Source organism: Methylobacterium sp. SD274, from assembly GCF_017355285.1.
Classification (GTDB): Bacteria; Pseudomonadota; Alphaproteobacteria; order Rhizobiales; family Beijerinckiaceae; genus Methylobacterium.
This window is the reverse complement of the sequence record NZ_JADIJP010000009.1, coordinates 57,672-114,014: the sequence shown is the minus strand read 5'-3', so window position 1 is coordinate 114,014 and position 56,343 is coordinate 57,672. Positions and strand designations below refer to the sequence as shown.

Below are 56,343 nucleotides of genomic sequence, written 5' to 3'. Positions count from 1 at the left end.
CGAGGGGCGCCGCCTTCAGCGCCACCTCCTGCAGGGACCACACCTCGCTCAACGGCGCGACGAAATAGGTGACGAAGGCGGCGGCCGGCGAACGGCCCATGGCAGCGACCACGATGCCGCCGATGGCGACGGCGACGACGAAGGCCAGAATCGGCGCGAGGCCGTCCATGAGGGGGGAGCGGTTGGTGCGCGGCGACAGGTCAATGCGCATGGGCCACCGCCTCCTTCGCCGCTGACGGCGGCGTCGGTTCGATGCCTCCGCCGCCCATCAGCAGCCCCACCGCCTCGCGGCTCGTCTCGCTCGCGGGCACCGCCCGCGACAGCGTTCCGTCATGCAGGACCGCGATGCGGCCCGCGATCTCGAACAGTTCGTCGAGATCCTGGCTGATGACCAGCAGGGCGGCCCCGCGCCCGGCGAGATCGAGCAGGGCCTGCCGGATATGCGCGGCGGCGAGCGCATCGACGCCCCAGGTCGGCTGGTTGACGACGAGGATGCCCGGCTCGGCCATGATCTCCCGCCCCATCAGGAATTTCTGCAGGTTGCCGCCGGAGAGCGTGCCGGCGGCGGGGTCCGGCCCGGCCTTGCGCACGTCGAAGGCCGCGATCACGCGTTGCGCCAAGGCCTTGGCCGCGGCGTTGCGGAGGAAACCGAAGCGGCTGAGGCCGGCGGTGGCGTGGCGCGAGAGGAGGGCGTTGTCGGACAGGCTCAGGGTCGGGGCGGCCGCGTGGCCGTTGCGCTCCTCCGGCACGAAGCAGGCCCCGTGGCGGCGTCGCTCGGTGATGCCGAGGCGCCCGGCCGGAACGCCGTCGAACGTCACCATGCCGGCCTCGGGTGCCGAAGCCTCGCCGGACAGCGCATCGAACAACTCGGCCTGTCCGTTGCCGGCGATGCCCGCGATGCCGACGATCTCCCCGCCCGAGACCGTGAGCGAGATGTCGCTCAGCGCCGTGCCGTGCAGGCCCGACGTCGCCAGCGAGAGATTGGAGAGGACGAGCCGGGGCGCCCCGAGGGGCATGCCTGAGGGCGGCTTCACCTCGCCGACCTGGACGCCCACCATCATCGCCGCCAGCGACCGGGCGCTCTCCTGGCGCGGGTCGCAGGCGCCCACGACCTTGCCGCCACGCAGGATGGTGGCGCGGGAGCAGAGTCGGCGCACCTCGTCGAGGCGGTGCGAGATATAGAGCAGCGCCCGGCCCTCGTCGCGCAGTCGCTCCAGCACCGTGAACAGGCCTTCCGCCTCCCCCGGCGTCAGCACCGATGTCGGTTCGTCGAGGATGACGAGGCGCGGGTCCTGCAGCAGGCAGCGGATGATCTCGATACGCTGGCGCTCTCCGGCAGAGAGCGACCAGACCGGGCGATGCGGATCGAGATGCAGGCCGTAGGTGGCGCCCACCGTGGACATCTTTTCCCTGAGCGCTTTCGGGCTCATGGCGGGCGGCATCACCAGGGCGATGTTCTCCGCCACGGTGAGGTTCTCGCAGAGTGAGAAGTGCTGGAACACCATGCCGATGCCGAGCGCCCGCGCGGCTTTGGGGTTGGCGAGCTTCACGATGTCGCCGCGATGGGTCACGACCCCTTCGGTGGGTTCCAGAAGCCCGTAGAGGATCTTCATGAGCGTCGACTTGCCGGCCCCGTTCTCGCCGAGCAGGGCGTGGATCTCCCCGGCACGGATTTCGAGGTCGACGCCGTCATTGGCCGTGAAGTCGCCGAAGCGCTTGACGATGCCGTAGGCACCGAACAGCGGCGTCGCGCCAATCTGGCCGGCAAGAGCCGGGGTAGCGGGAGCCGGGGTAGCAGGAGCGGGGGTGGCGGGAGCCGGGCTCGGGGTCGCATCCGTCATGAAGGCTGGGTTCCCCGATTCCATGGCGAGGCCATCGGACCACGCCGCCATTGCGGGGCGCGGCGCAGGATCGGGCGAGCACGCAACCCGCCCGCCTTCCTGCCCGCGGCCGCCGTCACGATCCGCTCCGCAGCGCATGGGCGAGGCGGGTATGGGCCTCGCGCAGCTGCCCGGTCTCGATGCCCAGCGGCTGCCCGTCCACCACCCGCCAGCTCCCCGCCACCATCACCCGGTCGGCCCTGTGGGCGCCGCACAGGACCAATGCCGCCAGCGGGTCGTGGGCGCCGGAAAAGCGGAGTTCGTCGAGGGTGAACAGGGCGAGATCGGCCTCGCGGCCCTCCTCGATCCGGCCGATATCCGTGCGACCGAGGCAGGCGGCCGAGCCCTCCGTCGCCCAGCGCAGGGCGTCGAGATGGGTGACGCGCTCAGCGCCGTAGGTCAGGCGGTTGAGCATCAGGGCGTGGCGGACGCCTTCCATCAGATTGGAATTGTCGTTCGAGGCCGACCCGTCGACGCCGAGCCCCACCGGTGAGCCGGCGGCCTCCAGCTCGCAGGTCCGGCACTGGCCGGAGGCGAGCGTCATATTCGAGGTCGGACAATGGCATATGCCGACGCCGGCCCTGCCGAGCCGGACCACCTCCTCGTCGTTGAAATGGATGCCGTGGGCGAGCCAGGTCCGGCTCTGCATCCAGCCAATCTCCTCGATGTAATCCACCGGGCGCTGGCCGAAGACGTCGAGACAGTATGTGTTCTCGTCCAGGGTCTCGCCGAGATGGGTGTGCAGGCGGCAATCATAGCGCTCGGCGAGCGCCGCGCTCTCGCGCATCACGCGCTTCGTCACGCTGAAGGGCGAGCAGGGCGCCAGACCGATCTGCACCATGGCCCCCGGCTTCGGATCGTGGAACAGGCGCAGCACGCGCTCGCTATCGGCCAGGATCGTATCGTCGTCCTGCGTCAGGCATTCGGGCGGCAGACCGCCGTCGCGCACCGACAGGCTCATGGAGCCACGGGTGACGAAGGCGCGGATGCCGATCGGACCCGCTTCCTCGACCTGGATGTCGACGGCGGATTCGAGGCCCTTGGGAAAGAGATAGTGGTGGTCGCCCGCCGTGGTGCAGCCCGAGAGCAGGAGCTCGGTATAGGCGAGCCGGGTCGCGAGGCGGAACGCGTCGGGGGTGATCTTGTCCCACACCGTGTAGAGGGCCTGCAGCCACGGGAACAACGGCTTGTTCAGCGCGACGGGATGGGCGCGCGTCAGCGTCTGGAAGAAATGGTGATGCGTGTTCACGAGCCCGGGAATGACGACGTGGCGGCTCGCGTCGAAGGTCTCGTCCACGGCTCGCGAAGGCTGCGCTCCCGCCGCGATCCGCTCGACGATCCGCGTTCCCTCGACGACGATGCCCCCGCCCGCATCCTCCGCGAGGATCGCCAGCGGATTGCGGATCCAGACCCGCCTCGGTGTGCCCGCTTCTGCCATCGTGCCCGTCAGTCCCTTCGCCGGAGGAAGGACGGAGCGTTGCCCCGGCCTCGTCACGCCTTGGTGTAAGGTGGACGGACGCGTCCTTCCAGAAGCGCTCCCCGCCGGACGCGAACCTTTCCGACCGGCGCGTTCCTAGGAAAACCTTGCTTCAGAAGACGTGGAACGAGACGCCGGCGAGGAAGCTCTTCTCCTCCGTGCCCTTGAACGTCGCCGTTTCCTGAGCGCCGAACTTGTTCAGCCAGTACTGAAAGCCGATGAAGACATCGACCTTGTTGGGTGTGTCGTAGACGAGCTTGCCGAGGTCGAGGACGAGATTGGTGCGGGAGAGGAATTCGAGACCGGTCTTCGCGTTGAAGGCGAACGCGGTCACGTCGGTGACGCCGCGCCCCTTGGGCAGCACGATGTTGTTGAAGCCCGCGATGCTGAGCGGCAGGCCGGTGAAGCTCAGGGGCAGGCTGTAGACGATTTCGATTTCGGGGACCGTGTCGAAGCTGACATCGCGGTTGGGGTAGGTATTGAAGCCGTTCCGGTTCCACTCCTTGTAGGCATGGACGGACGCGTTGATGAACCCGGCCGGCACGTCGAAGGCGAAGTTCAGCCCGCCGACCACGTCGCGCTTGCGCGGGCCGAAGGCCGTGTTCTTGGCATTGGCGTCGAAACCATAGGACAGGGAGATGTCCTTGATGATGCCCGGCACCGCGAAGGCCTTCGTGCCGGTGAGCGCATTGAGGCTGAGCGTACCGCGATAGAGGCCGTAGGCTTCCGTGGCGCCATAATCGTATTGCGCAAAGCCTCCCGGCGCGTTGGTGGTGCCGCCGGGGTCCTGCGAGGCGGATTTCAGGATGTCCAGCGTGAAGAAGTTGGTGCCGTAGGCCCAGGCATTGGCATGGGAGATATTGTAGATGTGCTTCGGGATACCGCGCGTGCTGAACGAACCGTCGGAATTCTGAACCTGCACGCCGGGCTCGGACGACGGAAACTGATAACGGTAGCTGAACTGCGTATCCGAGAAGAGGAAGAACGATCCGGGCGCATCGGGGAGCGGTGCGGGAGCGGGAGCCTTCACGAGGTCGGCGGCGAAAACGGGCCCCGTCACCAGCAACGAGACCACGGCCGCCATCAGCGCTTTCGGGATGCCCGACATGTTCAATCCCTCTTCCGAGCATCGCGCTCATGGGGATCGAAGGCTGCAACCCATATGCCAGGACACGCGAGCCGGAGAGGATGTGCGAATTGGCGACCCGATATGTGCAAATATGCAACAGAAGCGCCGAGGGTACGAGCCGACAACAAATACAGGGGCTCACCGTCCGACCGGCAGTCAATGCACATATATCGATTCGAACTTGATAGTTTAACAATTCCTCTTCGCCGGCAAGTCATTGACGATCATGAGGCCCGACCCAACTGGCATCGTTAAAAACGATATGAAAAATTCCGGTACTTTCAAGCGCGACCCGGAAGGCATGGTCTCCCGAATCGACGGCTATAGTGGTCGTGCTCGGGAATGTTGCAGCACCACGCCGGTCTCGATAAGTCTGCTTCTCGCGACACCCTGCATTCACGGCACGAGAAACTGCGCTAGGGTACGACCGCGTCCCTTCGGGTCGTCTTCGCCCCCCACTTCATCGAGAGACCGGTGCCTGCACCACAGACCCGCGCCGAACATCTGGCGGACCAGATCGCGAACGACATCCTGGCCGGCGTTTTCCCACCGGGCCTTCATCTCGACGAGCAGGTCCTCGCCAAGCGCTTCGGCGTGTCGCGAACGCCCGTCCGCGACGCCCTGCGCCTCTTGAGCGGGACGGGACTGATCGACCTGCGTCCGCGCGCGGGCGCCATGGTGCGCAGGATGGCGCTCGACGAACTCGACATGTTGTTCATCGCCATGGGGGAGATCGAAGCCACCTGCGCGAGGCTCGCGACACTGAGCATGACGCCCAAGGAGCGGAGCCAGCTCCGGTCCCTGCATGACGGCATGGCCCGGCTGGCGGATGCGGATGACAGGGCGGGCTACATGGCCGCCAACCAGGAGTTTCACGGCCTCCTCTATGCCGGCGCCCATAACAGCGTCGTCGAGGAGATCGCGGTCTCGCTTCGCAGAAGGCTGACACCTTACCGCAAGGCGCAGTTCAAGGCCCCCGGCCGGCTCCATCGATCGCATGCGGAGCATGACGCCGTCGTTCGCGCGGTGCTGGGGCGCGACGCGGCGGCGGCCAATGCCGCGATGCTGATCCATATGAGCATCGTCGAGGACGTGTTCGAGAGCGTGGATGCCGAGCCGGCGCGGGAGCGCGAAGCCGCTCACGAACGCGATGACGACCGCCGCTCCGCCGTCGAACCGGAAGCGGGGATCGGCAGGCCGGAGCGCTCGAACCGCTGAGCTAGCGCAAGGATTCCACAACTTGGCGCGCAACGACGCAGGATCGCGCATCATTTGGGCGTGTGCCGGAGCTACCGTGCATACATGATCGGAACGACATCGCGACCGAATCGGCACCGAAGCCGGGATTCGGAAACGCGGCATCGGACGATCGGGTGTGCAGGTCATGAGTGTCACGCTCAGCGCGGAACCCGCCGATCTCGGCTTCGATCCCGCCACCACCGCGCTCGTCATCATCGACATGCAGCGGGACTTCCTGGAGCCCGGTGGGTTCGGCGAAACCCTGGGCAACGACGTCTCGCTCCTGCTGGCCGCCGTCGCGCCCTGCCGGTCCGTCCTCGCCGCGGCACGCCGCACCAGGATGCTGGTCGTGCATACACGGGAAGGTCACCTGCCCGACCTGTCGGACGCACCGCCGGCCAAGCTCGAACGGGGTGAGCCGACGGCGCGGATCGGCGCCCCCGGCCCGATGGGCCGCATCCTGATCCGCGGCGAGCCCGGACACGACATCGTGCCGGATCTCGCGCCGTCGGCGGGCGAGATCGTGATCGACAAGCCCGGCAAGGGGGCATTCTACGCGACCGAACTGGGGGCGGTTCTGGCCGAGCGTGGCATTGCCACCTTGCTCGTCTGCGGCGTCACCACGGAAGTCTGTGTGCATACGACGATCCGTGAAGGCAACGACCGGGGCTATCGCTGCGTCGCGCTCGCGGATTGCTGCGCCTCCTACTTCCCGGAATTCCACCGCATCGGCCTGGAGATGATCAAGGAGCAGGGCGGCATCTTCGGCTGGGTCTCGTCGTCGGAGGCCGTCCTGACGGCCCTCGCCATGCCCGGATGACGATCGGCGGGACGGGCTGATGGCGGCGGGACGGGGAGGGTGGACCATGGCAGCGGGATCGGCTTCGGGCGGAACGACAAACGGGGTCGGCGGCGCCTTCCGACCCAGCCTCTGGGTGCCGGGGGATTGGAACGCCTTCTTCGGCTTCGGCACCAACATCCTGGTGAACCTCCTGGTCCTCACCGGCCTGCTGCGCTTCGTCCTCGGCATGCCCGATGCCATCACCTTCGGACGCATCCTGCCGGCCATCGGGCTGATGCTGTGCCTCTCCACCGCCTATTACGGCTGGCTGGCCTATCGCCTGGCGAAGGCGACGGGCCGGAGCGACGTCTGCGCCCTGCCATCCGGCATCAGCGTCCCGCACATGTTCATCGTCGTCTTCGTCATCATGCTGCCGATCAAGCTCGCCACCGGAGATCCGGTGAAAGGCTGGGAGGCCGGCCTCGCCTGGGTCTTCATCCAGAGCTTCATCCTGATGATCGGCGGTTTCGTCGCCCCCGTGATCCGGCGGATCACGCCGCGCGCCGCGCTCCTCGGCACCCTGGCCGGCGTCTCCGTCACCTTCATCGCCATGCGTCCGGCCCTGGAGATGATCACGACACCCGTCATCGGTGTCGTCGCCTTCGCCATCATCCTCCTCGCCTGGTTCGGCGGCCTGCGCTATCCCGGCCGGATTCCCGCCGGCCTCGTCGCCATCCTGTTCGGGATGGCGGTGGCCTGGGGCGCCAAGCCGTTCGGCCTCGACATGGGCGGGGTCAGCGGCCCCGGTTTCCTCGCCGCCATCCAGGGAATCGGTTTCTCGATTCCCCTGCCGGCCTTCGGCCACGTCTTCGGCGGGTTCGAGTTCCTCGGCGTGATCCTGGTGACCGCGATCCCGTTCGGCATCTACGATCTCGTGGAGGCCATGGACAATGTCGAGAGTGCCGAGGTCGCCGGGGATGCCTATCCGACCACCCGCGTCCTCACGGCCGACGGCGCCGTCAGCCTGATCGGCTGCATGATGGGCAACCCCTTCATCAACGCGGTCTATATCGGCCATCCCGGCTGGAAGGCGATGGGCGGGCGGATCGGCTATTCGGTGGCTACGGGTCTGGTGATCCTGGCCCTGTGCTGGCTCAATCTCGTGTCGCTGCTCTCCAGCCTCGTGCCCGTGGTCGCGATCGCGCCGATCCTGCTCTACATCGGCATGCTCATCGGGGCGCAGGCTTTCCAGGAGACGCCGCATTCCCATGCGCCCGCGATCGTGCTCGCCTTCGCGCCGCATCTCGCCGCCTGGGCCAAGACCCTCGTGGACGGCGCGCTGGGCGCGGCGGGCACCAGCGCGGCGGCGGTAGGGCTCGACAAGCTCGGACAGGTGGGCGTGCTCTATGGCGGGCTCGAAGTGCTCGGCGAGGGCGCGATCCTGGGTGGGCTGATCCTCGGCGCCATCGCGGTCCTCATCATCGAGCGCGATTTCGCCAAGGCGGCGGCTTTCTCGGGCGCCGGGGCGGTGATGACCTTTTTCGGCTTCATGCATGGCCCCGCGGTCGGAATCGCGGTGAAGCCCGGCCTGGCCCTTGCCTATCTCATGGTGGCGGGGCTCCTCTACGCAGCGTCCCGCGCCACCGCCGGGGAGCGGCTCATGCCGGTCTCGTCGGCACTGCCAGCGGAATAGAAGAGACAGGGAGACGATCATGGTCGAGATGCCGAAGACCGAACCCGCACCGGGGGGGCTCGACACCTATATCGACGCCGCCTCCTCGCTCCTGGGCATTCCCCTCGACCCCGCCTGGGTCGCGGCAATCGGAGCGAATCTCACCGTGCTTCAGGCCACTGCCGGCCTCGTCGCGGCCTTTCCTCTGCCCGACGAGGCGGAGCCGGCTCCGGTCTTCGTAGCGTGAGCAGCAGAACGCAATGACGAACGACACGATGAACGATCCGAGCACGATGCACGCGGCGAAGATCGCCGAGTCCGTGAGGGACGGGGTGATCGGCGCCCGTGAAACGGTCGAGGCCGTGCTCGCGCGCATCGCCCGGGTGGACACATCGGTGAATGCCTTCACCGACGTGCTGCCCGAGCACGCGCTGGCCAGGGCCGATGCCATCGATACGGCGCGGAACCGTGGTGAGGCGCTGGGGCCGCTGGCGGGCGTCCCCTTCGCGGTGAAGAACCTCATCGACATCGCGGGCCTGCCGACGCGGGCCGGCTCGAAGATCAACCGCGATCTCGCCCCCGCCGAACGGGACGGCGCCCTGGTGCGACGGCTCGAAGCGGCCGGGGCCATCCTCGTGGGCGGCCTCAACATGGGCGAGTATGCCTATGATTTCACCGGGGAGAACGTCCATGACGGCGCCACCCGCAACCCGCACGATCTCGGCCACATGTCCGGCGGCTCGTCCGGGGGTTCGGGCGGCGCCATCGGCGCGGGCCTCGTCCCGCTGGCCCTCGGCTCGGACACCAACGGCTCGATCCGCGTCCCCGCCGCCTTCTGCGGCTGCTTCGGGCTGAAGCCCACCTATGGCCGGCTGACGCGGGCGGGAAGCTTCCCCTTCGTCGGCAGCCTCGATCATCTCGGCCCCATGGCGCGCAGCGTCACCGACCTCGCTTTGTCCTACGATGCCATGCAGGGGGCCGATCCGGACGATCCGGTGGCGACCACCCATGCCCCCGATCCCGCCATGCTGGGCCTCGATGACGGCATCGGCGATCTGCGCATCGCCGTGGCGGGCGGATACTTTGCGCGTGGCGGTGATCACGAGGCCTTCGTGGCGGTGGAAACCCTCGCCGCATCCCTGGGCGCCAAGCGCCGGGTGGAGATCCCCGAAGCCGCACGGGCGCGGGCCGCCGCCTACCTCATCACCGCCGCCGAGGGTGCGGCCCTCCATCTCGACCGGCTGCGGACCCGCGCCGCCGATTTCGACCCGGCCGTGCGTGACCGGCTCATCGCGGGAGCGATGATTCCGGCCCCCTTCGTCGAGCGCGCGCAGCGCTTCCGCCGCTGGTACCGGGCGGCAATGCTCGACCTGTTCCGCGAGGTCGACATCATCCTGGCACCCTCGACCCCGTGCCGGGCTCCGAAATCGGGCCAGGTCACCTTCGAGCTCGACGGGGTGACGCTGCCGGTGCGGGCGAATATCGGCGTCTTCACGCAGCCGATCTCGTTCATCGGCCTGCCCGTGGTGGCGGTGCCGGTACGGGTCGATGACGGCCTGCCCCTCGGTATCCAGATCATCGCCGCCCCGTGGCGCGAGGATCTGGCGCTCCGGGTCGCGCGCCACCTGGAGAGGAACGGCGTCGTCTCCGCGCCGCATGCGAACCTGTGAGCGAGCCGATGGACATCGACGCAGCCGACGTGATCGCGGAAGTCGAGGCCGCCTTCGCGGCTTATGAAAAGGCGCTGACCGGCAACGACGTGGCGACGCTGGAAGCCCTGTTCCACGACGGTCCCCGGACCATCCGCTATGGCGGGGGCGAGAACCTCTACGGCATGGACGCGATCCGTGCCTTCCGTCGCGCGCGCTCACCGGCCGGGTTGGAACGGACCCTGTCCGATACGGTGATCACGGCCTATGGGCGGGATACGGCCGTGGCGATGACCCTGTTCCGCCGCGACGGATCGCCCGGCAAGGTGGGTCGGCAAAGCCAGACCTGGATTCGTTTTCCCGATGGCTGGAAGGTCGTCGCCGCGCATGTGAGCGTCATCGACGGATAGGCACGGAGAGCCCTGGCCTGCGTCTCTCGCGGAGACCACGTGGGTGAGAGAGCGTCAGCGACGTGCGGGGCGGTAGCGCCTGCTCACGTCTCCTGAGGCGCCTTCTCGGTCACCACGCGGCGCAGGCGTCCCTTGCGCTTCTCGTACTGGAACATCGAGGTCAGGGTCGGGTCGGCCGGATCCGATGCCGGGCTCATCGGCGCCAACTCGGGCGCCGGCGCAGGCTCGGGGGCCGGTGCAGGCTCGACCGCCGGGGTGGGAGCCCTCCGTTCGAGTGCGAGGCGCACCACCTCACGGTCGCGCATAAGGATCGTCGCGATGGCGTTGTCGGCGGCCATCGTCGCGCTGGCGCCGTCGGTGAAGGTGATCGGCAGGGTCGCGGTGGTCGTGGCCGAGGATTCGAGCACATCGAGCCCGAGCCCCACGAAGGAGGCCGCAAAACCGAAGGGCGACGGCAGGGCTTTGGTCGTCGTGGCCAGCGCCCCCTGGAGACCGCGCACGATGTCGCCGCTCCAATGGGCCCCCGGCACCGGTTCGGTCGGCAGGCCGAGATCGGAGAGATCCTCCACGCCACGGATATCGCCGTTGGGAAAGCGGAACACGCCGTTGTCGTAGGTGGCCACTCCCTCGCCGAAGGAGCCCGCCGTGATCCGAATATCCGTCATCGTGCCGTCCTGGCGGACATCGACCGCCGCCATCGCCCGAACCTACGCAGCCATGTGTCCGAAACAGGGCGTCGCTTCAGACGGCCGGTGCAGGCGCGGTACCATAGGCCTCCGCCATCTCGGCGATGGCATCGAGCTTGGCATGGAGCGCCGACCAATCGTCCCGCTCGGCGATGGGGTCCCACAGGGCCTCGACCTCTTCGATCAGCATCGTGCAGGGCTCGCGCCGCGCAAAATACGGGTGATCGAGCCGGATTCCCTCCACCGGGGACAGGGAAGCGAGGCTGGTTCTGACGGGGGCGAAATCCTCGCGCTCGTAGAAGGCGGAGGAGGGGCTCGCCGCCGCACGGTCGGTGCTGGCGAGGCCGCCATACCAGTCGAAGAACGTCTGCTCGAACGGCGCCCGGCTCTTCGCCAGGAAGCCCCAGAAGGCGGCGACGAACCGGTGCAAATCCGCCTCGTCCGCCGGCTTTGCCAGGCCCAGCCGGGCGAGGAGGGCCTCGGCGAAGGCATCCTGAAGGCTCGTCCCGAAGACCTTCAGCGCGCCTTCGAGGGCTTCGCGGTCGGCGAGCGGCATCAGGCATTCGGCGAGCCGGCTGAGGTTCCAGAACAGCGCCTCGGGCTGCCGGCCGAAACTGTAGAGCCCCTGAACGTCGAAATAGGCGGCGGTGAAGCTCGGATCGCTGGTGGGCGTGAAGCGCCACGGGCCGTAATCGAAGCTTTCGCCGGTGATGTTGATGTTGTCGGTGTTGAGCACCCCATGGACGAAGCCCGCCGCCATCCACTGGGCGCCCGTGCGGGCGACCCTGCGGCAGACCTCCTCCAGGAAGGCGATGGCGCGGGGCCCGGTCTCCTCCCGCCACGCGTCGGGCAGGTAGGTCCCCACCGTGTAATCGAGGAGTTTCTGGATGTTGTGCGGCTCGTCCAGCGCCAGCAGGCGCTGGAAGCTGCCGATGCGGATATGGGAATGGCTCAGCCGCACCAGGACGCTGGACCGGGCGGGGGAGGGCTCGTCGCCGCGCTCCAAGTCTTCGCCGGTCTCGATCAGGCTGAAGCTCTTCGAGGTGTTGACGCCCAGAGCCTCGAGCATGGAGGTGGCGAGAATCTCGCGCATGCCCCCCTTCAGGGTCAGGCGTCCATCGGCGGTGCGCGACCATGGCGTGGTGCCGCTGCCCTTCGTCGCGAGATCGAGGAGACGCCCATCCACGAGGTCGTGGAGCTGCGCGAACAGGAAGCCGCGCCCGTCGCCGAGATCGGGGTTGTACGAGCGGAACTGGTGGCCGTGATAGCGCAGCGCCAGCGGCTGGGGCAGGCTGGCGGGTAGCGGCTGGAAACGGCCGAAATGCGCGATCCACGACTCGTCGGACAGACCGTCGAGCCCCACCCGCGCCGACCAGGGCCGGTTGCGATAGCGCAGGATCGTCTTCGGGAAATCGGCGGCGGCCACGACGTCGTAGAAGTCGGTGCCGAGTTCCATGTGCTTCGCGGCGGTGCGGGGTGATGGCATGGGCGAGCGCGGGTTCCTGCGATGGAGGCCGGACTCTAGCGAGAGCGGCGCTGCGATGACAGCCACCCCAGATGACGCGAGCGCCTCTCGGGGGAGAGTCATGACCCCTCGAACCGGCGCTGCTCCGCGCGGCTCGCCAGAATGACGACCTTGCCGGGAAACCGTTCGATCAGAGCGAGGTTCCTCGCCCGCCTCTTGCGGTTCCAGGTCCAGACGTAGCGCAGGAACTCCATATCGAGCCGCTCCGGGCAACCGAGCGCCGCATCCGGCCGGACCCGGCCGTAGCTCGCCGCCAGCCGGCGGATCACCTGCGCCATCGTGAGCCAGGCCGGAAGATCGAGATAGACCAGGGTGTCCGCCGCCTCGAAGCGCGGCCCGATCGTGTCGGTGTAGTTCCCGTCGATGACCCAGCGGGGGAGCGCCGCGAGACGCTCCACCTCGGCGCGGAACGCCTCGGACGGCACGGGCTCCCAGCCCGGACGGAAATAGGCCTGATCGAGATGGAAGACGGGCAGGCGGCGGGCGGAGCCCAGGCGTCTCGCCAGGGTCGATTTCCCGCTGCCCGGCGGCCCCATGACGATCACGCGCTGCATGCGGACCTGCTTAGTCGACGAGCGGTCGCCGCCGCCAGAGTGTGCGCCGCGCTACCGCTCCCGCCCGATCGTCGCCTCGATCTGTCCGTGCGGTTCGTCGGTGGGCAGGAACACAGCGTTCGGGTTGTCGAGGCCGAAAGGCGCGAGGTTGATCGGGATGTAGTGCTTGTTGGGCATGGCGAAGGCGATCTCGGCGATCTCCGGGATCGCGGCCAGGACCGCCTCTCCCATCCGGTACATACTGTCCTGGACACCGTAGCTGTACGTCGTGCCGAACACCGCGATGAGGGTCGCCAGCACCTGGGCGTTGGCGGCAGCATAATCGGCCGGGATGCCGGCCCAGGTCCAGGTCGCACCCATGCTCGTCGCGGCGATGCGGTCGCTGGTATCCGGCAGGGTACGGTATTGGTCATCGACGAAATCGGCCCAGCCGGACTGGGTCGTCTTCATGAAGGTGTAGCCGCGCAAGCCGGATTTCAGCACCGACCCGGCGCGGTTCGCCGTGAGCTTGACGAAGCCGACGCCGTTGCCGTCGAGGGTGAAGGTATGGCCATGCGGCACGCCCGCGATGGCGTGGCGCAGCCAGCGCGTCTCTCGCGCCTCGATCACGACCTCTTCGACCTGCGGGTAGGTGTCGAGGAAGACCGATGCCACGGCGCCGGCGAACGCTTCCTTCTCCGCCGCGAGATGGTTCGCCGCCGTGACGTTGACGATGTTCTTGACGCTGTCGGTGGCGACGCAGGCCCGGTTGTCGCCCGCCGTCCAGGCACGGTCGAAACCGCCCTTCATCAGCACCTTCACGTCGAGTTCGCGCGGGGTATGGTGGTCGCCGTCGCGGGCGAGCCGCATCACCCGCACCCGTCCCTTGCCGTAGGTCGACGCCGTCAGGGCCATGATCGGTTCCTTCTCGTTTGCCTCAGGCCTCGGCCGCATGGGCGATAGTCTGCGAGAACGACCTGTCGGGGAAGACCAGACCGATCATCACTGGCCAGCGGATGCCGTTCGGTCCGCCGCTCCGACAGAGCGCGGGGGGCCCGGTTCTCCGGAAGATCGTCTGCAAGCGGGAAAATCGTCCGCAAGCGGTATGCCAGCGGAATCGGCCGAGCCTACGGCCCGGAGCGGATAGGGTCCCGATGCCGCTTGCCCGATCTGGTCCGTTGCCTGCTACGAAAGCGCATGAAACCGGCTCGGTTCGGCACCTCCGCCGGAGCCGTCGAGGCGGCATGAACCAGCAGCGAGGGATGCCATGACCCTTCCAGCGGCCACCGGGGCTGGCGGCACGGAGCCTGCCGCCTCCGGCTTCGCCAAACTCGACCTCGCCAGCCTCAACACGGCACCGGCCGCGCATTTCGTGACGGCCCTCGAGACGGTGTTCGATGATGCGCCGTGGGTGGCCGAAGCCGCCGTGCGAGGCCGTCCCTATGCGACGCTGGCCGAACTCTTAGCCGCCATGCGGGCCGCGGTGGAGGCGGCTCCGGAACCGGATCGGCTCGCCCTCCTGACAAACCACGCGGAGCTTGGCCAATACGCCGTCCGCGCCGGCACGTTTGCTGCGGATACAGACACCGAACGAGCCCCGGCCGGGCTCGACCGGCTTTCGGAGGACGAGTCTGCGCGGTGCGAGAGCCTGACCGCGCGCTATCGCGCAACGTTCGGCTTTCCCTTCATCCTGTGCGTCGAGCGGCATGGGCGCGCCTCGCTGCTCCGCACGTTCGAGCAACGTCTAGCCTCGACGCCAGCGATGGAGCGGGCGACAGCAGAGGAGGAGGTGTTCCGGATCGCCGCGATCCGCCTCGATGCTCTGGTGAAGGGGGAGGGGAGGCTGCGCACGACCGGCCGCGTCTCCACTCACGTCCTCGACACCGCTTCCGGCAGGCCGGCGGCGGGGGTCGCGGTGTCCCTGTACGAATGGGTCTCCGACGACAGGGCCGCCATCGTGGCCCGCACGGTCACCAACGCCGATGGACGCACCGACGCGCCCCTCATCGGCGGGAGGCCGGTGCCGATCGCGGCCTACGAATTGCGGTTCGGCATCGGCGACCATTTCCGGCGGACGAATCCCGGACTGCCGGAACCGCCCTTCCTCGATATCGTCACCTTGCGCTTCGGGGTAAGCGACCCGGAGGGTCACTACCACGTCCCGCTGGTGGCGAGCCCCTGGAGCTACCAGACCTATCGCGGGAGCTGAGCTCGTCCCTGGAGACGGTGAGTCGCAGATCCCGCGAGGGAGTGCCCCGGTCAGGCAGCGCGGATCGTCGCGAGGAAGCGGCCGAGTTCGACGTTGAGATGCTCGGACTGGCGTGACAGCTCCGATGCCGCGCCGAGCACCTGGCTGGCCGCCTCTCCCGTCTCCTCGGCGGCGTCCGCTACGCCCACGATGTTCACCGTCACCTCGCTCGTGCCGGTAGCGGCCTGGGCCACGTTGCGAACGATCTCCTGTGTCGCGGCGCCCTGCTGCTCCACGGCGGCCGCGATCGACGTCGAGACGCCGCTGATTTCCTGGATTCGCGTGGTGATGCCGCCGATCGCCGAGACCGCCTGATCCGTCGACCTTTGCACCGAGGCGATGTGGCCGCCGATCTCTTCGGTCGCCCTGGCCGTCTGGTTGGCGAGCTCCTTGACCTCCGCCGCGACCACGGCGAAGCCGCGGCCGGCCTCGCCGGCGCGCGCCGCCTCGATCGTGGCGTTCAGAGCGAGGAGATTGGTCTGGGCCGCGATCGAGGTGATCATCGTCACCACATCGCCGATCTTCAGCACCGCCGAGTTGAGGTCCTTCACGAAGGTCGTCGTCCGGGCAGCCTCCTGAACGGCGGCATGGGACATGTCGGCCGAGGCGCTGACCTGACGGCCGATCTCGTGCACCGACGAGCCGAGTTCCTCGGCAGCGGCCGCCACGGTGGTGACGTTGGAAGCGGCCTGATGGGCAGCCGCGGCGACGCTGGTGGATTGCGCAGCGGTCTCCGTGGCGGTGCCGGCCATGCTCTGGGCTGTCGCCTGCAGTTGCGTCGCCGAACTCGTGACGCTCTGGATGATCCCGCCGACCGCGGCTTCGAAACCGTCGGCCATGGTTCGCATGGCCGACTTGCGCTGTGCTTCCGCGCCGGCCCGTGCCAGGGCGGTCTCCTCCTCCAGAGCCTTCATGCGCAACAGGCCGTCCTTGAACACCTGCACGGCATCGGCGATGCGCCCGATCTCGGTCCGGGCCTTCTGGTGCGGGATGGTCACGGAGAGGTCGCCCGCAGCGAGGGTCTGCATCGGCCGCACTACGGAATCGATCCCTCCGGTGACGCCCCGGATGATGACGAGGGCGGAGAGCACGGACAGCACGACGGCGACGACGATGGCGGAGATGCCTAGGGTCCGGGTCTGCTCGAACACTTCCTTGCTGCGCGCCTGTGCCATATCCGCACCGACATTATTGAGGTTCACGAGTTTTTCGAGGGCCTCCGACACGCCCCGGCGGATGGCGAGCCCCTTGGTCTCGTACAGGGCGAAGGCCTGAGCTTTCTCTCCGCTGCGGGAGAGATCCATGATGGCGTCGCGCACCACGGCGAATTTCGCGGCCTCACGGGTATACGCGTCGTAGAGGTCGCGCTCCCCGGGGGACGCGATCATCGTCTCGTAGGATTTCTTCTTCTCATCGAGCTTCTTTCCGAAACGGACGAGGTCGCCCTCGATCGTGGCCTGCTTCTGCGCATCGGTCTCCTGGGCATGGCGCAGGATGACGGCGCTGTTTCTCGCCGTGAGTGTATCGATCTCGCCAAGTACACGGATACTGGGAAGCCAGTTGGTCTCGATGTGGAGCGCCTGTTCACGCATGCGCAGGGTGCCCAGAATCCCGAGCAGCCCCAATCCCATGATGAAGACGGTGAGTATCGAGAAAGCCACGATGAGCTTCGTGCGAATGGGGAGAGCCTGGAGCGTCACAACGAACCTCATCAAGACCACCATCCGGTCATTCGGTGGGGCGATCGAAGGTCGACACTCCCTCGGAATCCTTAAGGTTCACTTTTGATTGCCTCGTCTCTTCCTCATCCCTTCGCGACACATGTATTCTTCTGTCATCGTCAGAGATCTGCAGGGCGATGCCCAATCCGGCCGTGCCCCGCCCCATTTCCCCATTCGTCCGAAACAGGACGATTGCGCATTGGGATCTGTTCCGGCATGCGGATTGCACTGCATTGACTTCGGTTTGACGTGCCGACAACCAATCACCGTGAGACATTCAACCGTGGCAGCACGACCGATGACACGCTTCTTCACCGTTACTCTCGCGGCCGGTCTTGTGATCGCATCCGCGAGCCTCGCTGCCGCGCAGAGCTACGGCGCCCCCTCGGGCCGCGACGCCGCCACCGCACCGGGCGGAACGGAAGGCGTGGCCGGGCCTCGCAACGAAGCCGAAGCCATCCGGAGCGGCGATGCCGTTCCGGTGCCGCAAGGTGCCGGGGGCATTCGGGCCGATGAGCCGAAGGTGCCGCCCCACGCCCCTCACACGCATCCGTCCCCGCGCCCCTGATTGCGCCGTTGGCGCAACGGGCTTGGAGCGTCGAAGACGCCAAGCCCCCATCCGACCACATTCCCCTTGCATAGGCGGCTTGGAACGGTGCCGGGCGCACCGGCAACGATACGGGGATCTCGGATGGGCGTTGCTGCAGCGGAGAAGCGGGTTTCCGAGCCCGATGCCGGGCACCTCCCCGCCGTCGCCTCCGCCCTTCGGACCATCGAGACCGAGCGCGAGGGCCTGCGCTGCCTGATGGAGGCCATCGGCAACGGGCTCGGCACGGCCTTCTCCGAGGCCGTCGCCCGAATCTCCGGCGCCAAGGGCCGGGCCATCCTCACCGGCATGGGCAAATCGGGCCATGTCGGCCGCAAGATCGCCGCGACGATGGCCTCCACCGGCACGCCGGCACTCTTTGTTCATCCAGCCGAGGCCAGCCATGGCGATCTCGGCATGATCCAGCCGGAGGACGTCGTCGTCGCCCTGTCCTGGTCGGGCGAAACCACGGAACTCGCCAACATCATCGGCTATGCGCGGCGCTACCGGGTCGGCCTCATCGCCATCACGGCGAATGCCGGCTCGACCCTCGGGCGGGAGGCCGATATCTGCCTGACCCTGCCCAAGGCCCGCGAGGCCTGTCCCAACGGGCTCGCGCCGACGACCTCTACGGCGATGCAGCTCGCCCTGGGCGACGCCCTCGCCGTCGCCTTGCTCGAGGCCCGCGGCTTCTCAGCCCGCGAATTCGGCATCTACCATCCCGGCGGACGCCTGGGAGCCTCGCTCCGTCAGGTCCGCGAGGTGATGCATGCGGGCGACCAGCTGCCGGTGGTCCGGCGCGGCACGGGCATGCGCGCCGCCATCGCCGAGATCGACGCCAAGGGATTCGGATCGGTGGTGGTGGTGGAAGAGGACGGCCGCCTCGCCGGTATCCTCACCGACGGCGACCTGCGCCGCAACGTGTTCAGGGCCGATCTCGACGGCCTCGTCGTCGAGGCGCTGATGAGCGTCCGGCCGCGCACCGTGAGCCCGGAGACCCTTCTCGCCAAGGCCCTGGAAATCCAGGAATCGATGAAGATCACCTCGCTCATCGTCGTGGAGAACGAGCGCCCCGTGGGCCTCGTCCATTATCACGACCTGCTGCGGGCCGGGGTCGCCTGACCACGGGCCTTTCCTCCGCGAAGCCCGGAGCGTATCCGCCCCCCGCTCTTGGGGCACGGCACTCACACATCTCGCGGGCAGCAAGGGTCCCCTCTCTTGGAAGGCAGGGTGATCGCATATGCCGATTTACTCGTCGAGAAATTGAAACGCAGCCCCCCGTCATCCCGGGGCCGCGCAGCGGAGCCCGGGATCCAGAAACACAGGCGGTGCAGGACTTTGCACCGTCGGCGGATCTGGATTCCGGGCTCGCCTCTGGCGACCCGGAATGACGGCGCGGTACCATATGCGATGGCCCCGCCCGGAAGGAGAGGGACAGGGTGAGGTATGTGACCTCTCCGGAGATGGACCACACCTCACCCCAGCCCTCTCCTTCCAGAAGAGGGAGCCCGTCGCGCCTCATGTCGAACCCGCCTGGATCAAGGGAACGGATGTCGAGCAGATGTGTGACCCATTAGAGTCTTGGGGTGAGAGCGGGAACCGAGCTGGGTCGTCCCGGCATCACACCGTCAGGCAGTCGAGGATAGGCTCCAGCATCGCATCGACTGCGCTGCGTGCCGCCTCGGCCGGCCCCAGCGCTCCGTCGAGGGCGAGCCGAGCAAGACCATGGACCAGGGACCAGCAGGCGACGGCCTTCGGGTCCGGGTCGGTATGATTGGAGACCGCCGGTCGTCCGCCATCCTCAAAAGGGGTTCCGGCCACCGCCGCTTTCAGGAGCCCGAAGGCGCGCCCGGCCGCAGAAGCGTAAGCGGCATTGCCGGTGTCGATCCGCGCACAGCGCCACATCGTGTCGAACTCGGCCGGATGGTCGAGGGCGAAGCCGATATAGGCGCGGCCCTGGCCACGGATGCGCCCGTCGCGATCGGTCGCGGTGGAATCGGCAGCGGCCAGCGCGTCGCCCAGCATCCGGAACCCCTCCGTCGCCACGGCGGTGAGTAATCCGCGCGCGTCGCCGAAATGATGCTGCGGGGCCGCCGGCGAAACGCCCGCGCGTCGTGCCGCCTCCCTCAGGGAAAATCCATCGATCCCGCGCTCTCGCAGGATGGCCGTCGTCGCCTGGATCAGGGCAGCCCGCAGATCGCCGTGATGGTAGACAGCCGCCTCGGTCGTCCCGACGTCCTTCGACGACTTGACAGTGTCAAGATGCGCGCTCATGCTCGATCTATACGATGTCAAGATAAGGATGGGCAAGACGTGATCCCCGCAGCCAGCCTGTTCTCCCTCTGCAGCACGATCGCCCTGTTGGGCTGGATCGCCCTCGCCATCGCGTTGTTCGCTCCCCGTCTCCGAAGGGCTGCCTGGATCGGCACCGGCCTCGTCCTGCCGGCATTCCTGGCGGTGGCCTATCTCGGCGCCCTGGCGGCAGGGTTGGCCGGGGGAGCGAAAGGCGGCTTCGACTCCATCGAGGCGGTCCGCGCCCTGTTCGCGGACGATCATGCACTCACCGCCGGCTGGATCCATTATCTCGCCTTCGACCTCTTCGTCGGGACTTGGATCGCTCGCGCCGGGATCGGGGCGGGGATCTCGCCGCTGCTGCTCCTGCCCTGCCTCGTCCTCACCTTCCTAGTCGGCCCGGCGGGATTGCTCCTCGCCCTCGTCATCGGATTCAGCACCGGCAGGCTCGGCCTGGAGACCCGGACATGACCACCTTCACCCTCGGCGGAGACGCTCCCCACCCCACGGCACTCGCCCGGCTTCGGGCGGACGATCCCGTCCTCACCGCCTTCGGCCTCGCCTGTCTGCTGACCGGCGCCGTCACCCTGGCACTCCCCCTTGTCGATGGGAGGCTCATCGATGGCGGCTTTGTCTGGGCGAAGCCCGCGAAGTTCTTCGTTTCGGTCGGTCTATACGCCCTGACCTTCGCCTGGTTCACCGGTTACGTCCGGCCGGATCGGCGCCGTTCCGGCTCATTGCGCTCCGGCCGGTTCCTGCTCATCGTCGCGGGCGGGTTCGAGCTCGCCTACATCACCCTGCAGGCGGCGCGGGCCGAGGCCTCGCATTTCAACGACGGCGATCCGCTTCACGCGTCCCTCTACGCCCTGATGGGGATCATGGCGCTGACCCTGCTCGCTGCCAAGATTCCCCTGGCCATCGCGGTGGCGGTCCGGCCACGTCCCGGCCTCGAGCCGAGCCTGCGCCTGGCCGTCATTCTCGGCCTTGCGACGACGGTGATCCTCGGGGCTGCCACCGGCATCGCCCTCAGCGTCAACCACGGCCATGCGGTCGGCCCGACCGGTGCGAGCCTGCCCCTGCTCGGCTGGAACCAGGCGGGCGGCGATCTGAGGGTCGCCCATTTCCTTGGCATGCATGGGGAACAGATCGTGCCGCTCGCAGCCGCCGGCTTCATCGCCCTCGGCTTGCCGAGGCGACGGATGCTCGTGACGCTGGCGGCCTGCCTCCTCTGCATTGTCATCGCAATCGCCTGGGTCCAGGCCGGTCAGGGCCTCGCCTTTCCCTTCTTTTGACCGCGTCCTTCCCACCGCGATGACGCGGGCAGCGCTTTGAGGCGGCGGCGCGCTCGCCTATGGTCGGGGGAATGCCACCCGTACTCCGCCCCGTCCGCCGCCTCGACCCGATCCTCGTGGACCGCATCGCCGCGGGCGAGGTGGTGGAGCGCCCGGCCTCCGCCGTGAAGGAACTGGTGGAGAACGCCATCGATGCGGGCGCGACCAGCATCGAGGTGACGATCGAGGCGGGGGGCCGCCGGCTGATCCGTGTGGTGGATGACGGCGCCGGCATGAGTGCCGACGATCTCGCCCTCGCGGTGGAGCGCCACGCCACCTCGAAACTCCCCGGCGGCGACCTGACCCGCATCGATTCCCTCGGCTTTCGCGGCGAGGCGCTGCCCTCCATCGGGGCTGTGGCCCGCCTCTCCCTCACCAGCCGCACCGCCGAAGCCGAGAGCGGATCGACCCTGGTGGTCGATGCCGGGATCAAGGGCGAGGTCCGCCCCGCACCGAGCCCGCGCGGCACGCGGATCGAGGTGACGGACCTATTCTCGGCGACGCCGGCACGGCTGAAATTCCTGAAATCCGACCGCGCCGAGGCGCTGGCCATCGCCGATGGGTTGCGGCGTCTCGCCGTGGCGCAACCGCGGATCCGCTTCGCCCTCCGCTCCGAGAGCGGCAGCCCCCTGATCTTCGCCGCCGAGACCGGCGACGACGCCGACCTGCGCCGGCTCACGGCGGTGCTGGGGCCGGATTTCGGCGCGAGTTCCGCCCCCCTCCACATGGCGCGGGAAGGCTTCGCCCTGTCCGGCCATATCGGCCTGCCGAGCTACCATCGCGGCGCGGGCAACCAGATCCACTTCACGGTCAACGGCCGCCCGGTGCGCGACCGCCTGCTGCTGGGCGCCGTGCGCGGGGCCTATGCCGACACGATGAGTTCGGACCGTCATCCGGTGCTCGGCCTTGCCATCACCTGCGATCCCGCCCTCGTCGACGTGAACGTCCATCCCGCCAAGACGGAGGTGCGCTTCCGCGAGCCGGGCCTCGTGCGCGCCCTCATCGTCAGCGCCATTCACGAGGCCCTGCGGCAGGTCGGAGCGCGCAACGCCAGCACGGGGGCCGCCCGCACCCTGGACGCCCTGCGTCCGGGCCATCCCTCATCGACGATGCGGCCTGCAATGAGCGCACATTCTGGACGTGGCGTCTGGTCGGGCAGGGCGCCGCTTCCGCCGGGGCTGCCCTCGTTCGGCGCGCCCGCCGGCCTCGCGCCGGCAGCGTCCTTCGGTGCGCGCGGAGGTCTGTTCGAGGCTCCGCAGGCGGCGTTCGATCGGTCCGGGGCAGGGTTCGAGGACGCAGGGTTCGAGGAAGCCGGGCAGGCGCTGTTCTCCGGCGATCTCGCGCCGCCCGGCGCCGATATGCGCGAGCCGGAGGTGGAGCCCCTGCCGGACGATCACCCGCTGGGTGCCGCCCGCGCCCAGCTCCACGAGACCTACATCGTCGCCCAGACTCGCGACGGGATCGTCCTCGTCGATCAGCACGCGGCCCATGAGCGCCTCGTCTACGAGCGGCTGAAGCGCGAGCGCGCCGCCGGCGGCATCGCCCGCCAGGGCCTCCTGATCCCGGACGTGGTGGAGATGGCGCCGCAGGACGCGGAGCGCCTCGTCGCCGCCGCACCCGACCTCGACCGGCTCGGCCTCACCCTGGAGGCGTTCGGCACCGGTGCGGTCCTGGTGCGTGAAATGCCGACGGCGCTGGCCGGTGCATCCACCCGCCGCCTGCTGGAGGACGTCCTCGACGCCCTCGACGCAAGCGGGCTGGAGGAGGGCAGCGCCGACGCTACCGAGGGTGGCCCGCTCGGGCGGCGCCTCGACGCGATCCTCTCGCGCATCAGCTGTCACGGCTCGGTCCGCGCCGGCCGGCGCCTGCGCCCCGAGGAGATGAACGCGCTCCTGCGCGAGATGGAGGCCACCCCGTTCGCCGGCACCTGCAACCACGGCCGCCCGACCTTCGTGGAACTGAAGCTCCAGGATATCGAGCGGCTGTTCGGCCGGCGCTAGAGCGCTCTCCGCCGAAGTGGATGCCGGTTCGGCGAAAAAGAGCGCGGCAAAACAAAGGCCTGGAGATGTGCCCCGGCCCAACGTGCCCCGGCCCAACGTGGTCGGGCGCAGCTCTAGGGAGCGGCGCCGGTTCGTCGGTCCTCAGGCGGTCGGCAGGGCGGAAGCCGCGTCGAGCGCCCCGCCGAGGGCCTTCTCGCGGGCTTCGGGACCGAGGGCGATCCCCTCGGCGATGATGAATTCCGGGTTGGTCACGCCGATGAAGCCGAGGACGACCCGCAGATAGGTCTCGGCATGCTCCGCCGAAGCCGTCGGCGACCCAGCACTGTAAAGGCCGCCGCGCGACACGGCGACGATGATGCGTTTCTCGGGCACGAGGCCGACGGCGCCGCTCTCGGTGTATTTGAAGGTCTGGCCGGCCACGAGGATGCGGTCGATCCAGGCCTTGAGCTGGGTCGAGATCGTGAAATTGTAGAGCGGCGCGCCGATCACCACGATATCGGCAGCCAGGAACTCCGCCAGCACCGCGCGCCCGAGTGCGACGTCGTTCTGGATGTCGGGCGTGTTGGTCGCGTTCGGTTGATGGCCCGCGAGGTAAGCGCCCGAGAGGTGGGGGATCGGCGTGGCGGCCAGATCGCGATAGGTCGTCTCGAGGTCCGCTGCCCCCGCGCGGAGGCGGGCGACGATGGCGGCCGAGACCGCGCGGCTGACGGAATGCTCGCCCAGGATGCTGCTGTCGATGTGCAGAAGGTTCATGTTCGATCCTCGGTATCAGAAATATACCGAGGCGCTATAGAGTACCGGAGTGGCGCTCGCGCAAGGAGGCACATTCGTGGAACCCGGACACATGGAGGTAACCGAGGCACAGGCCTCCCACCGCCCCGGCGATTGCCGGGTGGTCGGTACGGTGCTGGCGCGGGTCGGAGACAAATGGAGCATCCTCGTGGTGATGACGCTCACGGACGGGCCCCGGCGCTTCAACGAGTTGAAGCGGATCATCGGCGGCATCTCGCAACGGATGCTCACCTTCACCCTGCGCGGCCTGGAGCGGGACGGCCTCGTTTCGCGCACGGTCACGCCGACGATCCCGCCCCGGGTGGATTACGAACTCACCGAGCTCGGCCGCTCGCTTCAGGTACCTGTCCAGGCACTCGGCTCCTGGGCCTTCGCGAACCTGCCCACGATCCAGGCCGCGCGGACCCGTTTCGATGCCGGCGGCGAGACGGACCCGGCTTGAGACCGGGGCGTTCGACGGGCGTGACAGCGGGAAGACCGGCCGATCAGGTCCAGTAGAGGACCCGCGCGAAGGGCAGTTCGCGCGCGACGGCGGCGGTGATCGTCTCCCGCATGGTCCGCATCAGATCGCGGGGATAGACGTATTTCACCGAGCCGAACTTGGTGAGCTTGCGACTGCGCTCGTCCTCCCGCATCGGTAGGTCGGAGCCGGGATACCAGCCCTGGAGCACGTCCTTCGACCCTGGCGTGAACCGGTGCGTGATGAGCTCCACGGTGAGGTCGGGGTTCGACACGCCGGACAGCGCCTCCGCCACCTCCCGCAGGAGCCCCTCATAGGCGTCCGGCCAATCGGGAACGGCGATGATCGGCGCGATGGTGAGACCCACCGGGTAGCCGGCGCGGGCCATGGCGCCGAGCGCCTGCAGGCGGGCGTCGAGACTGGCGGTGCCGCCCTCGTAGCGCGCGGCGGGACGCGCGTTGAGGGAGAACCGCACGCGGGTCCGGCCCCGATGGGGCAGGGCCAGAAGCGGCTCGACGGCGGCGAATTTCGTCGTGAAGCGCAATTGCACCGCCGCGTCCCAGGCGCCGAAATGCGTGATCGCCGCCGAGAGCGAGCCGGTCAGGTGCTCGATCCCGAGGGGGTCGGTGTAGCAGGAGGCCTCGAAGGTAGTGCCCTCCTCGACCCGGCCGGCCTGGGCCAAGGTGACGCTGCCCTCACCGAGATAGGCCGGCAGATTCCCGAGGATCGCGTCGAGATTGGCATAGGCCCGCGTCACCGGAGGGCCGGACAGGGAGCCGGCGAGGTAGCAATACTGGCAATGGGCCGGGCAGCCCTCCGCGAGATCGAAGCGCCAGTCGGCACTGGGCGGGATCGGCTGCAGCTTCAGCTTGGTCGGGGGCGCCACCACGATGGCGAGGGTCGCCTTCGCCTCGCGATAGGCCCGGCGCGGATCCTCGTCGCGCAGTCCCGTGAGACGGTTGCTTTTCAGACGCTCCACCGGGAGACCGAGCGTCTCGGCCCGCGCCAGCATCGCGCGGCCATGGGCATGGTCCAGGGCCGCCGGCGTCACCAGGACACGGCGCGGCCTCCACAGGCGCGCGTCACGCGAAGTCCCTACCGGCCCGGCCTTCGCCGGCTCGGCCGTCAGGGGATCGCGTGTGACGTCTTCGAGGACCATGGCGGAGCAACGCGGCGGCGATGCCCCGGGGTTCCCGGCGCGCGCCGGGGTCGCAGGGTCGACGCGTCAGGCCTGGAAGCGCGCGAAGGCCAGGGCGGTGTCTCCGTAGATCCGTCGTTCGAGCTCTGTGAAGCCCGGCGGCAGCGCGACGTTGGCGCCGGCGGCCTCCTCCACCACCACGAGGGCGCCGGGGGCGAGCCACCCGCCATGGGACGCGCTGGCGAGAGCGGCCGGCGCGAGGTCCCTGTTGTAGGGGGGATCGCAGAAGACGAGGGTGAAGGTCCCGCTGGTGCCGGCCGGACCGAGCTTGGTGGCATCGCGGCGGAACAGCCGCGTCTTGCCGGCGCAGCCCAACGCATCGATGTTCTCGCGGATCAGACCGCGCGCTTCGGCGCCCTCGTCCACCAGGAGGGCGTAGCTCGCCTCGCGGGACAGGGCCTCGAAGCTCAGCGCCCCGGTTCCGGCGAAGAGATCGAGAACCCGCGCGCCGGCCACCGCGTCGTCATAGGCATGGGCGAGGACGTTGAAGAGCGCCTCGCGCAGGCGATCCGAGGTGGGCCGGATCGCGTCCGATTTCGGGGTGGCGAGGCGGCGTCCACGCAGGTCGCCGCCGACGATCCTCACCGCGAGCCGCCACGGGGCGGACGTCCGCCCCCGCCACCGGGCTTGCCGCCCGCGCCGCCGCCGCGATTGCCGAAGCCGCCGGGCTTGGCCGAACCGCCGGGACGGGAGGAACCGCCCGCCTTGAACCCGCCCGGCCTTCCGGCCCCGGCGGGTTTGCCCGATGCGCCGGGCTTGCCGAACCCGCCCGGCTTCCCGAACCCACCGGGCTTGCCGCCCGGTCGGAAGCCGCCACGATCGGCGCCCGAGCGTTCGGCGCCGATGTCACGGTCGCCGCCCTGGCGGTCGTCGGAGCGGCCCTTGAAGCCCGCTCCCTTGAAGCCGCCCGGCCGGCCGGCACCGGGACGATCGTCTCCGCCACGATTGAAGGCCGGCTTCTCGCTGCGGAATCCCGCCGGCCTGTCCCCGCGCGGCTCGCCGCGATTGAAGGCCGGGCGTTCCGCGCGGTCGTTGAAGCCGCCGCCATCGCGGGGCTTGAAGCTGCGGGGGCGCTCGTCGCCGCCACGCGGCGGACCGCGCCGCTCGGCACCGTCCTGCCGTCCGAACCCGCCGCTGCGCGGAGCATCGTCTCGGCGCGGGGGTCTGGAATCGCTGCGCGGCGGTCTTGCATCGCTTCGCGGAGGCCTTGCGTCGCTTCGCGGAGGTCTTGCATCGCCGTCGAACCGGCGCTGCGGCGGCCGGGCATCGGCCTCCTCGCGGCGGGCCGCCTTGGCATCGGATTGGCGCAGCGTCCGGACCGGACGCTCGGCGGCGCCCGTCTCGTCACGCCGTGCACCGCGATCACGGCGATGCGGCTCGGGAGCCGGCTCCTGCGGGCTCGCCTTCAGACGCTCCACCAGGACACGACGCTCGCCGGTGTTGATCGCGCCCACGCGCTCGCGGCCGCGAGCGGCGGATGCCTCACGCTCCGCCTTGGGATCGGCGCCACGGCGGGGGATCTTGACCCGGCGCGGGCCGTCCTCCTGCGGTGCGGCCTCGTCCGCGCGCCAGACCGAGCGCCGGGGGCCGGCACTGTTGCCGCCGGTGGGGACCCGTGCGGGTTCGGCGGGCTTGCGCAGGGGGCGGTCGCCGCCGCGATCACGGTCACCGCCGCGCTCATAACCGCGCGGGGCGTCGTCATAGCTGCGCCCTGCGCTTCGCGCCGCGGCCGCCGAGGCGCTGCGGGCGGGCTGTTTCGCCTGCTGCTGCGCGGGTTTCGGCGAGCCGAACGGGGCGATGGGCTCACGGTTGGGGCTGGTGAAATCGACGCCGGCCTGATCCGCGAGGGTCGGGCCCAGCTGCTCCTTGAGCACCTTGGTGCGGATCTCTTCCACCAGACCGACTTCGAGGTCACCGAGTTGGAACGGGCCGAAGGAGAGGCGGATGAGCCGGTTCACCGCCAGACCCAGATGTTCGAGGATGCGCTTGACCTCGCGGTTCTTGCCCTCGCGCAGGCCCAGCGTCAGCCAGAGGTTGTCGCCCGAGGACCGGTCGAGGACCGCGTCCACCGGGCCGTAATCCATGCCGTCGATGGTGACGCCCTTGCGCAGCTTGTCGAGCTCGGCCTGATTCGTGTCGCCATGCGCGCGGACGCGGTAGCGCCGCAGCCATCCGGTATCGGGATGGGCGATCACCTTGGCGAGGCCGCCATCGTTGGTGAGAAGCAGCAAGCCTTCGGTGTTGATGTCGAGGCGGCCGATGGCGACGACGCGCGGCAGATCCTCGGGCAGGGCCTCGAAGACGGTCTGGCGCCCTTCCGGATCGCGCGCCGTGGTCACGAGGCCCCGCGGCTTGTGATAGATCCACAGCCGGGTCCGCTCGCGGGCGGGCAGGGGCTCGCCGTCGACGGTGATCTCGTCCGCATCCGTCACGTTGATCGCGGGCGAGGTCAGCACCTTGCCGTTGAGGGTGACGCGGCCCTCGGCGATCATCACCTCGACGTCGCGGCGGGAGGCGATGCCGGCACGCGCGATCGCCTTGGCGATACGGTCGCCCTCGGGCGTCGCCGAATCGGAATCACCGGCGGCGGCATCGTCCCCGGCCTTGGCCGCAGGCCTCGGCAGGGCGGCCTTGCGGCGCAGGGGAGCGTCTCCTCCCCTGGCGGGCGCGGCGGCCCGGCGGGGCTTCGGCTGCTCCTCGGCCGAGGGGCCGGGCACGCCCGCATCGGTCGCCGGGGTCCAGGCTTCGCCGGAAACGCTGTTGGTCTCGGGCGCGTCCTCGGACCCGCCCGTCTGTTCGTCTGTCTTGTCGCTCATCCGAGCCCCATAACAGAGCGGAGGCAAGGTTGCGAGCGATTGCGCGTGGGGCGGCCTGCCCATCGCGCAAGGGGGCATTGCGGCCGGTCATGAAAAAGGCAGCCTTTCGGCTGCCTTCGTTCCTCATCCAGTCGGGCTCGATGCCGAGGTTCAGAGCTTGCTCTTCACCGTGTCGGCAGCGTTCTTGACGCCGTCCTTGGCGTCGCCGACGGTCTTCTGGGCATCGCCCTTCAATTCCTGGGCCTTGCCTTCGGCCTTGAGCTTGTCGTTATCCGTGGCATTGCCGATGCCCTGCTTCACGTTACCGACCGCCTCGTTGGCGAGCCCCTTGATCTTGTCAGTGGTGCTGCTCATCGTCTGCTCCTGATAAGATCCTGCGGCCTAGCCGCGTTGGAGATGAAACGGCTCAGCCTCAGCGATGTTCCTGCCGGGCCGGATCACGGGATCTCGACCGTTTCCTTCTTTCAACGAATACAAAGGCTTGGGCTCGACGATCGTGACTGCGCCCATTTCCTCGAAGGCCGCGACCGACCCGTTGAGCCTCGCTTTCGACGCCGCCCGCCGCGCGGCCGGGGAGGGCGAAGTGCCGGTCGGCGCCGTAATCGTGCGGGACGGCCTCGTCCTCAGCGTCGCCCACAATCGCCCACGGGCGCTTCGCGATCCCACCGCCCATGCGGAAATCCTGGCGATCCGCGCCGCCTGCGCCGCCATCGACGACGAGCGCCTCATCGGCTGCGACCTCTACGTCACCCTGGAGCCCTGCCCGATGTGTGCGGGCGCCATCTCGTTCGCGCGGATTCGCCGGGTCTATTTCGCGGCCCTCGACCCGAAGGGCGGCGGGGTCGAGCACGGGCCCCGGGTCTTCAACCAGCCCACCTGCCACCACGTGCCGGACGTCTATGGCGGCTTGCGCGAGGCGGAAGCCGCCACGCTCCTGCGCGACTTCTTTCGCGACAGGCGGGAGGGCTGACGCGAGACGCCTTGCCCATCGTACAAACGGCGGGCATCCGAATCCTGCGTCCCGGAGATACCCCATGATCGCGACCTATCGGCGTGCCCTCATCGTCGGGGCCGGAGAGGGCCTGAGCGCCTCGCTGGCCCGGCGTTTCGCCGGTGAAGGCCTGCGGGTCGGCCTCGCCTCGCGCAGCGTCGGGAAACTCGAAGGGCTGGCGGCCGAGACGGGGGCAGCCATCCATGCCTGCGATGCCGCCGATCCGGCCGAGGTGGAGGCTTTGTTCGCCCTGATGGAGCCGGCGCTCGAGGGCCCGCCCGACGTGGTGGTCTACAATGCTAGCGGAAGGCTGCGTGGGCCCATCGCCGATCTCGACCCGGACGCGGTGCGTCAGTCCGTGATGGTCTCGGCCTTCGGCGGTTTCCTCGTCGCCCAGGCCGCCGCGCGACGCATGCTGCCGGGGCGCCACGGGGCTATCCTGCTCACCGGAGCCTCGGCCAGCGTGAAGGGCTACGCCGAGTCCTCCGCCTTCGCCATGGGCAAGTTCGCCCTGCGCGGCCTGTCGCAGAGCCTGGCGCGGGAGCTCCAGCCGAAGGGCATCCATGTCGCCCATTTCGTCATCGACGGCGGAATCCGCAGCGCGTCCCGCCCGGAGCCGGCGGACGCGCCCGACAGCCTGCTCGATCCCGATGCCATCGCCTCGGCCTATTGGGACGTCCTGCGCCAGGACCGCAGCGCCTGGACCTCCGAGATCGCGCTGCGTCCCTGGGTCGAGCGGTTCTGAGTCACTTGGGAGCGCCTCGGAACCGGCCGGCTATCAGGCCGCCGCCAGCGGTTTCGAGACATCCTCCAGGGACTTGCCCTCTGCGGCCGTGCCCCAGACTCCGCCGACGATGGCGGCGATCAGCATGAGAGCCGCACCGATGCCATAGCCGATCAGCACGTTGTCGCGGGACCCCGTCTCGACCAGGGCGCCGAACAGGAGCGGGCCGGAGACGCCGCCGATGCCGGTGCCGAGCGCATAGAACACCGCGATGGCGAGCGCCCGGATCTCCAGCGGGAAAGTCTCGGCGACGGTGAGATAGGCGGCGCTCGCGGCGGCGGAGGCGAAGAAGAACACCACCATCCAGGCCGCCGTCTGGCCGACGGGACCGAACACCTCGATCTTGAACAGGTAGCCGGTGATGGCGAGCAGCACCGCCGAGATGCCGTAGGTGAAGGCGATCATCTGGCGGCGGCCGATCGTGTCGAACAGCCGGCCGAGGAGCAGCGGCCCGAGGAACGATCCGAGCGCGAAGGGCAGCAGGTACCAGCCGACATGGTCGCCCGGCACTCCGTAGAAGCGCTGGAGCACGAGGGCGTAGGTGAAGAACAGCGCGTTGTAGAAGAAGGCCTGCGCGATCATCAGGGCGAGGCCCACCAGGGTCTGCTTGCGGTAGCCGACCAGCATGGTGCCGAAGACTTCCTTCAACGGCGTGTGGCTGCGCGTCCTCAGCTTCATCCGCTTGGATTCGTCCACCGGCGGAAGGGTGATGCCCTCGTCGATGAAGCGCTTCTCGATGCTGGTGACGACCCGGTCCGCCTCGGCGACGTAGCCGTGGGTGGCGAGCCAGCGCGGGCTCTCGGGGATCCATGTCCGCAGCAGCAGGATCACGAGGCCGATACCGCCGCCGACGAAGAAGGCGATGCGCCAGCCCCAGGCCGGGTCGATCATGCCGGGGCGCAAGACCGCGATGGAGAGGAAGGAGCCCAAGGCCGCCCCGATCCAGAACGAACCGTTGATGACGAGGTCGGTCCAGCCGCGCACGCGGGCCGGGACGAGTTCCTGGATGGTGGAGTTGATGGCGGTGTATTCGCCGCCGATGCCCGCGCCGGTGAGGAACCGGAAGATACAGAAGCTGTAGATGTCCCAGGACAGGCCGGTGGCCGCGGTGGCGGCGAGGTACAGGGCCAGCGTGATGAAGAACAGCTTCTTGCGGCCGATCCGGTCGGTGAGCCAGCCGAAGCCCAGGGCCCCGACGACGGCACCGACGAGATAGGAACTCGCCGCCAGACCGATATCGAACTCGGTGAAGCTCATGGGCTCGGCCCGCAGGGCGCCTACGAGCGAGCCAGCCAGCGTGACTTCGAGGCCGTCGAGCACCCAGGTGATGCCGAGCGCCACGATGACGAGAACGTGGAAGCGTCCCCAGGGCAAACGGTCGAGACGAGCGGAAATATCGGTGTCGATCACCGTGCCCATCGGAACCCGCTCGGGCGCGGGAGAGCCCGACTTTGCTTCGACCATACTCGTCATCGACGCCTCGTTAACCACCGGATACGATTGCTGTTGGCAATGAACGGCCAAGCGTCGCGGTTCCGTCGGCGTCTTTACCTGTTCACGCTTCACTCACGGTACTCGTCTCCGGGTGCCGCCTCCGATGTATTCCCGCCTTCTCTCCGTCATTCTCGCCACCACGGCCCTTACGGCCGTCGCGATCGTGCCGACGTCCCTACGCGCCACGGAGATCTCGCGCAGCCAGCCGAGCGGCGCCGAGCGCTGGCGCCTTCGCCCCGCCGACGTGACGATGACGGGAAGCACCGGCACAGTGGCGAAGGATCGCCCGGCGGCCGACATCCCGGCGGAACGGCGTGCCGTGCGGGTGGTCTATCCCGGGCTCCTGCCTGCCCAATGACGACCCGGCCGGCAGCCCATCGTGACAAGACCGATCATGGTTGTCGCGATGATTCACACAACAAGAATCATCGTTGTCATTTGCCGATCGGCACTATCGGCTCCCGACCGCAAAGATATCATTCAAAGACCTCGCTCCGTTATCTCGCTTAAGATCTCGACACCTACGAACGGGTTGAGGACCGATACGAGGGGCGAGCGCGGATTGTCGTTCGACCACGCGACGCGGCACTGTCCGGTCACTGACGGAAGTTGCATTTTACAGGAAAAATTGACTCTACCGGTTGACGGTCTCGCAAGCCCGTGGGCTGCAAGGTCCGGTCTGATTAAAGGATCGGTAACGATGCTGGAACGGCTCGCCAACAAGATCTCGCTGCGGCATCAGATCAGCCTCGTCACCGGGGCGGTCGGCCTCACGATCGTGGCCGCGGTCACGCTGGGATCCGCCTTGCTGGCGCGCGCGCAGGCCACCGACATGGCCGAGAACGCGCTGCTGCAGGTCGCACGCTCCGTTGCCGATCGTCTGGACCAGGACATGGCGGAACGCCTGCGCGAGATCCGCAACGTGGCCGCGCTCGATCCGCTGCAGCCTCACTGGATGGAGAATACCGGGAGTCTCCGCAACGTCCTGCAATCGATGCAGAAGACCTTCCCGGATTATGCCTGGATCGGCTTTGCGGACGAGACCGGAAAGGTTCGGGCTGCGACCGGCGGTATCCTGGAAGGTGCGAATGTCGGCCAGCGTCCTTGGTTCATCGATGGAATCAAGGGCGCGGCGGCCGAGGATGTCCATCTCGCGGCCCTGCTGCAGACTTTGCTCAAACCCAATGCCGACGGAACGCCCTTCCGGTTCGTCGATCTCGCATCGCCCGTCATCGACGCGTCGGGCCGGACCATCGGCGTCCTGGGTAGTCATCTCAGCTGGAGCTGGGCCGACGGGGTGCGCCGGGAGGTCCTGTCCTCCCGCCGCCCCGAACTGAAGGAGGAGGTCATCGTCCTCGACCGGACCGGCCGCGTCCTCATGGGACCGGCGCTCGGCACCCATCCGTATTCGCCTGCCGATCTCGCCGCCGGCCATTTCATCGCGCGCGGCCCCGGCGGAGACCAGTTCGCGGCCGTCTCGGCGACGAGGGGGCGGGGCGATTATGCGGGCCTCGGATGGATCGTCGTGGCCCTCCAGCCGGTGCAGACGGCCCTCGCGGGTGCCCACAGGCTGACCGTTCTCATCACCCTGGTCGGCCTCGGCGCGGGTGCACTCGGCACGCTCGGCATTTTCCTCGTGGTGACGCGCCTCAGCCGCCCGCTGGCGCGTCTCACGGATGCGGTCGACCGGATCGGCCGCGAGCGAAATGCGACGATGACGGAGCGCGTCCAGGGCTCCCACGAAGTGTTGCGCCTGTCCGCCGCGGTCAGGTCCCTGTTGCGACGGATCGGCACCGCCGAAGCCGATGCACGCGACGTGGAACTCGAAGCGTCGCGGGCCGTCCGAGCCGCCCAGGACAGGATCGAGCGCATCGGCGCCGATCTTCAGGCCATGAAGCTGATCGCGAACAGGGACGCCCTCACGGGCCTGCTGAACCGGCGCGCGTTCCTGCCCCTCGCGAAGGACGCCCTCGGCGATTTCAGACGCTATCAGCGCCCCCTCTCGGTGCTGATGATCGACATCGATCATTTCAAGCGGGTGAACGACCGTTACGGCCACCCGGCGGGGGATGTGGTGATCCGCAAGGTCGGCACCATCATCAACGATACGATCAGGACCACGGACAAGGTGGCGCGGTTCGGGGGCGAGGAGTTCGTGGTTCTCCTCAACGACAACAATGCCGCCGGTGCCGCGATCATCGCGGAGCGTATCCGACAGACCGTGGCCAGCACGGTGTTCGAGGCCGACAACGATCGCCTCCTGGCGACGATCAGCATCGGCATCGCCGAGGCGGAGAAATTCGACACGGACATCGACCGCATCATCGAGCGCGCGGACCGCGCCCTCTACGAGGCGAAATCCCGCGGCCGCAACTGCGTGCATACGTTCGAGATCGACATCGACGATCTGCGTTCGGTCGCGTAGCCCCGTTCGTCGACGGGTCGGCCACCCTACTGCCAGCGTGCCTCCTGCCGGCGCGCGTCGCGGGGCTTCCGCCTGCGGCGGCCGAGGGACGCTCGCGCGCTCTCGACCGGACCGTCAGGTCTCCGAAAGGCGCGGGTCGAGGGCATCGGCGAGACCGTCGCCGATCGTGTTGAGGGCGATGAGGGTCAGGACGAGAAAGGCGGCGGGGCCGGCGAGCATCCACGGGGCGGATTCGAGGGTGCGCGCGCCGTCCGCGATCAGCGCCCCCCAACTGGTGGCCGGCTCCTGCACCCCGAGGCCGAGGAACGACAGGAAGCTCTCCAGCAGGATCACCTTGGGCACCAGTAGGGTCGCCGCCACGGTGACGGGACCGAGGGTGTTCGGGACGATATGGCGCCAGAGGATGGCCGGCGTCGAAAGCCCGAGCGCCTCGGCCGCACGCACGAAGTCCCGGGCGCGTAGCGACAGGGTCTGGGCACGCACGAGGCGGGCCATGTCGAGCCATTCCACCGCGCCGATCGCCACCAGGATCAGCCCCAATCCGGAGCGGAAGAACACCAGCAGCATGATGACGAAGAAGACGAAGGGCAGGGCGTAGAGGATGTCGACGATGCGCATCATCACCGCGTCGGCCACGCCGCCGAGGTAGCCGGCCGCCGCGCCGTAGGCGATCCCGATGAGCAGCGCCACGGCGGTGGCGACGCCACCGATGAGGAGCGAGACCCGCCCGGCGACGAGGCTGCGGGTGAGGAGGTCCCGCCCCAGCATGTCGGTTCCCATGAGGAAGCGCAGGCGGCCGAGCGGCGCCTCGACGACGAGGCGGCGACCCTCGTCGAGGCGCTCGACGATGCGGGGGGCGCCGAACAGATCGGACCGGGGGAGATAGGCGAGGACGCGCTCGTCGACGGGCCTGGCCGGGTCAGACACCACCATGCGGACGCGGCCGCCCGAGACGGTGACGTCCGAGACCGAGACCCGCATGCGGAAAGCGAGGCGGGTCAGTGCCGGAGCGACCTCCCCGGGCTCGGGATGAGCGGCGAGGCCGGGCGCGATGCGGACGAGATCGGGATAGATCCGCCCGGGTTCGTGGCCGGTGAGGAACGGTCCGACGAGGCAGGCGAGCATCATCGCGACGAGGATCAGGGAGGCGGCGAGGGCGCCGCGGTTGCGGGCGAACCGGGTCCAGGCGCGGCTCATCGCCCGTGCCTCAGGCGCGGATCGAGGAGCGCACAGGCGATGTCGGCGACGATGTTGAGCAGGGTGACGAACAACCCCACGAGGATCACGGTACCCATCACCAGGGTGTAGTCGCGGTTGAGCGCCCCATCGACGAAGGCCCGCCCGATCCCGGGCAAGCCGAAGATCGTCTCCACCACCACCGACCCCGTCAGCAGCCCGGCCGCCACGGGCCCGAGGATCGCGACCACGGGCAGCAGCGCCCCGCGCAGGGCATGGCGGGCGACGCGTCGGGGCGGCAGGCCCATGGCGCGCATGGTGCGGACCGGCTGGGCGTTCAGGGTCTCGATGAGGGACGTCCGCGTCAGCCGGGCGATGGCGCCGATCTGCGGCAGCGCGAGGGTGAGCACGGGAAGCACCAGATGCGAGGGCGCGCCGCCCTCCCAGCTGCCCACCGGCAACCAGCGCAGGCTCAGGCCGAACACGATCTGGAGCAGGGGCGCCACGACGAAAGTCGGGATCGCCAGGGTCAGCCCGGCGAGAAGGCCGATGACCCGGTCGATCCATCCGCCGCGCCGGAACGCCGCCCAGGCTCCTAGGCCGATTCCCACGCTCAGGGACAGAAGGAGGGCGAGGCCGCCGAGAGTCATGGAGACGGGCAGGCCACGTGCGAACAGGTCGGCCACGGTCAGGTCGCGGAACGAGAAGGAGGGGCCGAGATCGCCCTGGATCAGCGCGGCGAGGTAGCGGCCGTATTGGACGATGAGGGGCTGGTCGAGGCCGTAGACACGGGCGAGATTCTGCATCGCCGCCGGCGGCAGCGGACGCTCCAAGTCGAAGGGTCCACCGGGGGCGAGGCGGATCAGGAAGAAGCTGCCGGTGACGACGAGGAACAGGGTCGGGATCGCCTGGGCGAGGCGGCGCAGGACGAAGCCGATCATGCCGGGATCCCGCCCGTCACGCGTCGAGCTTCAGGAAACGCGTCGGCGACGCGTTGCGCGGGTTCGGGTGATAGCCGGTGAGACGGGCCGAGATCAGTGCCTTCGACCGGGTGTGAAGCACCGGGATCCACGGCAACTCTTCCAGGATGATCGCCTCGGCCCGGAACAGGAGGTCGGCCCGCCTGGCGAGATCCCGCTCGGCGGCCGCCTCGCGCATCAGCCCGTCATAGGCCGGATTGCTGTAACGACCGGGGTTGAGCCCGTCATTGCCGGTCTCCAGCAGGAACAGGAAATTCTGCGGATCGGAGTAATCGGCGACCCAGGACATGCGGGCGACATCGAAATCGCCGCCGTCGCGCAGATGGGCGAAATGGGTCTTGGCATCGGTATAGACGAGGCGCGTCTCGACGCCGATGCCCCGCCACATGTCGGTGAGAGCGACCGCCGTGTTGCGGTTGTTGTCGGTGCTGTTGAAGCGATACTCGACCCGGAGGGGCTTGCCGCCGGGCCCGAAGCCGGCCGCGGCGAGGAGTGACCGTGCCTCCTCCTCACGGTCGATGGGCATGGCGTTCCGCCCGGCGAGTTCCGGCGGCGTGCGGTAATTGTCGAGGCCCGGCGGGCAGAGGGAATAGGCCGGCGCCATGGTCTCGCCCCACAGTCTCTCGGCCAGGAATTCACGATCGATCACAAGGGACAAAGCCTGTCGCACCCGGACGTCGTCGAACGGGGGCTTCCGGATATTGGCGGCCAGGGCATAGAGCCCGAGCGACGGACCGAGGACGACCTGACCACCGAACCGCGCCTTCAGCGAGGCCATCTGATCGCCCGGCAGGTCGGCGAGGGACTCGATCTCGCCGGCGGCGTAGCGGCGGACCGCGCTGGAGAGATCCGGGGTCGGCAGGAAGGCCACCGTCTCGATCGAGACGCCAGCCGCCGCATGGAAAAAACGGTTTCGTGTCAGCGTGATACGGTCGTTCGGCACCCAATCGACGAGGGCGTAGGCACCGTTGCTGACGAGGTTGCCCGGCCGGGTGAAGGCATCGCCGAAGCGCGAGATCGAGGGCGGATGCACCGGCAGCGAGGTCTGGTGGGTGAGGAGTTCGAGGAGGTAGGGCGTCGGCCGGTCGAGGGTGATGACGAGGGTCCGCGCATCCGGCGCCGTCACGCCGAGGCTCTCCGGCGCAGCCTCGCCCTGGTTCACGGCGCGGGCGTTCCTCAGCGGATACAGCACTTCGGCATATTTCGCCGCCGTCGCGGGGTGCAGGATCCGGCGCAGGCCGAAGACGAAATCCGCCGCCACGACCGGATCGCCGTTCGACCAGCGCCCGTCCTCGCGCAGATGAAACGTGTAGGTCAGGGCGTCGTCGGAGACGGTCCAATGCGTCGCCGCACCCGGGATGATGGCGCCGTGATTGTCGTAGGTCAGCAGCCCCTCGTAGAGGTCGCGCAGGATATGCGCCTCCGCGACGGTGGAGGATTTGTGCGGATCGAGGGTTTCCGGATCGGCATCGTTACCGCGCCGGTAGACCGGCCCGCCGGTCGCGCGCGCCGAGCTTGTTCCAGCCACGAGCAGAGCACCGCCACCGAGGAGGCAGGCCCGGCGGTCGGGGCGCATAGCGGCGCTCAGGCGCCGGTCTGCGCGGTGAATCCAGCGGCTTCGATCCCGGCGAGCGCGCAGAGTTCGTCGTTGTCGGAGGTATCGCCCGAAATGCCGACGGCACCGATGACCGCTTCGCCATCGCGGATCAGGACACCGCCCGGCACCGGCACCAGCGCGGCGGGTCCGACGAGATGGCTCACGGCCGCCACGAAATAGGCCTGCTCCTCTGCCCGTTTGTGGATCGCGCGCCCGCCGAGGCCGAGCGCCAGGCAGCCATTGGCCTTGCCCATGGCGACCTCCGCGCGGCGCAGCGACGTCCCGTCCTCGGCGCCCAGCGCCTTCAGGGCTCCACGCGCATCGTAGACCACCACCGCGAGAGGCTTCAGGCTGTGCGAGCGGGCCGTCTTAAGGGCGGTGGCGACGATGGTCTGGGCGGCGGCGAGGGTCAGGTCGGGCATCGGCTTACCGGGGCGATCTGTTACGGGTCGGTCCCGACGTAACCCGCCCCGCGGCGCCGGACCAGCCCCGGCCTCATGCGACGCGATCGGCCAGGAACGCATCGTAGCGTCGTGCCACCGCCGACATATCCTCGAAATGCGGGAAGGCCCCGGTGGGCAGGACGTCGACGGTCCAGTTCGGGCGGCCGGCGACACGGTCGGCATGGCGGTAATCGACGAAATCCCCGCGCACCCCGTGGATCATCCAGACCGGGAGGGTGAGCGCCTCGTAGAACCGCCCCGGCGCATCGGGAAACAAGGCCCCGGACAGGAACGAGAACGGCGCATGCCGGGCGCCGGGACGATGGGCGGAGGCGTAGTCGTAGGCGAGCAGACCCTCGTCGATGTCCTTCGAGCCCCAGGTCTTTTCCAGGAAGAAGCGCATGCTCGGCCGGCTCACCAGGAGATCGAACAGCGGCTCCCCCCAGAGCGGGGCGTTCAGCATGGTGCGGGCGACGGCCCCACCGTGTCGCGTCCGGTCGCGGTGCCGGCCGACGAAACGGGCATCGAAGCCGGTCGGACTGACGAGGCCGATACTGTGATAGGCGCCCGGTTCCTCGAGAGCGGCGGCGGCGAGATACTCGCAAGATAGGGAGAGGGCGACGGCATCGATCTCCCCGCCACCATGCCGATGTCGGATCTCGGCGGTGACGGCCCGGATCGCATCGGACATCAGGCGTGGGGTGTAGACCCGGTCGCTGCGCTCGGAAAAACCGAACCCCGGCAGGTCGAGCGCGTAGACCGGACGGCTCCCCGCGTAGTGTCGGTAGAGCGGGCGAACCTCGTAGGCATTGGCCGCCGCGTTCACCGAGTGGATCAGCAGCAGCGGGACGCCGGGCGCGGACGCGCTCCCATAGAGGCCGATCCCACCGGCCGGCGTCTCGAGGCATTCATGCCGGCCGGGCAGGGCCGGGTGGAGCGTCTGGTGGTGGTCGATCCCGAAACGGCTATAGGCGATCCACGCGCCGGCAGCACCGAGAGGTAGCAACGCGAGCTTGGCGGCGAGGGGCAGGGATCGATCGCGCCGGATCAGGTCGGGCATAGGGTCGTCCGCGTGATGGATCGGGTGCGGGAAACGCGAGGCGGCGCCGGTTGATCCCGGCCGCCGGACGCATCACGCCGTCGCGCCCTCGATCTCGCCGCTGAGCTCCAGCCATTCCTCCTCGGCCGCCTCCAGCGCGGCGGCGGCGTCGGAGCGCATCTTTGCGAGTTCTCCGGCCTTGGCGGCATTGGTCTGGAAGGCAGTGCCGTCGGCGAGCGCCGCGTCGATCTTGGTCATGGCGTCGGCGAGCTTCTTCATCCGCGCCTCGACGCCCTCCAGCTTCTTGCGCAGGGGAGCCAAAGCCACGCGGCGGTCGGCATTGGAGCGGCGCTCCAGTGCCTTCACTCCGCCGGCGGCCTCGGACACGCCTTTCTCCGCCTCGCGTTCGGGACCCGCGAGAACGAAGCGGCGGTAATCGTCCATGTCGCCGTCGAAGGCCTTCACGCTGCCGTTCGCCACGAGCCAGAGCCGGTCGGCGCAGGCCTCCACCAGGAAGCGGTCGTGGCTCACCAGGATGACCGCCCCCTCGTAGTCGTTGATCGCTTCCACCAGGGCCTGCCGGCTCTCGATATCGAGGTGGTTGGTGGGCTCGTCGAGGATCAGGAGATGCGGCCCCTTGAAGGCCGCGAGGCCCATCAGCAGGCGCGCCTTCTCACCGCCCGAGAGCTGCGAGACCGGCGTCTCCGACTTGGTCCCCGAGAAACCGAGGCGGGCGGCGGCAGCGCGCGCCTTCGATTCCGGCACGTCCGGCATCAGGTCGCGGACATGGGCGTAGGCGCTCTCGGCGGGCCGCAATTCGTCGAGCTGGTGCTGGGCGAAATAGGCCACCTCCATCTTGCCCGAGCGCCGCATCTCGCCGCTCAAAGGGGGCAAGCGCCCGCCGATGAGCTTGCAGAAGGTGGACTTACCGTTGCCGTTGGCGCCCAGCAACGCGACCCGGTCGTCGGGCGCGAGGCTGAGGTTGAGCCCCGAGAGCACGATCCGGTCCGGGTAGCCCGCCTGCACCCGCTCCATGGCGACGATGGGCGGCGAGAGCGGCCGCTCCGGGCTCGGCAGGCGGAAGGCCGGCACGTCGTCCTCGATCACCGAGGCGATGATCTCCATCTTGGCGAGACGCTTGACGCGGGACTGGGCCTGGCGCGCTTTCGTGGCCTTGGCCTTGAACCGGTCGACGAAGCTCTGGAGATGCGCCCGCTCCGCATCCTGCTTGGCCTTCGCCTTGGACTGGAGCACGCGCTTCTCGGCGACCTGACGGGCGAAGGAGGTGTAGCCGCCCCGGTAGATGCTGAGCTTGCCGCGGTCGAGATGGAGGATGTGATCGACGCATTCGTCGAGCAGGTCGCGGTCGTGGGAGATGATCACGGCGGTGCGCGGATAACGCTCCAGGTAGTCGTAGAGCCAGATCGTGCCCTCGATATCGAGGTAGTTGGTGGGCTCGTCGAGGAGGAGCAGGTCGGGTTCGGAGAACAGCACGGCGGCCAGCGCCACGCGCATGCGCCATCCACCCGAGAAGTCGGAACAGGGCCGCCCCTGCGCCTCCGCATCGAAACCGAGGCCGTGCAGGATGGCGGCGGCGCGGGCGGGCGCAGAATGCGCCTCGATATCCACGAGCCGGGTCTCGATCTCGGCCCGGCGCAGGCCGTCGGCGTGCTCAGCTTCGGCCATCAGGCGCGCCCGCTCGGTATCGGCGGCGAGCACGACGGAATGCAGCGTTTCAGGGCCGGCCGGAGCTTCCTGCGCCACGGCGCCGATGCGCATGCCCTTGGGCATCGAAACGGTGCCGCCCTCGGTGGGTAATTCACCGAGGATCGCCTTGAACAGCGTCGTCTTGCCCGCGCCGTTGCGGCCCACGAGCCCGACGCGGGCCCGGTCCGGAATGACGAAAGTGGCGCCGTCGAGGATCAGACGTTCGCCGATGCGGTAGGTGAGGTCGTTGACGCGGAGCATGGAAGGCTTCTGGCGGCGCAAGGCGAGGGTTGCAAGGGGAGCGTCGCCAAGGGACGGGCAGGGGGGTGCCGTATCCGGCGGAGGCAGAGCGTTGTAATCGGGCGGCCATGACGCTGACGCTTCTCGCTGCCCTCTTTCCGATTGCTCTCCTGATTGGGTTCGGCGCGGCCCTGCGCCGCCTCGGCTTCCTCGCCGAAAGCTTCTGGCCGCAGGCCGAACGCCTTGCCTATTACGTCCTGCTGCCGAGCCTTCTTCTGGACAGCCTCGCCACCGCGCAACTCGCCGATGTCCCCGTCGGTGCGCTCGCCCTGGTCTTGGTTCTCTCGACCCTGGCGGTGGCGGGTCTGACGCTGGCGGCCGGACCACGCCTCGGCTTCGGCGGACCGGCCTTCACCTCGGTGTTCCAGGGTGGGATCCGCTTCAACAACTACGTGGGAGTTTCGGCGGCGGCCGGTCTCTACGGCGCCCAGGGCATCGCACTGGCGGCGGTGGCGAACGCCGCGATCGTCCCGACGGTCAATGTCCTCTGCGTGCTGGTCTTCGCCCGTTTCGGCACGGCAGGGAGGCCTTCGGCCCTCGGCCTCGCACGGCAGATCGTCCTCAATCCTCTTGTCATCGGCAGCCTCGGCGGCATCGCACTCCAGGCCTCGGGGCTCGGCCTGCCACCGGGACTCGAGCCGATGCTGCGGGCCCTGGGGCAGGCCTCGCTGCCACTGGGCCTGCTCTGCGTCGGCGCCGCCCTCGATTTCGGGTCGGCGCGAAGCTGGATCAGGCCGCTCGCGGTGGCGTCCCTGATCAAGTTCGGGCTGATGCCGGCCGCCACGATCCTCGCCTGCCTCGCCATGGGGCTCAAGGGTCCGGCCGCGGTGACGGCCTTGCTGTTCCAGACCCTGCCGACCGCGTCATCGTCCTACATCATGTCGCGCCAGCTCGGAGGAGACGCACCTTTGATGGCGGGGATCACGGCGACCCAGACCGTGATCGCCGGGGCGGCGCTCCCCCTCGTCCTGGCCCTCGTTCTGGCTTTGACCGGGATCGGCTGAGCCCACCCGCGGGATTCGCGTCAGACCAGTTCCCAGGCGGCGGGATCCTTCATCAGGGCCGCGACCAGGGCGTGGTTCAGTTCATGCCCGGTATGCGCCGCCTCGATACGGCCGAGGATCGGCCGTCCCGCCAACGCGAGATCGCCGACGAGGTCGAGCATGCGGTGACGCACCGGTTCGTCGGGCACGGTCATCCCGCCGATGATCCGCCCGCCGACGATACAGGCAGTCGAGGAGAGGTTCGCCCCCCGTAGCAGCGGCTTGCGCAGGAGCGTGCCGTAGATCTTGGCCGGAATCGCCCATTTGGCCCGTCCGAAGCTGCGCGACGGGGCCAATTGCTGAGTAAACACCTCCGGCGTGATCGTGCCCGACCATTGCATGGCATCGAAATGGGAGAGTTCGAGACGGCCAGAGAGATGAAGCGCGTCGGCCGGCTCGATCCTCAACGTCCTGTGATCCTGGCGGACCTCGACGGGCCGCAGCACGCGGATGCTGCGCAAAGGCGTGTCGCTCTCGGTCCGACCGCTCGCACGCAACGCCTGGCACCAGGGCAGGGCGCCCCCGTCGAAGATCGGCAGCTCCTCCGCGTCGAGGCAAACGAGTGCGTTGTCGATGCGATACGCGGCGAGCGCGGCCAGGAGATGCTCCACGGTGCGGACCAGCGGTCCTTCGGTCGATCGCAAGGCGGTGCAGAGTGGCTGCGTCTCGCGAAAAGTCCATAAGGCTGGCACATCGACGGTGCGCGCCCGCCTGAAGCTTCGCCGGAAGACGATGCCGTGGTCGTCACGGGCGGGCGCGACGGTGACCGTGACGCGACGCCCGGTATGCAGGCCGTAACCTGTCAGAGAGAAGCTCGCGGACAGCGTCGCCTGCCGGGGGCGAGCGGACGGTAGCGCCACCTCGCGCACGGCCTGGATCGATTGGGCAGCGAACATCGCTATGGCGTCGTGCGGCGTCGCGGTGAATCCCGGCCCAATCCCGTATGGCCCCGGCAGATGGTTTGAATCTTCAACGTCCGTCGATGACGCGGAGCTCACCAGCATGTCTCGGGTCCCAGCGCGATCAACCGGGATTGTCATCCGACAGGCGGTTCATTCTGTGCGTGCGCTTAGCTTAACCCAGATCAGTTGCAAAGGCAGGTAAACTGCGCGCGATGAGGGTTTTCATTCTCCTGTCCGATGGCCAAGCCGCAGCCAATGCCGGCGCTCGATAGGTCGGACTCATCGAGACCTGGTATGAATCGAATATCCAACGACACGACTTTTGGTAGGGATGGTCCGACGGAATGGGTTGACCCACAGGACCGGCAGCTTAACGATCACTCGCTTTAGGAGATGATACCCGTGACTGCAGGACGGCTGGCGACAATCCCCTTCTTCAAGGAGCCGGGAATCGAGCTGTCGACCTATGAGACCCGCTGCCATTGGCGCCGGTTCGACGAGAACGAAGTCCTGGTCGATTACGACGACATCTCCACCGACGTGTATTTCCTTGCCTCCGGCGAGGTCCGCATCCTGAATCGCTCACAATCGGGCAAGGAAGTCATCCTCGGCGAGATGCGGGGCGGCGCGTTCTTCGGTGAGCTCGCGGCTCTGGACGGGATCGGCCGCTCGGCCAACGTCACCGCCCTGACCCGCGGCGAGGTCTGTGTCGTTCCGGCCCCGATCTTCCGGCAGATGATCTTCGCCTCCGAGGCCATTGCCGACCGGCTGTTCCGTCTTCTCGCCAAGCGCGTGCGCGAGCTCAACACGCGGCTGATGGAACACGCGCTGCTCGACCTGCGCCACCGGCTCTATGCCGAGTTGTTGCGCCTGTCCGTGCCGCGCGCCGGCGGCGACGGGGAACGGGTGGTGACGCCGCCGCCCTATCACCACGTGCTGGCCGCCCGTATCGGCTGCCGGCGCGAGCAGGTGACCCGTGAGTTCACCGTGATGGCGGCAGACGGCCTAATCGACCGGACGAGAGGCGCCCTGGTCATCCGCCGTCCGGACCTGCTCGAGGCACGGGTCGCCGAAGCCTTGCGCGAGGACAATTGACGGCGCGGAACGCCGTGGCTCCGTTCCTCACCCTCGAACGGCTGACCAAGACGTTCGGCGCGCAAGTTGCGGTCGCAGATCTTTCGCTCGCTGTGCCAGCCGGGGAAATTCTCTGCCTGCTAGGCCCCTCCGGCTGCGGCAAGAGCACGTTGCTGCGCCTGATCGCCGGATTCGAGACGCCAACAGGTGGCGCAATCCGCCTCGACGGCGTCGATCTCACCGGCCTCGCTCCGCACAGGCGACCGGTGAACATGATGTTCCAGTCCTATGCGCTGTTCCCGCATCTCAGCGTCAGCCGCAACATCGCCTACGGGCTGAACGGCCTCCGCCGCTCGGCCGCTGCCGCCCGCGTGGAGGAGTTGCTGCGCCTGGTACAGTTGGAGGATTTCGGGCATCGGCGTCCCGAGACCTTGTCCGGAGGCCAGCGCCAGCGCGTCGCCCTCGCGCGGGCGCTGGCGCGCGAACCGAAGGTGCTCCTCCTCGACGAGCCGCTCGGCGCGCTCGACCGGGGGCTGCGCGAGCAGACCCAGGGCGAGTTGCGCGCGATCCAGCGCCGCCTCGGCACCGCCTTCGTCATCGTCACCCACGATCCTTCGGAGGCCATGGCGCTCGCCGACAGGATCGGCGTGATGGACAAGGGCCGCCTCGTCCAGGTCGGCCGGTCCGAGACGCTCTACGAACGGCCCGTCAACCGCTTCGTCGCCGGCTTGCTCGGCGACGTGAACCTGATCCCGGGGACGGTCCGGGACGCCGACGGCGCGCTGGTGCGGGTCGAGACCGCCCTTGGGCCCATCTTCGCATCCGGGGAGGGCGCCCCCTCCACCGGTGCTCCCGCGGTGATCGCCCTGCGCCCCGAGCGTCTGGCGGCGTCCACCATCGACGGGGTGGCCGCCGGGGATCGCAATACTCTCGACGGTCAGGTTGAGGCCTCGACCTATCTCGGCGACCACATCCGCTTCGACATCCGCATGCGGGATGGCAGCACGATCCGCGCGAACATGCCCGCCGGAACCGGGATCGCCAGCGAGACTCATGTGCGCCTGTCCTTCGCGCCGGATGCCGCGACCGTCATGGCGGCGTGATGAAGCGACTTCTCCCGGTCGCTCCGTATCTGTGGCTGGCCGCCTTCGTGCTGCTGCCCTGCCTCATCACCCTCAAGATCAGCCTGTCCTCACCGGCGACGGCGCAGCCGCCCTACCTGCCGGTGCTCGACTGGAGCGCGGGTATCGACGGATGGGGCGCGTTCCTGGAAGCCCTGGATTTCGCCAATTTCGAGACCCTTGCCGGCGACAGCCTGTATCGCGACGCGGCCCTCTCGTCCCTGCTCTACGCCGGCATGGCGACGGCCATCCTGGTGATCGTCGGCACGCCCATCGCCCATGCGCTCGCCCGCTCGCCGGCCCGGCTCCAGCCGCTTCTGGTAGCGCTGGTGATCGTACCGTTCTGGACGAGCTTTCTCATCCGCATCTATGCCTGGATCGCGATCCTGAAGCCCGAGGGCCTGCTGAATGCAGGACTGATCTGGACCGGCCTCATCGCCAGCCCCTTGGATATCCTGAACACACCCGCCGCAGTGATGATCGGCCTGACCTACGCCTACCTGCCGTTCATGGTGCTGCCGCTCTATGCGGTGCTTTCCCGCCTGGATTCGACCTTGACGGAAGCCGCCGCCGATCTCGGGGCCTCGCCGACGCGTGCCTTCTGGACCGTGACGCTGCCGCTGGCCCGGCCCGGTATCGCGGCGGGTGCGCTCCTGTGCTTCATCCCGATGGTCGGTGAGTTCATCATCCCCGACCTGCTGGGCGGTTCCGATACGCTGATGCTCGGCCGCGTCCTGTGGAGCGAGTTCTTTTCCAATCGCGACTGGCCACTCGCCTCCGCGGTGGCGGTGCTGCTGCTCGTGCTCGTCGTCGGACCGATCGTGCTGTTCCGTGATGCGGAGCGCGAGCGGGAGGACGTCGGCCGGTGAGTGTGCTCAACCGACTCAGCCTCGGGCTCGGCCTCGTCTTCCTCTACGCACCGATCGCCGTCCTCGTCGTCTTCTCGTTCAACGCCTCGTCCCTCGTGACGGTCTGGGGCGGGTTCTCGACGCGCTGGTACGGGGTGCTCGTCAATGACGGCCCACTGATCGCCGCCGCCCTGGTCTCGCTGAAAGTGGCCTCACTCGCCGGCCTCGTGGCGACACTCCTCGGCACGCTGGCGGCGCTGGCTCTCAACCGCAGCGGACGCTTTACCGGACGTAGCGGCTTCACCGGCCTCGTCTACGCGCCCATGGTGATGCCGGAGGTGATCACCGGCCTGTCGCTCCTGCTCCTCTTCGTCGGGCTCGGGCTCGACCGCGGCCTCGTGACCCTGGTCATCGCCCACGCCACCCTCGGCCTCGGCTTCGTCGCAGTGGTGGTCGGAGCGCGTCTGAAGGGACTCGACCGTTCCCTGGAAGAGGCAGCGGCAGATCTCGGGGCGGGCCCCTTTCGGGTTTTCGCGACCGTCACCCTGCCGCTGATCGCGCCATCCCTGGTAGCGGCCTTCCTCCTCGCCTTCACCCTCTCGCTGGACGACCTCGTCATCGCGAGCTTCGTTTCGGGCCCGGGGGCGACGACATTGCCCATGCGGCTCTACAGCCAGGTTCGCCTCGGCGTGAACCCTGAGATCAACGCCGCATCGACACTCCTCGTCGGCGGCGTCACCGTCGTAATCCTCGCGGCCTCGTTTCTCACCGGACGCCGCGGCGTTGGAAATCAGGGCACGTAGGCGCGCACCCTGGTCGGTAGATCGAGCGCACCCGTCCTCGGTCCCTGCATGTCATCGAGATTCAGGATCGAGCCGCCGCGGGAGTCGAGATCGGAACCACCTTCACGCGGGATGGTGCGAACAGCGACCGCGTCCCATGGGCCTTCGATGTCCAAGAGGGTGCCCTGAGGCAGGCTCGAAGAGCGGTTCGGCGGCGACATCGGCCGCAGGGCGGGATCTGCTGGGCTTCGCGGCAACAGTTCCGCCCGTGCGGCGAGGGTCCGCTCCGGCAGAGACAAGGTTCCCCGTAACGAGGCGGTGAGCGACGACGTCTTCAAGAGGCCATCGGCAATGTCGCCGACGCCATCGACGAAGCGCAGGGAGATTCCCGCGCGGTCGAACGGGGTGCGGGCGTTCCGGCGGGCCAAGGCTCCGTCGGCGGCGACGCCATTGCGGTGCACCACGTCGGCGAGATCGAGCCCGGCGAGGGTCCCGTTCTCCATGGCGAGGGACGAGCGTCCGTTGAGGTGGTCGATCAGGCTGGCCGCGGTGCGGCCCGATCCCTCGAGCGTGAACTGTCCCTGGGCGTTTCCGAGAAGCCAGCCCTCCTGCCCGAAATCGACCAGCAGGGCGCCGAGATCGAGCCGGTCGAATGCACCCTGGGCGCGCAACTCCGTCTCACCGCGGTCGGTGGCCGAGGTCGTGAGGCCGAACCGTCCCTTGACGATGCCCCCTCTGACCACGGCGCGAGCCAGAGAGCCTTCGACGCTGCCCTCGCGGACCAGAAGGCTGGAAGCGAGATCCTCCATCACCAGCGGCCCGAGCCGGGCAGTGCCGGCCGAGAGACGCAGATCGAGGTCCCCTCCGGTGAAGGGGCGCAGCGCGAGACTTTGCCGGCTCCAGCCGCTGGCGTTCAAGGATTCGTCCGGGCCGAAGACCCGGATCAGGGTGGCGAGAGCGGGTGCGAGATTCAGGCTTTCGGCCGCCAAGGTCGCCTGAAGGGCCGGACGGCTCTCGGCGAAGCTGATCGATCCCGCACCTTCGAGGCTGTTGTCGCCAAGCTGCATTCGCATGGATGGCAGAAGGAGGGTCCGGCCCGAACTTTCGAACGTTCCGTCGATGGCGAGGCTATCGAGGAACGGCGACAGGGCGATATCCGTCCCCGCCCAGGTCAGGGTCTCGCGCAGGGAGCGCGATTGCAGGCTGCCCTGTCCGCGAAGCGACAATCCATCCGCGAAGCTGCCGCTTCCCTCAGCCGCCAGATTGCCGGCGGGCCAGGTCGCGCTGGCGGAAAAGGACGATTCCCGGCCGGAGAACAACTCGTCCAGCCTGACACCGGAGAGCGAAAATTGGGTTGGCGTGTCGTTCCAGATAAAGCTTCCCGCCGCGTTCATCTGGGACGACCAGAATGGCCAGGCCAGAACCAGATCGACATCGCGAGCGGTCTGGGCGCTGCCGTCGCGCGGGTCTCGGCCGGACAGCGTCGCGTCGGTGAGGCTGATACGACGCGGACGCGACGCGCCCCCCTGGGTCAGGCGCGCTCTCAGGCGCCGGAGCGGCTCGACCCAGCGCGAATCCCCGTCATCCTGGGGGAGGGTGATCGTGGTGCGTTCGAGGGAGAGGGTGTCAATCTCGATGCGGCCGGCGAGAAGGGCACGGATCCCGAGCTTGAGGGTGAGCGATCCGCCATCGGCGAGGAGCGGCCCGTCCAATGTCCCGGCGCTGAGTCGGACGCCCTCGAAATCGAGCCGGGGAATGGGCAGAAGCGCGACGCCCGCCGATCCTTCGGCCTTCATCGCAATTCCGTAATTGGTCGCCAGTGCCTTGCCGACGCCCCGCGTCAGGCGCGCGGACGCGACCGACCAGGGCAGACAGGCGGCGATCAGGGCAAGGACGAGGCTGCCGATACAGAGGGCCGGCAGGAGGCGACGGAGCGACATGTCTCTCCCTATCGGAGCAAAACCGCGACACGCGGTTGCGCGCGCGGCCTCGCCGAGCCGCCGCGATCGATCTTCGAAAACCTACCCCCCGCTCTCTCCATAACGAGCGGGAAAGCATTTGTCTGCCATGCATCATTTCTCTGCCGTGGAGCATTCAGAAGCAGGCCCCGGAAAGCCGTCCCGCGTTTTCCGAACACCCCATTCTGCTACAGCTTTCGCGACCCCTCACCTTTCAGGCCCGTTGTTCCCTCGCAGGATCTTGCCGAAACGCCTTATCCTGGCGCAGAGACAGGGCAGACGGACACGGCCAGCCCCTGGTATACCTGAGCCTGACCTAAGCCGGGCCGGCGGGTTGGGATTGGCTCGCGTTTCGCAGGGCAGCCCGAAACGGCGCCAAGGACCGGATTCCGGGAGGAAGGCTTGAGATGAAGAAGGTATATTCCGACGCCACGCAGGCGGTCGCCGGCTTGCTCAAGGATGGCATGACGATCATGGCCGGCGGCTTCGGCCTGTGCGGCATCCCCGACGAGCTGATCGATGCGATCCAGGCGTCAGGGGTCAAGGACCTCACCGTCATCTCCAACAATGCCGGCATCGACAATGTCGGCCTCGGCAAGCTGCTCCAGACCCGCCAGATCGCCAAGATGATCTCGTCCTATGTCGGCGAGAACAAGGAATTCGCCCGCCAGTATCTCGGCGGCGAACTCGCCATCGAGTTCAACCCGCAAGGGACGCTGGCCGAGCGCATCCGCGCTGGCGGGGCGGGTATTCCGGCCTTCTTCACCAAGACAGGCGTCGGCACCCTCATCGCCGAGGGCAAGGAGGTGCGTGAGTTCGACGGCGAGAATTACGTGATGGAGCGCGGCCTCTTCGCCGATCTCGCCATCGTCCATGCCTGGAAGGGCGATACCGAAGGCAATCTCGTCTACCGGAAAACCGCCCGCAACTTCAATCCGATGATGGCCACGGCCGCCAAGGTGACGGTCGCCCAGGTGGAGCATCTGGTCCAGCCGGGCGAGATCGACGGCGACGCGATCCATACGCCGGGCATCTTCGTCAAGCGCATCATCCACGTGGCGATCCGCGAGAAGAGGATCGAGCAGCGCACCACGCGCAAGCGTGGCGAGACCGCCGATTCCTCCGCAGCTGCCATCTGACATCCAAGGGAGACACCACCATGGCCTGGACCCGCGAACAGATGGCTGCGCGCGCCGCCAAGGAGCTGCGCGACGGCTACTACGTGAACCTCGGCATCGGCATCCCGACCCTGGTCTCGAACTACATCCCCGAGGGCATGTCGGTGCAGCTGCAATCCGAGAACGGCATGCTCGGCATGGGGCCTTTCCCTTATGAAGGGGAGGAAGACCCCGACCTCATCAATGCCGGCAAGCAGACGATCACCGAATTGCCGACCACGAGCTATTTCTCGTCCTCCGATTCCTTCGGCATGGTCCGGGGAGGGCACATCAACCTGTCGATCCTCGGCGCCATGCAGGTCGCCGAGAATGGCGACCTCGCCAATTGGATGATCCCCGGCAAGATGGTGAAGGGCATGGGCGGCGCCATGGACCTCGTCGCCGGTGTGAAGAAGGTGGTGGTGGTGATGGAGCACACCGCCAAAGGCAAGGATGGGTCGGAAAGCCCGAAGCTCCTGACTGCCTGTGACCTGCCCCTGACCGGCACCGCCGTGGTCGACATGGTGATCACCGATCTCGGCGTCTTCACCATCGACAAGAAGGGCGATGGCGGCATGGTCCTGGTCGAACTCGCCGACGGTGTCACCGAGGATGAGATCCGGTCGAAGACCCAAGGGGCCTTCACCGTCGCGTTGACCTGAATCCGGCCCGGCACAATCCGACCGGTCGTTGGAAGAGGCTCCGGATGCGATCGCATCGGGAGCCTTTTTCGTCGACGCCGCAGAGGTTTCGCAGGCGTTTCAACCTCGTGCGGCCGGCGGCTCCTCGATCCGGACGGGGAACGGGAAGGCGGCGCGCAACGGCTTCGTGTCGAGGGGGGAAGGCGGGAGCACGCATCTGCGGCGCTCCAGCCATGACAGGTCGCTGAACTGACGCGGGAGTTCGAGGGCTTCGTCGGCGAGCCCCACCGATTGCTTGTAATCCCGCATCTTGAAGGAATCCTTCGCCTCGGCGTTCGGCTCGGACAGGCGCGCCGATTGTGCGGGCACACCATAGGCATGGGCCACGATGAGGCCGTGCAACGATGTGGTGACGATCTCGTCGCAGGACAGGATCTCGCGGACCACCCGCTCGATATCCCCGAACGTCACGCCCAGGAGCGAGATGACCTTGACATGGTCGGCGCCGACCGCCTCGAGAGCCTCACGGATACGGTTCTCCTGCAGCACGTGCGGGATGATGCCGACCTTGTGGGTCTTCGCCACCACCGGCGCATAAAGCTCGGGCAGGAGGATGGCGGCATCGCCGTAGATTTCAGGGCATTGCCCCCCTGCCGCCAGAACGGCGGCGCGGGACAAAGGTCCGCGCACAGCCGAGTAGATCGCGGTCGGGCAGAGAGTATCGGTGCTGCGGGGCATGCCGGTACCCCAGAGATGCATGCCGGGACGAGCGAACTTGGCGGTGCTTCCGATACAGAGACCATCCGCCTCCTTCGCATGGTGCCACCGGGGCATTACGCCGAAAGCATGCCACAGCACGTAAGGCGTGAGGATATCGCCGAAATTTCCGGGGAACGGACTACGCATCCACCAGATCTTCGGACGGAACCGCTCGTCGAGCCTCGCCTCCGCTGCGATATCATCGAGCGTCAGCAGAGCGCGGTAGGCCGATACGAGAGCCCCCCATTTTTCCACCGACTGGCCCAACAGCTCGGCCTCGAGCGCGAGGAACGCATCCCGCTCTCCACTCCTGAGAAAAGCCAGGAAGGTTTTCTCCGCGAGCGACTCTTCTTCTTTCGCCAAGGTTGGTCTCCCCCTTACGGAACCGGCTATCGAGCCGAAGCCGCGTTTCGGAAAATTACAATGCGATGACAATGGCTTAACGTGCCTTGTCATGGGGCATGCGCGGAAGGGTTATCTCAAGGCGCACCGTCTCTGTCGAGGCGATTTCGCAGGCCGCTCTTTGCTCGACGGATCATACGGGTGATGGCACGCAGCATCGTGCGGGCAGGGCAATCGCATCATCCATGCTCTGATCCGACCTCCAGTGCCCCGGACGATGCTCGCCCGAGCGAGCCCAATCGTGAGGTGGAGCCCCTTCGGAACCCCGCTCCGGACCGCCCCCTTCGAATGAGGCGACCAAAAGTTGCGCAAGGGACCAGCCTGCCATTTGAGACGACGGCGCAACCCCCTTAGAAGCGGGGTTTACCGCAACGCTCGGCGCGCGGTCACGCCCTTTGCAAGTGGAAAGCTCATGAGCAGTCTGAAATTCGGAACCAGCGGCCTGCGCGGATTGGTGACGGACCTCGTAGGATGGCCGAGCTACGCCTATGCCAGCGCGTTCTTCCGCTCGGTCGCCGCGACGGCTGGCGAGGGCGCGTCCGAACGGACCGTCGTCATCGGGCGGGATCTCCGTGACAGCAGCGCGGGGATCGCAGCCACGGTGGCAGATGCCGCCGCGGCGGCCGGGTTCAGCGTGTACGATTGCGGCGCACTACCGACCCCGGCTCTCGCCCTGGAAGCGATCCGGCGCGGGGCCTGCGCCGTCATGGTCACAGGCAGTCACATCCCGTCGGATCGCAATGGCCTGAAATTCTACCGGCCCGATGGAGAGATCACCAAGACCGACGAGGTCGCCATCCTCGCCGCCCTGGGCGACATCACCAAGGCCGGGGACATGCCGCAGGCCGATTCAGCCATTCAGGAGCCCGGCGCCATCGACCGCTACCGGCAGCGCTATACCGATGCCTTCGCACCGACCATCCTGGCTGGTCAAAGGATCGCGGTTTATCAGCAGAGTTCGGTCGCGCGGGACCTCCTCGCCGACGTGCTGGCCGCGCTCGGGGCTGACATCGTACTGATCGGCCGCTCCGACAGCTTCATTCCGATCGACACGGAAGCACACCGTCCCGAGGATATCGCGTTCATCCGCGATGCCATGGCGTCGGGCGGCTTCGACGCGCTCGTGACGACCGACGGCGATGCGGACCGCCCGCTGCTCGCGGATGCCGCCGGCAGAATCGTGCGGGGAGACGTTCTCGGGCTGATCACCGCGCGCTACCTCGGCGTCGACACGGTGGTGGTGCCGGTCACGGCGGGCTCAGCGATCGAGCATGCGGGCGGGTTCCGGAGCGTGTTGCGCACCAAGGTCGGCTCTCCCTTCGTCATTGCCGGGATGGACCGGGCGAAGAGCGAAGGCGCGAGCACCGTCGTCGGTTTCGAGGCGAATGGTGGGTTCCTCCTTGGCTCGGACGTCGTCATCGATGGCAAGACACTGCCGGCCCTGCCGACGCGTGATGCGATCCTTCCGATCGTGGCGACATTGGCGGCCGCGCAGGAAGCCCGCCTGACCCTCGCTGAACTCGTCACGTCGCTGAATGTCGGCGAGACGGCGAGCGATCGTCTTCCCAATACGCCCGCAGAGCGAAGCGGCGCGTTGCTGCGCCAACTCGGTCAGGACTCGTTCCGCGGGGAATTCTTCCGCCCGATCGGTACGCCCCAGGGCGTGGATGAACAGGACGGCGTCAGGGTCGAACTCGACGGCGGCCGGACGATCCATTTCCGTCCGTCCGGCAATGCGCCCGAACTGCGCTGCTACGCGGAGGCGGGATCGGCCGCGGACGCTGAAGAATTGGTACGCTGGGGATTGGCCGCAGCGGCCGCGGCCATGACAAACTGAGCCGAGCGAGTTCAGAGGCGGGCCAGGCGGGCCCGCTCCTGGCCGGTCCCTGCACCTGGACTCGATCCATTCCCGACCGGGAATCGCCCCGGTTCCGGTCCCGCCCGGATCGGGCCAAAAACGCTTCGGCAATGGCTCGTTAGACGGCGATCGCGAGGCGGCCGGTCCGCCTTGCTTCGCTCGTGTCCGATGGGGTGCTGGAGTTTGAAGGACCTGCGAGACGGATAAGGTTTGCGACAAGCATACCGGCGCGATGCAGACGGGCCGGCAGCGCACTGAGCAGACGCGCTACCTTGGACGAAGCATCGCGAAGGAACAGAGCTTCACTCATGCAGCCGAATACGAGGCATGCTTCTCTCATGAGCTTGAAATAGAGCAAAACCATCCCGAAAAGCTCGACTATAATGTATACAGAGCAGGAGCCGTGACGCGTCGGCGTCGAGGAGGATGGGATGGCCCGAGAGATCGGCAGGCGTGGCTTTCTGAAGGCTTCGGCGGCTCTTGCCGCGAGCGCGACGGCCGGGTTTTCGTGTATCGAGATCGCGAATGCCGCGACCATCGAGGTGCCTACGGTCGACACACTGAGCTTGTGCGTCTTGATCGACTCGTCCCACGATCAGTTCCTCAAGCCCGCGACGGTTCAGGGTGTCGTCCACCAGCCACCCGGGAACGGGCGCGGCAGCGATTACCGCAAGGTTCTGCACAACCAATGGGGCCTGTCGCTGTTCGTGGAATCGCGGCGCGCGGACGAGGCGCGCACGATCCTGCTCGATTTTGGCTACAGCCCCGATGCGTTGCTGAACAACATCGAGATCCTGAAGGTCGACCCGTCCAAGATCGACGCCCTCATCGTCAGCCACGGCCATCACGATCATTACGGCGGCCTCAACGGGTTCCTGGACAAGTACCGCGCATCCCTGCCCGCGGATCTGACGCTCTATGCCGGCGGCGAGGACAATTTCTGTCACCGCGTCAGCCCGAGCAAGGCGCAGGGGCAGTTCACGGATTTCGGCCAGCTCGACCGGCGTGAGTTGACGGCGCAGAAGATCAGGACAGTCCTGTGCGAGACGCCGACGGTGGTGGCCGGCCATGCCTTCACCACGGGTCAGATCAAGCGCTCCTCCATCGAGCGCATCCTGCCCAACACCTTCGTGGAACGCGGCATCAAGGACGGTCTCGGCTGCGATGCCACCCACTATTCGCCGGCTGAACTACAGGGGCAAATCATTCCCGACGAGCATGTCCACGAACACGCCACCTGCTTCAACGTGAAGGGCAAGGGCCTCGTCGTCATCAGCTCCTGCGGCCATGTGGGGATCGTCAATTCGGTCCGTCAGGCCCAGGCCGTCTCGGGTGTCGAGAAGGTCCATGCCATCGTCGGCGGGTTCCATCTCGGGCCGGCGCCGAAAGACTATCTCACCCAGATCGTGGCCGAGATCCGAAAGCTCGATCCCGACGTGGTCATTCCCATGCATTGCAGCGGCCTCAACTTCGCGCTGGAAGCCCAGGCGCAGATGCCCGCCAACGTGATCGTGCCGACCACGGGCAGCCGTCTCACCTTCGGTGCGTAGGTCCGCAACCGCGGCGCTGTTCCTGTCGCTCCTGGCCTGGCACACCATGGTGCCGGCTCGTGGCGCGGAGCCGGCGCGACGCTCGGCTGCGGAGTTGATGGACGTGCTGATGTGGAACCGCGAGCCGGTGGGCGGGCCCTTCAGCCTCGTCGATCACGAGGGGCGCAAGCGCACGGAGGCCGACTTTCGCGGCAAGCTCCTCCTCGTCTATTTCGGCTACACCTCGTGTCCCGATATCTGCCCGACCGACCTCATGGAGATCGCCCGCGCCCTCACCCTGCTGGGCGCGGAGTCGGAGGCGGTCCAGCCGCTGTTCGTCACGCTCGATCCGGAGCGGGACACCGTCGCGCATCTCGCCGAATACGTCCCGAACTTCTCGCCCCGGCTCGTGGGCCTGACGGGAGAACCGGCGGCGATCCGTCAGGCCGCCGATGCCTACCGGGTGTTCTTCGAAACGGGCGTGGGAGTGAATGGTGACAGGACGATCGACCACTCGGCCTTCATCTACCTGATGGACCGGTCGGGGGCCTATCTCGGCTTCTTCCCGCCGGGCACCTCGGCCGAGCGAATGCTGACGATCATCTGCCCCCATCTCGCTCAGCCCTGACGGCTGCGCGTCGAGCCTCCACCGTCGATCAGATCATCGCGCCATGCCCCAGCGCCGCACGGTGAGTCGCTCGAAGGCCGCGAACACGATGTTCTCGACAACGAGGCCAATGACGACGACGAGGACGAGGCCAGCGAAGACGCGGTCGGTGTAGAGTTCGTTGCGGTTCTGGAAGATGTACCAGCCGAGGCCGCCGCGCCCCGAGGAAGCGCCGAAGACGAGTTCCGCCGCGATCAGCGTCCGCCAGGCAAAAGCCCATCCGATCTTGAGGCCGGACAGG

53 protein-coding genes (2 of these 53 running past the window's edge) are annotated in these 56,343 nt (G+C 68.1%); 27 read left to right on the top strand and 26 right to left on the bottom strand.

The genetic code is table 11. From position 1 onward, the window contains the following. From IPV08_RS10460 to IPV08_RS10445, 4 genes are all read right to left on the bottom strand, one after another. Positions 1 to 211 carry the start of an ABC transporter permease gene (locus tag IPV08_RS10460; RefSeq protein WP_207411822.1) on the bottom strand. The gene continues 866 nt to the left of window position 1, outside the view, so only the first 211 of its 1,077 coding nucleotides appear in the window; it begins with the start codon at positions 209 to 211; the stop codon falls past the left edge of the window. Beyond that, positions 201 to 1,841, bottom strand: coding sequence for an ABC transporter ATP-binding protein (locus IPV08_RS10455; protein ID WP_246747888.1), 1,641 nt, complete (start codon positions 1,839 to 1,841; stop codon positions 201 to 203). Before IPV08_RS10455 ends, IPV08_RS10460 begins: the two co-directional genes overlap by 11 nt. 115 nt (positions 1,842 to 1,956) lie before the next feature. After that, entirely contained in the window at positions 1,957 to 3,318 is a 1,362-nt protein-coding gene (locus IPV08_RS10450) for an 8-oxoguanine deaminase (RefSeq protein WP_207411821.1), read from the bottom strand. Positions 3,319 to 3,469: 151 nt separating this feature from the next. Further along, positions 3,470 to 4,465 carry a hypothetical protein gene (locus tag IPV08_RS10445; protein ID WP_246747887.1) on the bottom strand — a complete coding sequence of 332 codons (996 nt, stop codon included), beginning with the start codon at positions 4,463 to 4,465 and terminating at the stop codon, positions 3,470 to 3,472. Between the two features lie 495 nt (positions 4,466 to 4,960). Here IPV08_RS10445 and IPV08_RS10440 point away from each other — a divergent pair, with 495 nt between their 5' ends. From IPV08_RS10440 to hpxZ, 6 genes are all read left to right on the top strand, one after another. Then, positions 4,961 to 5,704 carry an FCD domain-containing protein gene (locus IPV08_RS10440; protein WP_207411820.1) on the top strand — a complete coding sequence of 248 codons (744 nt, stop codon included), beginning with the start codon at positions 4,961 to 4,963 and terminating at the stop codon, positions 5,702 to 5,704. Positions 5,705 to 5,870: 166 nt separating this feature from the next. Then, positions 5,871 to 6,545, top strand: a complete 675-nt coding sequence (locus tag IPV08_RS10435; RefSeq protein WP_207411819.1) for an isochorismatase family cysteine hydrolase — start codon at positions 5,871 to 5,873, stop codon at positions 6,543 to 6,545. Positions 6,546 to 6,591: 46 nt separating this feature from the next. Then, complete coding sequence (locus IPV08_RS10430) at positions 6,592 to 8,199, top strand: regulator (protein ID WP_207411818.1); 1,608 nt, start codon at positions 6,592 to 6,594, stop codon at positions 8,197 to 8,199. Between the two features lie 19 nt (positions 8,200 to 8,218). After that, positions 8,219 to 8,425: a DUF4089 domain-containing protein gene (locus tag IPV08_RS10425; RefSeq protein ID WP_207411817.1), complete on the top strand. Its 207-nt coding sequence runs from the start codon at positions 8,219 to 8,221 to the stop codon at positions 8,423 to 8,425. Positions 8,426 to 8,453: 28 nt separating this feature from the next. Then, positions 8,454 to 9,848 (top strand): AtzE family amidohydrolase, encoded by a 1,395-nt coding sequence (locus tag IPV08_RS10420; RefSeq protein WP_207411816.1) that lies wholly within the window; start codon positions 8,454 to 8,456, stop codon positions 9,846 to 9,848. 8 nt (positions 9,849 to 9,856) lie between these two features. After that, entirely contained in the window at positions 9,857 to 10,237 is a 381-nt protein-coding gene (gene hpxZ, locus IPV08_RS10415) for an oxalurate catabolism protein HpxZ (RefSeq protein ID WP_207411815.1), read from the top strand. 83 nt (positions 10,238 to 10,320) lie between these two features. On the opposite strand, the gene IPV08_RS10410 is transcribed toward hpxZ, so the two are convergent. The 4 genes from IPV08_RS10410 to pucL all read right to left on the bottom strand — a co-directional run bounded on the left by IPV08_RS10410 (position 10,321) and on the right by pucL (position 13,896). Then, on the bottom strand, positions 10,321 to 10,902 hold the full coding sequence (locus IPV08_RS10410; RefSeq protein ID WP_246747886.1) for a hypothetical protein: 582 nt from the start codon (positions 10,900 to 10,902) through the stop codon (positions 10,321 to 10,323). A 76-nt stretch (positions 10,903 to 10,978) separates the two neighbouring features. Continuing rightward, positions 10,979 to 12,409, bottom strand: coding sequence for a protein adenylyltransferase SelO (locus IPV08_RS10405; protein WP_207411813.1), 1,431 nt, complete (start codon positions 12,407 to 12,409; stop codon positions 10,979 to 10,981). 98 nt (positions 12,410 to 12,507) lie between these two features. Beyond that, a complete protein-coding gene (locus IPV08_RS10400) occupies positions 12,508 to 13,002 on the bottom strand; it encodes an AAA family ATPase (RefSeq protein ID WP_207411812.1) in 495 nt (164 codons plus the stop codon). A 51-nt stretch (positions 13,003 to 13,053) separates the two neighbouring features. Beyond that, on the bottom strand, positions 13,054 to 13,896 hold the full coding sequence (gene pucL, locus IPV08_RS10395) for a factor-independent urate hydroxylase (protein WP_207411811.1): 843 nt from the start codon (positions 13,894 to 13,896) through the stop codon (positions 13,054 to 13,056). 352 nt (positions 13,897 to 14,248) lie between these two features. Between pucL and uraD the strand changes: the two genes are divergently transcribed. Next, positions 14,249 to 15,190: a 2-oxo-4-hydroxy-4-carboxy-5-ureidoimidazoline decarboxylase gene (gene uraD / locus IPV08_RS10390; RefSeq protein ID WP_207411810.1), complete on the top strand. Its 942-nt coding sequence runs from the start codon at positions 14,249 to 14,251 to the stop codon at positions 15,188 to 15,190. Positions 15,191 to 15,240: 50 nt separating this feature from the next. On the opposite strand, the gene IPV08_RS10385 is transcribed toward uraD, so the two are convergent. Beyond that, positions 15,241 to 16,929: an MCP four helix bundle domain-containing protein gene (locus IPV08_RS10385; protein ID WP_207411864.1), complete on the bottom strand. Its 1,689-nt coding sequence runs from the start codon at positions 16,927 to 16,929 to the stop codon at positions 15,241 to 15,243. A 304-nt stretch (positions 16,930 to 17,233) separates the two neighbouring features. On the opposite strand from IPV08_RS10385, the gene IPV08_RS10380 reads away from it, so the two are divergent. Together IPV08_RS10380 and IPV08_RS10375 are read left to right on the top strand one after the other, a co-directional pair. Then, positions 17,234 to 17,518: a hypothetical protein gene (locus IPV08_RS10380; RefSeq protein ID WP_348646105.1), complete on the top strand. Its 285-nt coding sequence runs from the start codon at positions 17,234 to 17,236 to the stop codon at positions 17,516 to 17,518. 123 nt (positions 17,519 to 17,641) lie between these two features. Beyond that, a complete protein-coding gene (locus IPV08_RS10375) occupies positions 17,642 to 18,658 on the top strand; it encodes a KpsF/GutQ family sugar-phosphate isomerase (RefSeq protein ID WP_207411809.1) in 1,017 nt (338 codons plus the stop codon). Positions 18,659 to 19,156: 498 nt separating this feature from the next. Here IPV08_RS10375 and IPV08_RS10370 read toward each other — a convergent pair whose 3' ends face one another. Further along, on the bottom strand, positions 19,157 to 19,810 hold the full coding sequence (locus IPV08_RS10370) for a TetR/AcrR family transcriptional regulator (protein WP_207411808.1): 654 nt from the start codon (positions 19,808 to 19,810) through the stop codon (positions 19,157 to 19,159). Positions 19,811 to 19,849: 39 nt separating this feature from the next. Between IPV08_RS10370 and IPV08_RS10365 the strand changes: the two genes are divergently transcribed. The 3 genes from IPV08_RS10365 to mutL all read left to right on the top strand — a co-directional run bounded on the left by IPV08_RS10365 (position 19,850) and on the right by mutL (position 23,159). Next, entirely contained in the window at positions 19,850 to 20,299 is a 450-nt protein-coding gene (locus tag IPV08_RS10365; RefSeq protein WP_207411807.1) for an abscisic acid-deficient protein Aba4 family protein, read from the top strand. Next, complete coding sequence (locus IPV08_RS10360; protein ID WP_207411806.1) at positions 20,296 to 21,120, top strand: hypothetical protein; 825 nt, start codon at positions 20,296 to 20,298, stop codon at positions 21,118 to 21,120. The genes IPV08_RS10365 and IPV08_RS10360 overlap by 4 nt, the downstream gene beginning before the upstream one ends. 71 nt (positions 21,121 to 21,191) lie before the next feature. Further along, positions 21,192 to 23,159 carry a DNA mismatch repair endonuclease MutL gene (gene mutL / locus IPV08_RS10355; protein ID WP_207411805.1) on the top strand — a complete coding sequence of 656 codons (1,968 nt, stop codon included), beginning with the start codon at positions 21,192 to 21,194 and terminating at the stop codon, positions 23,157 to 23,159. Between the two features lie 141 nt (positions 23,160 to 23,300). On the opposite strand, the gene IPV08_RS10350 is transcribed toward mutL, so the two are convergent. Further along, entirely contained in the window at positions 23,301 to 23,912 is a 612-nt protein-coding gene (locus IPV08_RS10350; protein ID WP_207411804.1) for an FMN-dependent NADH-azoreductase, read from the bottom strand. 76 nt (positions 23,913 to 23,988) lie between these two features. On the opposite strand from IPV08_RS10350, the gene IPV08_RS10345 reads away from it, so the two are divergent. Then, positions 23,989 to 24,393, top strand: coding sequence for a winged helix-turn-helix transcriptional regulator (locus tag IPV08_RS10345; RefSeq protein WP_207411803.1), 405 nt, complete (start codon positions 23,989 to 23,991; stop codon positions 24,391 to 24,393). A gap of 43 nt (positions 24,394 to 24,436) precedes the next feature. Here IPV08_RS10345 and IPV08_RS10340 read toward each other — a convergent pair whose 3' ends face one another. From IPV08_RS10340 to IPV08_RS10325, 4 genes are all read right to left on the bottom strand, one after another. Beyond that, positions 24,437 to 25,570 carry a spore photoproduct lyase family protein gene (locus IPV08_RS10340; RefSeq protein ID WP_246747885.1) on the bottom strand — a complete coding sequence of 378 codons (1,134 nt, stop codon included), beginning with the start codon at positions 25,568 to 25,570 and terminating at the stop codon, positions 24,437 to 24,439. 66 nt (positions 25,571 to 25,636) lie between these two features. Beyond that, the gene (gene rsmD, locus IPV08_RS10335) at positions 25,637 to 26,194 is read right to left on the bottom strand and encodes a 16S rRNA (guanine(966)-N(2))-methyltransferase RsmD (RefSeq protein WP_056425110.1); all 558 of its coding nucleotides are present in this window, start codon (positions 26,192 to 26,194) and stop codon (positions 25,637 to 25,639) included. Continuing rightward, on the bottom strand, positions 26,191 to 28,425 hold the full coding sequence (locus IPV08_RS10330) for a pseudouridine synthase (protein ID WP_207411802.1): 2,235 nt from the start codon (positions 28,423 to 28,425) through the stop codon (positions 26,191 to 26,193). Before IPV08_RS10330 ends, rsmD begins: the two co-directional genes overlap by 4 nt. Positions 28,426 to 28,575: 150 nt before the next feature. Then, entirely contained in the window at positions 28,576 to 28,779 is a 204-nt protein-coding gene (locus IPV08_RS10325; RefSeq protein WP_056425115.1) for a CsbD family protein, read from the bottom strand. A 142-nt stretch (positions 28,780 to 28,921) separates the two neighbouring features. Between IPV08_RS10325 and IPV08_RS10320 the strand changes: the two genes are divergently transcribed. After that, positions 28,922 to 29,395 carry a deaminase gene (locus tag IPV08_RS10320; protein ID WP_207411801.1) on the top strand — a complete coding sequence of 158 codons (474 nt, stop codon included), beginning with the start codon at positions 28,922 to 28,924 and terminating at the stop codon, positions 29,393 to 29,395. A gap of 64 nt (positions 29,396 to 29,459) precedes the next feature. Further along, a complete protein-coding gene (locus IPV08_RS10315) occupies positions 29,460 to 30,161 on the top strand; it encodes an SDR family NAD(P)-dependent oxidoreductase (RefSeq protein WP_207411800.1) in 702 nt (233 codons plus the stop codon). A 33-nt stretch (positions 30,162 to 30,194) separates the two neighbouring features. On the opposite strand, the gene IPV08_RS10310 is transcribed toward IPV08_RS10315, so the two are convergent. Next, complete coding sequence (locus IPV08_RS10310) at positions 30,195 to 31,673, bottom strand: MFS transporter (RefSeq protein WP_056425122.1); 1,479 nt, start codon at positions 31,671 to 31,673, stop codon at positions 30,195 to 30,197. A 124-nt stretch (positions 31,674 to 31,797) separates the two neighbouring features. Between IPV08_RS10310 and IPV08_RS10305 the strand changes: the two genes are divergently transcribed. Further along, positions 31,798 to 32,052 carry a hypothetical protein gene (locus IPV08_RS10305; protein WP_056425126.1) on the top strand — a complete coding sequence of 85 codons (255 nt, stop codon included), beginning with the start codon at positions 31,798 to 31,800 and terminating at the stop codon, positions 32,050 to 32,052. 342 nt (positions 32,053 to 32,394) lie between these two features. Further along, positions 32,395 to 34,119, top strand: coding sequence for a sensor domain-containing diguanylate cyclase (locus IPV08_RS10300; protein WP_207411799.1), 1,725 nt, complete (start codon positions 32,395 to 32,397; stop codon positions 34,117 to 34,119). A gap of 114 nt (positions 34,120 to 34,233) precedes the next feature. Here the strand turns inward: IPV08_RS10300 and IPV08_RS10295 are convergent, their stop codons facing one another. The 6 genes from IPV08_RS10295 to IPV08_RS10270 all read right to left on the bottom strand — a co-directional run bounded on the left by IPV08_RS10295 (position 34,234) and on the right by IPV08_RS10270 (position 41,322). After that, positions 34,234 to 35,316 carry an ABC transporter permease subunit gene (locus IPV08_RS10295; RefSeq protein WP_207411798.1) on the bottom strand — a complete coding sequence of 361 codons (1,083 nt, stop codon included), beginning with the start codon at positions 35,314 to 35,316 and terminating at the stop codon, positions 34,234 to 34,236. Continuing rightward, complete coding sequence (locus tag IPV08_RS10290; protein ID WP_207411797.1) at positions 35,313 to 36,236, bottom strand: ABC transporter permease subunit; 924 nt, start codon at positions 36,234 to 36,236, stop codon at positions 35,313 to 35,315. Before IPV08_RS10290 ends, IPV08_RS10295 begins: the two co-directional genes overlap by 4 nt. A 16-nt stretch (positions 36,237 to 36,252) precedes the next feature. Beyond that, positions 36,253 to 37,851, bottom strand: a complete 1,599-nt coding sequence (locus IPV08_RS10285; RefSeq protein WP_207411796.1) for a peptide ABC transporter substrate-binding protein — start codon at positions 37,849 to 37,851, stop codon at positions 36,253 to 36,255. A gap of 8 nt (positions 37,852 to 37,859) precedes the next feature. Next, on the bottom strand, positions 37,860 to 38,294 hold the full coding sequence (locus IPV08_RS10280) for a heme-binding protein (protein WP_207411795.1): 435 nt from the start codon (positions 38,292 to 38,294) through the stop codon (positions 37,860 to 37,862). Between the two features lie 73 nt (positions 38,295 to 38,367). After that, complete coding sequence (locus IPV08_RS10275) at positions 38,368 to 39,375, bottom strand: alpha/beta hydrolase (RefSeq protein ID WP_207411794.1); 1,008 nt, start codon at positions 39,373 to 39,375, stop codon at positions 38,368 to 38,370. Positions 39,376 to 39,447: 72 nt separating this feature from the next. Then, positions 39,448 to 41,322: an ABC-F family ATP-binding cassette domain-containing protein gene (locus IPV08_RS10270; protein ID WP_207411793.1), complete on the bottom strand. Its 1,875-nt coding sequence runs from the start codon at positions 41,320 to 41,322 to the stop codon at positions 39,448 to 39,450. 107 nt (positions 41,323 to 41,429) lie between these two features. Between IPV08_RS10270 and IPV08_RS10265 the strand changes: the two genes are divergently transcribed. Then, positions 41,430 to 42,365, top strand: coding sequence for an AEC family transporter (locus tag IPV08_RS10265; RefSeq protein ID WP_207411792.1), 936 nt, complete (start codon positions 41,430 to 41,432; stop codon positions 42,363 to 42,365). A 20-nt stretch (positions 42,366 to 42,385) separates the two neighbouring features. Here the strand turns inward: IPV08_RS10265 and IPV08_RS10260 are convergent, their stop codons facing one another. Beyond that, a complete protein-coding gene (locus IPV08_RS10260) occupies positions 42,386 to 43,300 on the bottom strand; it encodes a UDP-3-O-acyl-N-acetylglucosamine deacetylase (RefSeq protein ID WP_207411791.1) in 915 nt (304 codons plus the stop codon). Between the two features lie 408 nt (positions 43,301 to 43,708). On the opposite strand from IPV08_RS10260, the gene IPV08_RS10255 reads away from it, so the two are divergent. Genes IPV08_RS10255 through IPV08_RS10240 form a run of 4 tightly spaced genes read left to right on the top strand, consistent with a single transcriptional unit; the run spans position 43,709 to position 47,152 of the window. Further along, positions 43,709 to 44,401, top strand: coding sequence for a Crp/Fnr family transcriptional regulator (locus IPV08_RS10255; protein WP_018043200.1), 693 nt, complete (start codon positions 43,709 to 43,711; stop codon positions 44,399 to 44,401). Further along, positions 44,398 to 45,483: an ABC transporter ATP-binding protein gene (locus IPV08_RS25055; RefSeq protein WP_207411790.1), complete on the top strand. Its 1,086-nt coding sequence runs from the start codon at positions 44,398 to 44,400 to the stop codon at positions 45,481 to 45,483. Before IPV08_RS10255 ends, IPV08_RS25055 begins: the two co-directional genes overlap by 4 nt. Further along, complete coding sequence (locus tag IPV08_RS10245) at positions 45,483 to 46,370, top strand: ABC transporter permease subunit (protein WP_207411789.1); 888 nt, start codon at positions 45,483 to 45,485, stop codon at positions 46,368 to 46,370. The genes IPV08_RS25055 and IPV08_RS10245 overlap by 1 nt, the downstream gene beginning before the upstream one ends. Then, complete coding sequence (locus IPV08_RS10240) at positions 46,367 to 47,152, top strand: ABC transporter permease subunit (RefSeq protein WP_207411788.1); 786 nt, start codon at positions 46,367 to 46,369, stop codon at positions 47,150 to 47,152. The genes IPV08_RS10245 and IPV08_RS10240 overlap by 4 nt, the downstream gene beginning before the upstream one ends. Here the strand turns inward: IPV08_RS10240 and IPV08_RS10235 are convergent. Further along, entirely contained in the window at positions 47,140 to 49,071 is a 1,932-nt protein-coding gene (locus IPV08_RS10235; RefSeq protein ID WP_207411787.1) for an AsmA family protein, read from the bottom strand. The genes IPV08_RS10240 and IPV08_RS10235 overlap by 13 nt on opposite strands. A 425-nt stretch (positions 49,072 to 49,496) precedes the next feature. Between IPV08_RS10235 and IPV08_RS10230 the strand changes: the two genes are divergently transcribed. Together IPV08_RS10230 and IPV08_RS10225 are read left to right on the top strand one after the other, a co-directional pair. Continuing rightward, entirely contained in the window at positions 49,497 to 50,228 is a 732-nt protein-coding gene (locus tag IPV08_RS10230; RefSeq protein ID WP_056425171.1) for a CoA transferase subunit A, read from the top strand. Positions 50,229 to 50,248: 20 nt separating this feature from the next. After that, a complete protein-coding gene (locus IPV08_RS10225; RefSeq protein ID WP_056425174.1) occupies positions 50,249 to 50,908 on the top strand; it encodes a 3-oxoacid CoA-transferase subunit B in 660 nt (219 codons plus the stop codon). Between the two features lie 99 nt (positions 50,909 to 51,007). Here IPV08_RS10225 and IPV08_RS10220 read toward each other — a convergent pair whose 3' ends face one another. Then, the gene (locus tag IPV08_RS10220; RefSeq protein ID WP_207411786.1) at positions 51,008 to 52,009 is read right to left on the bottom strand and encodes a polysaccharide pyruvyl transferase family protein; all 1,002 of its coding nucleotides are present in this window, start codon (positions 52,007 to 52,009) and stop codon (positions 51,008 to 51,010) included. 451 nt (positions 52,010 to 52,460) lie between these two features. On the opposite strand from IPV08_RS10220, the gene IPV08_RS10215 reads away from it, so the two are divergent. The 3 genes from IPV08_RS10215 (at position 52,461) to IPV08_RS10205 (ending at position 56,063) form a co-directional block, all read left to right on the top strand. Next, positions 52,461 to 53,885, top strand: coding sequence for a phosphomannomutase (locus IPV08_RS10215; protein WP_207411785.1), 1,425 nt, complete (start codon positions 52,461 to 52,463; stop codon positions 53,883 to 53,885). A gap of 452 nt (positions 53,886 to 54,337) precedes the next feature. Next, a complete protein-coding gene (locus IPV08_RS10210; RefSeq protein WP_207411784.1) occupies positions 54,338 to 55,456 on the top strand; it encodes an MBL fold metallo-hydrolase in 1,119 nt (372 codons plus the stop codon). Between the two features lie 46 nt (positions 55,457 to 55,502). Then, a complete protein-coding gene (locus tag IPV08_RS10205) occupies positions 55,503 to 56,063 on the top strand; it encodes an SCO family protein (protein ID WP_207411862.1) in 561 nt (186 codons plus the stop codon). Positions 56,064 to 56,096: 33 nt separating this feature from the next. On the opposite strand, the gene IPV08_RS10200 is transcribed toward IPV08_RS10205, so the two are convergent. Further along, positions 56,097 to 56,343, bottom strand: the end of a protein-coding gene (locus tag IPV08_RS10200; RefSeq protein ID WP_056425186.1) for an ABC transporter permease. Its footprint extends 644 nt past the window's final position; 247 of the gene's 891 nt are visible here — the last part of the coding sequence; its start codon lies beyond the right edge, outside the window; it ends in the stop codon at positions 56,097 to 56,099.

Bases quoted from the DNA above. Each gene is read 5' to 3' on its own strand.
- IPV08_RS10455 (WP_246747888.1), bottom strand. From the start codon at position 1,841: ATGACGGATGCGACCCCGAGCCCGGCTCCCGCCACCCCCGCTCCTGCT.
- IPV08_RS10450 (WP_207411821.1), bottom strand. From the start codon at position 3,318: ATGGCAGAAGCGGGCACACCGAGGCGGGTCTGGATCCGCAATCCGCTG.
- IPV08_RS10445 (WP_246747887.1), bottom strand. From the start codon at position 4,465: ATGTCGGGCATCCCGAAAGCGCTGATGGCGGCCGTGGTCTCGTTGCTG.
- IPV08_RS10435 (WP_207411819.1), top strand. From the start codon at position 5,871: ATGAGTGTCACGCTCAGCGCGGAACCCGCCGATCTCGGCTTCGATCCC.
- IPV08_RS10430 (WP_207411818.1), top strand. From the start codon at position 6,592: ATGGCAGCGGGATCGGCTTCGGGCGGAACGACAAACGGGGTCGGCGGC.
- IPV08_RS10425 (WP_207411817.1), top strand. From the start codon at position 8,219: ATGGTCGAGATGCCGAAGACCGAACCCGCACCGGGGGGGCTCGACACC.
- IPV08_RS10420 (WP_207411816.1), top strand. From the start codon at position 8,454: ATGAACGATCCGAGCACGATGCACGCGGCGAAGATCGCCGAGTCCGTG.
- hpxZ (WP_207411815.1), top strand. From the start codon at position 9,857: ATGGACATCGACGCAGCCGACGTGATCGCGGAAGTCGAGGCCGCCTTC.
- IPV08_RS10410 (WP_246747886.1), bottom strand. From the start codon at position 10,902: ATGACGGATATTCGGATCACGGCGGGCTCCTTCGGCGAGGGAGTGGCC.
- IPV08_RS10405 (WP_207411813.1), bottom strand. From the start codon at position 12,409: ATGCCATCACCCCGCACCGCCGCGAAGCACATGGAACTCGGCACCGAC.
- IPV08_RS10400 (WP_207411812.1), bottom strand. From the start codon at position 13,002: ATGCAGCGCGTGATCGTCATGGGGCCGCCGGGCAGCGGGAAATCGACC.
- pucL (WP_207411811.1), bottom strand. From the start codon at position 13,896: ATGGCCCTGACGGCGTCGACCTACGGCAAGGGACGGGTGCGGGTGATG.
- uraD (WP_207411810.1), top strand. From the start codon at position 14,249: ATGACCCTTCCAGCGGCCACCGGGGCTGGCGGCACGGAGCCTGCCGCC.
- IPV08_RS10375 (WP_207411809.1), top strand. From the start codon at position 17,642: ATGGGCGTTGCTGCAGCGGAGAAGCGGGTTTCCGAGCCCGATGCCGGG.
- IPV08_RS10370 (WP_207411808.1), bottom strand. From the start codon at position 19,810: ATGAGCGCGCATCTTGACACTGTCAAGTCGTCGAAGGACGTCGGGACG.
- IPV08_RS10360 (WP_207411806.1), top strand. From the start codon at position 20,296: ATGACCACCTTCACCCTCGGCGGAGACGCTCCCCACCCCACGGCACTC.
- mutL (WP_207411805.1), top strand. From the start codon at position 21,192: ATGCCACCCGTACTCCGCCCCGTCCGCCGCCTCGACCCGATCCTCGTG.
- IPV08_RS10350 (WP_207411804.1), bottom strand. From the start codon at position 23,912: ATGAACCTTCTGCACATCGACAGCAGCATCCTGGGCGAGCATTCCGTC.
- IPV08_RS10340 (WP_246747885.1), bottom strand. From the start codon at position 25,570: ATGGTCCTCGAAGACGTCACACGCGATCCCCTGACGGCCGAGCCGGCG.
- IPV08_RS10330 (WP_207411802.1), bottom strand. From the start codon at position 28,425: ATGAGCGACAAGACAGACGAACAGACGGGCGGGTCCGAGGACGCGCCC.
- IPV08_RS10325 (WP_056425115.1), bottom strand. From the start codon at position 28,779: ATGAGCAGCACCACTGACAAGATCAAGGGGCTCGCCAACGAGGCGGTC.
- IPV08_RS10315 (WP_207411800.1), top strand. From the start codon at position 29,460: ATGATCGCGACCTATCGGCGTGCCCTCATCGTCGGGGCCGGAGAGGGC.
- IPV08_RS10310 (WP_056425122.1), bottom strand. From the start codon at position 31,673: ATGACGAGTATGGTCGAAGCAAAGTCGGGCTCTCCCGCGCCCGAGCGG.
- IPV08_RS10305 (WP_056425126.1), top strand. From the start codon at position 31,798: ATGTATTCCCGCCTTCTCTCCGTCATTCTCGCCACCACGGCCCTTACG.
- IPV08_RS10300 (WP_207411799.1), top strand. From the start codon at position 32,395: ATGCTGGAACGGCTCGCCAACAAGATCTCGCTGCGGCATCAGATCAGC.
- IPV08_RS10295 (WP_207411798.1), bottom strand. From the start codon at position 35,316: ATGAGCCGCGCCTGGACCCGGTTCGCCCGCAACCGCGGCGCCCTCGCC.
- IPV08_RS10290 (WP_207411797.1), bottom strand. From the start codon at position 36,236: ATGATCGGCTTCGTCCTGCGCCGCCTCGCCCAGGCGATCCCGACCCTG.
- IPV08_RS10285 (WP_207411796.1), bottom strand. From the start codon at position 37,851: ATGCGCCCCGACCGCCGGGCCTGCCTCCTCGGTGGCGGTGCTCTGCTC.
- IPV08_RS10280 (WP_207411795.1), bottom strand. From the start codon at position 38,294: ATGCCCGACCTGACCCTCGCCGCCGCCCAGACCATCGTCGCCACCGCC.
- IPV08_RS10275 (WP_207411794.1), bottom strand. From the start codon at position 39,375: ATGCCCGACCTGATCCGGCGCGATCGATCCCTGCCCCTCGCCGCCAAG.
- IPV08_RS10270 (WP_207411793.1), bottom strand. From the start codon at position 41,322: ATGCTCCGCGTCAACGACCTCACCTACCGCATCGGCGAACGTCTGATC.
- IPV08_RS10265 (WP_207411792.1), top strand. From the start codon at position 41,430: ATGACGCTGACGCTTCTCGCTGCCCTCTTTCCGATTGCTCTCCTGATT.
- IPV08_RS10260 (WP_207411791.1), bottom strand. From the start codon at position 43,300: ATGTTCGCTGCCCAATCGATCCAGGCCGTGCGCGAGGTGGCGCTACCG.
- IPV08_RS10245 (WP_207411789.1), top strand. From the start codon at position 45,483: ATGAAGCGACTTCTCCCGGTCGCTCCGTATCTGTGGCTGGCCGCCTTC.
- IPV08_RS10235 (WP_207411787.1), bottom strand. From the start codon at position 49,071: ATGTCGCTCCGTCGCCTCCTGCCGGCCCTCTGTATCGGCAGCCTCGTC.
- IPV08_RS10230 (WP_056425171.1), top strand. From the start codon at position 49,497: ATGAAGAAGGTATATTCCGACGCCACGCAGGCGGTCGCCGGCTTGCTC.
- IPV08_RS10225 (WP_056425174.1), top strand. From the start codon at position 50,249: ATGGCCTGGACCCGCGAACAGATGGCTGCGCGCGCCGCCAAGGAGCTG.
- IPV08_RS10215 (WP_207411785.1), top strand. From the start codon at position 52,461: ATGAGCAGTCTGAAATTCGGAACCAGCGGCCTGCGCGGATTGGTGACG.
- IPV08_RS10210 (WP_207411784.1), top strand. From the start codon at position 54,338: ATGGCCCGAGAGATCGGCAGGCGTGGCTTTCTGAAGGCTTCGGCGGCT.
- IPV08_RS10205 (WP_207411862.1), top strand. From the start codon at position 55,503: ATGGTGCCGGCTCGTGGCGCGGAGCCGGCGCGACGCTCGGCTGCGGAG.